The 57,671-nt window shown below is 27.2% G+C and carries 51 protein-coding genes and 1 other annotated feature (1 of these 52 running past the window's edge); of the genes, 44 read left to right on the top strand and 7 right to left on the bottom strand.

The features are described 5' to 3' along the window. The 15 genes from rfbC to galU form a co-directional block, all read left to right on the top strand. Positions 1-512 carry the 3' portion of a dTDP-4-dehydrorhamnose 3,5-epimerase gene (gene rfbC / locus ACTNAO_RS01955; RefSeq protein WP_441027041.1) on the top strand. Its footprint begins 52 nt before the window's first position, so the window shows 512 of its 564 coding nt (coding positions 53-564); its start codon lies off the left edge, out of view; its stop codon occupies positions 510-512. A gap of 129 nt (positions 513-641) precedes the next feature. Next, the gene (locus ACTNAO_RS01950) at positions 642-1,604 is read left to right on the top strand and encodes a glycosyltransferase family 2 protein (protein WP_441027039.1); all 963 of its coding nucleotides are present in this window, start codon (positions 642-644) and stop codon (positions 1,602-1,604) included. After that, positions 1,601-2,998 carry an undecaprenyl-phosphate glucose phosphotransferase gene (locus ACTNAO_RS01945; protein WP_441027037.1) on the top strand — a complete coding sequence of 466 codons (1,398 nt, stop codon included), beginning with the start codon at positions 1,601-1,603 and terminating at the stop codon, positions 2,996-2,998. The genes ACTNAO_RS01950 and ACTNAO_RS01945 overlap by 4 nt, the downstream gene beginning before the upstream one ends. An 18-nt stretch (positions 2,999-3,016) precedes the next feature. Further along, positions 3,017-4,399 carry an ABC transporter permease gene (locus tag ACTNAO_RS01940; RefSeq protein WP_441027036.1) on the top strand — a complete coding sequence of 461 codons (1,383 nt, stop codon included), beginning with the start codon at positions 3,017-3,019 and terminating at the stop codon, positions 4,397-4,399. Between the two features lie 14 nt (positions 4,400-4,413). After that, on the top strand, positions 4,414-5,676 hold the full coding sequence (locus ACTNAO_RS01935; RefSeq protein ID WP_441027034.1) for an ABC transporter ATP-binding protein: 1,263 nt from the start codon (positions 4,414-4,416) through the stop codon (positions 5,674-5,676). Beyond that, on the top strand, positions 5,673-7,022 hold the full coding sequence (locus ACTNAO_RS01930; protein WP_441027032.1) for a class I SAM-dependent methyltransferase: 1,350 nt from the start codon (positions 5,673-5,675) through the stop codon (positions 7,020-7,022). The genes ACTNAO_RS01935 and ACTNAO_RS01930 overlap by 4 nt, the downstream gene beginning before the upstream one ends. A gap of 28 nt (positions 7,023-7,050) precedes the next feature. After that, positions 7,051-9,174 (top strand): glycosyltransferase family 2 protein, encoded by a 2,124-nt coding sequence (locus tag ACTNAO_RS01925; RefSeq protein ID WP_441027098.1) that lies wholly within the window; start codon positions 7,051-7,053, stop codon positions 9,172-9,174. Continuing rightward, positions 9,171-10,091 (top strand): glycosyltransferase, encoded by a 921-nt coding sequence (locus tag ACTNAO_RS01920; protein WP_441027030.1) that lies wholly within the window; start codon positions 9,171-9,173, stop codon positions 10,089-10,091. Before ACTNAO_RS01925 ends, ACTNAO_RS01920 begins: the two co-directional genes overlap by 4 nt. A gap of 102 nt (positions 10,092-10,193) precedes the next feature. Next, on the top strand, positions 10,194-11,078 hold the full coding sequence (rfbA, locus tag ACTNAO_RS01915; RefSeq protein ID WP_441027028.1) for a glucose-1-phosphate thymidylyltransferase RfbA: 885 nt from the start codon (positions 10,194-10,196) through the stop codon (positions 11,076-11,078). A 21-nt stretch (positions 11,079-11,099) separates the two neighbouring features. Then, positions 11,100-12,014, top strand: a complete 915-nt coding sequence (gene rfbD / locus ACTNAO_RS01910; RefSeq protein ID WP_441027026.1) for a dTDP-4-dehydrorhamnose reductase — start codon at positions 11,100-11,102, stop codon at positions 12,012-12,014. A 25-nt stretch (positions 12,015-12,039) separates the two neighbouring features. Beyond that, positions 12,040-13,092, top strand: coding sequence for a dTDP-glucose 4,6-dehydratase (gene rfbB / locus ACTNAO_RS01905; protein WP_441027024.1), 1,053 nt, complete (start codon positions 12,040-12,042; stop codon positions 13,090-13,092). Between the two features lie 140 nt (positions 13,093-13,232). Next, positions 13,233-15,323, top strand: a complete 2,091-nt coding sequence (locus ACTNAO_RS01900) for a DUF7657 domain-containing protein (protein WP_441048041.1) — start codon at positions 13,233-13,235, stop codon at positions 15,321-15,323. A gap of 33 nt (positions 15,324-15,356) precedes the next feature. Continuing rightward, a complete protein-coding gene (locus tag ACTNAO_RS01895) occupies positions 15,357-15,758 on the top strand; it encodes a GtrA family protein (RefSeq protein ID WP_441027022.1) in 402 nt (133 codons plus the stop codon). Positions 15,759-15,818: 60 nt separating this feature from the next. Further along, positions 15,819-16,760 (top strand): glycosyltransferase family 2 protein, encoded by a 942-nt coding sequence (locus ACTNAO_RS01890; RefSeq protein WP_441027020.1) that lies wholly within the window; start codon positions 15,819-15,821, stop codon positions 16,758-16,760. Positions 16,761-16,818: 58 nt separating this feature from the next. Next, positions 16,819-17,688 carry a UTP--glucose-1-phosphate uridylyltransferase GalU gene (galU, locus tag ACTNAO_RS01885; protein ID WP_441027018.1) on the top strand — a complete coding sequence of 290 codons (870 nt, stop codon included), beginning with the start codon at positions 16,819-16,821 and terminating at the stop codon, positions 17,686-17,688. 21 nt (positions 17,689-17,709) lie between these two features. On the opposite strand, the gene ACTNAO_RS01880 is transcribed toward galU, so the two are convergent. Continuing rightward, a complete protein-coding gene (locus tag ACTNAO_RS01880) occupies positions 17,710-18,822 on the bottom strand; it encodes an O-antigen ligase family protein (protein ID WP_441027016.1) in 1,113 nt (370 codons plus the stop codon). A gap of 134 nt (positions 18,823-18,956) precedes the next feature. After that, positions 18,957-19,964 carry a tryptophan--tRNA ligase gene (gene trpS / locus ACTNAO_RS01875; protein ID WP_441027014.1) on the bottom strand — a complete coding sequence of 336 codons (1,008 nt, stop codon included), beginning with the start codon at positions 19,962-19,964 and terminating at the stop codon, positions 18,957-18,959. A 294-nt stretch (positions 19,965-20,258) separates the two neighbouring features. On the opposite strand from trpS, the gene ACTNAO_RS01870 reads away from it, so the two are divergent. After that, a complete protein-coding gene (locus tag ACTNAO_RS01870; protein WP_441027012.1) occupies positions 20,259-21,221 on the top strand; it encodes a glycosyltransferase family 2 protein in 963 nt (320 codons plus the stop codon). Between the two features lie 29 nt (positions 21,222-21,250). Here ACTNAO_RS01870 and ACTNAO_RS01865 read toward each other — a convergent pair whose 3' ends face one another. Next, positions 21,251-22,318 carry a GerAB/ArcD/ProY family transporter gene (locus ACTNAO_RS01865; RefSeq protein WP_441027011.1) on the bottom strand — a complete coding sequence of 356 codons (1,068 nt, stop codon included), beginning with the start codon at positions 22,316-22,318 and terminating at the stop codon, positions 21,251-21,253. Between the two features lie 116 nt (positions 22,319-22,434). Between ACTNAO_RS01865 and ACTNAO_RS01860 the strand changes: the two genes are divergently transcribed. The 14 genes from ACTNAO_RS01860 to ACTNAO_RS01795 all read left to right on the top strand — a co-directional run bounded on the left by ACTNAO_RS01860 (position 22,435) and on the right by ACTNAO_RS01795 (position 39,527). Continuing rightward, positions 22,435-23,853, top strand: coding sequence for a spore germination protein (locus ACTNAO_RS01860; RefSeq protein ID WP_441027009.1), 1,419 nt, complete (start codon positions 22,435-22,437; stop codon positions 23,851-23,853). Next, positions 23,837-24,967 carry a Ger(x)C family spore germination protein gene (locus ACTNAO_RS01855; protein WP_441027007.1) on the top strand — a complete coding sequence of 377 codons (1,131 nt, stop codon included), beginning with the start codon at positions 23,837-23,839 and terminating at the stop codon, positions 24,965-24,967. The genes ACTNAO_RS01860 and ACTNAO_RS01855 overlap by 17 nt, the downstream gene beginning before the upstream one ends. A 146-nt stretch (positions 24,968-25,113) precedes the next feature. Then, entirely contained in the window at positions 25,114-26,250 is a 1,137-nt protein-coding gene (locus ACTNAO_RS01850; protein WP_441027005.1) for an AlbA family DNA-binding domain-containing protein, read from the top strand. A gap of 159 nt (positions 26,251-26,409) precedes the next feature. After that, positions 26,410-27,630, top strand: coding sequence for a tyrosine--tRNA ligase (tyrS, locus tag ACTNAO_RS01845; RefSeq protein WP_441027003.1), 1,221 nt, complete (start codon positions 26,410-26,412; stop codon positions 27,628-27,630). Positions 27,631-27,758: 128 nt separating this feature from the next. After that, complete coding sequence (locus tag ACTNAO_RS01840) at positions 27,759-28,511, top strand: glycosyltransferase family 2 protein (protein ID WP_441027001.1); 753 nt, start codon at positions 27,759-27,761, stop codon at positions 28,509-28,511. Further along, positions 28,498-28,863: a DUF2304 domain-containing protein gene (locus ACTNAO_RS01835; protein ID WP_441026999.1), complete on the top strand. Its 366-nt coding sequence runs from the start codon at positions 28,498-28,500 to the stop codon at positions 28,861-28,863. Before ACTNAO_RS01840 ends, ACTNAO_RS01835 begins: the two co-directional genes overlap by 14 nt. 12 nt (positions 28,864-28,875) lie before the next feature. After that, complete coding sequence (locus ACTNAO_RS01830; protein ID WP_441026997.1) at positions 28,876-30,915, top strand: DUF2142 domain-containing protein; 2,040 nt, start codon at positions 28,876-28,878, stop codon at positions 30,913-30,915. Positions 30,916-30,933: 18 nt separating this feature from the next. After that, on the top strand, positions 30,934-31,779 hold the full coding sequence (locus ACTNAO_RS01825) for a LicD family protein (protein ID WP_441026995.1): 846 nt from the start codon (positions 30,934-30,936) through the stop codon (positions 31,777-31,779). A 1-nt stretch (position 31,780) separates the two neighbouring features. Next, positions 31,781-33,082 (top strand): lipopolysaccharide biosynthesis protein, encoded by a 1,302-nt coding sequence (locus ACTNAO_RS01820; RefSeq protein ID WP_441026993.1) that lies wholly within the window; start codon positions 31,781-31,783, stop codon positions 33,080-33,082. Beyond that, a complete protein-coding gene (locus ACTNAO_RS01815) occupies positions 33,075-34,229 on the top strand; it encodes a glycosyltransferase family 4 protein (RefSeq protein WP_441026991.1) in 1,155 nt (384 codons plus the stop codon). The genes ACTNAO_RS01820 and ACTNAO_RS01815 overlap by 8 nt, the downstream gene beginning before the upstream one ends. A 14-nt stretch (positions 34,230-34,243) precedes the next feature. After that, on the top strand, positions 34,244-36,061 hold the full coding sequence (locus ACTNAO_RS01810) for an aminotransferase class I/II-fold pyridoxal phosphate-dependent enzyme (protein WP_441026989.1): 1,818 nt from the start codon (positions 34,244-34,246) through the stop codon (positions 36,059-36,061). Positions 36,062-36,127: 66 nt separating this feature from the next. Next, positions 36,128-38,527: a hypothetical protein gene (locus ACTNAO_RS01805; protein ID WP_441026987.1), complete on the top strand. Its 2,400-nt coding sequence runs from the start codon at positions 36,128-36,130 to the stop codon at positions 38,525-38,527. 37 nt (positions 38,528-38,564) lie between these two features. Then, on the top strand, positions 38,565-38,828 hold the full coding sequence (locus ACTNAO_RS01800; RefSeq protein ID WP_441026986.1) for an EscU/YscU/HrcU family type III secretion system export apparatus switch protein: 264 nt from the start codon (positions 38,565-38,567) through the stop codon (positions 38,826-38,828). Between the two features lie 12 nt (positions 38,829-38,840). After that, the gene (locus tag ACTNAO_RS01795) at positions 38,841-39,527 is read left to right on the top strand and encodes a metallophosphoesterase (protein WP_441026984.1); all 687 of its coding nucleotides are present in this window, start codon (positions 38,841-38,843) and stop codon (positions 39,525-39,527) included. Between the two features lie 58 nt (positions 39,528-39,585). Here ACTNAO_RS01795 and ACTNAO_RS01790 read toward each other — a convergent pair whose 3' ends face one another. Then, the gene (locus ACTNAO_RS01790) at positions 39,586-40,278 is read right to left on the bottom strand and encodes a DUF2225 domain-containing protein (protein WP_441026982.1); all 693 of its coding nucleotides are present in this window, start codon (positions 40,276-40,278) and stop codon (positions 39,586-39,588) included. A 160-nt stretch (positions 40,279-40,438) separates the two neighbouring features. Here ACTNAO_RS01790 and ACTNAO_RS01785 point away from each other — a divergent pair, with 160 nt between their 5' ends. Then, positions 40,439-41,227, top strand: coding sequence for a GTP pyrophosphokinase (locus tag ACTNAO_RS01785; protein WP_441026980.1), 789 nt, complete (start codon positions 40,439-40,441; stop codon positions 41,225-41,227). Between the two features lie 30 nt (positions 41,228-41,257). Here the strand turns inward: ACTNAO_RS01785 and ACTNAO_RS01780 are convergent, their stop codons facing one another. Further along, a complete protein-coding gene (locus ACTNAO_RS01780; RefSeq protein WP_441026978.1) occupies positions 41,258-41,587 on the bottom strand; it encodes a HesB-like protein in 330 nt (109 codons plus the stop codon). 153 nt (positions 41,588-41,740) lie between these two features. On the opposite strand from ACTNAO_RS01780, the gene ACTNAO_RS01775 reads away from it, so the two are divergent. After that, positions 41,741-42,499: a hypothetical protein gene (locus ACTNAO_RS01775; RefSeq protein WP_441026976.1), complete on the top strand. Its 759-nt coding sequence runs from the start codon at positions 41,741-41,743 to the stop codon at positions 42,497-42,499. A 25-nt stretch (positions 42,500-42,524) separates the two neighbouring features. On the opposite strand, the gene leuS is transcribed toward ACTNAO_RS01775, so the two are convergent. Then, on the bottom strand, positions 42,525-44,972 hold the full coding sequence (gene leuS / locus ACTNAO_RS01770; RefSeq protein WP_441026974.1) for a leucine--tRNA ligase: 2,448 nt from the start codon (positions 44,970-44,972) through the stop codon (positions 42,525-42,527). Positions 44,973-45,024: 52 nt separating this feature from the next. Next, positions 45,025-45,246, bottom strand: a binding site (T-box leader). Between the two features lie 286 nt (positions 45,247-45,532). Here leuS and ACTNAO_RS01765 point away from each other — a divergent pair. The 12 genes from ACTNAO_RS01765 (at position 45,533) to ACTNAO_RS01710 (ending at position 56,947) form a co-directional block, all read left to right on the top strand. Continuing rightward, positions 45,533-46,075 (top strand): NADH peroxidase, encoded by a 543-nt coding sequence (locus ACTNAO_RS01765; protein ID WP_441026972.1) that lies wholly within the window; start codon positions 45,533-45,535, stop codon positions 46,073-46,075. A 172-nt stretch (positions 46,076-46,247) separates the two neighbouring features. After that, complete coding sequence (locus ACTNAO_RS01760; protein WP_441026970.1) at positions 46,248-47,780, top strand: methyl-accepting chemotaxis protein; 1,533 nt, start codon at positions 46,248-46,250, stop codon at positions 47,778-47,780. 186 nt (positions 47,781-47,966) lie between these two features. After that, the gene (gene cls / locus ACTNAO_RS01755) at positions 47,967-49,409 is read left to right on the top strand and encodes a cardiolipin synthase (protein ID WP_441026968.1); all 1,443 of its coding nucleotides are present in this window, start codon (positions 47,967-47,969) and stop codon (positions 49,407-49,409) included. Between the two features lie 59 nt (positions 49,410-49,468). Beyond that, a complete protein-coding gene (gene aroB / locus ACTNAO_RS01750; RefSeq protein WP_441026966.1) occupies positions 49,469-50,530 on the top strand; it encodes a 3-dehydroquinate synthase in 1,062 nt (353 codons plus the stop codon). Positions 50,531-50,535: 5 nt separating this feature from the next. Beyond that, the gene (gene aroA, locus ACTNAO_RS01745) at positions 50,536-51,852 is read left to right on the top strand and encodes a 3-phosphoshikimate 1-carboxyvinyltransferase (RefSeq protein ID WP_441026964.1); all 1,317 of its coding nucleotides are present in this window, start codon (positions 50,536-50,538) and stop codon (positions 51,850-51,852) included. Continuing rightward, entirely contained in the window at positions 51,830-52,927 is a 1,098-nt protein-coding gene (gene aroC / locus ACTNAO_RS01740; RefSeq protein ID WP_441026962.1) for a chorismate synthase, read from the top strand. Before aroA ends, aroC begins: the two co-directional genes overlap by 23 nt. Next, on the top strand, positions 52,915-54,051 hold the full coding sequence (locus ACTNAO_RS01735) for a chorismate mutase (protein WP_441026960.1): 1,137 nt from the start codon (positions 52,915-52,917) through the stop codon (positions 54,049-54,051). Before aroC ends, ACTNAO_RS01735 begins: the two co-directional genes overlap by 13 nt. 12 nt (positions 54,052-54,063) lie before the next feature. Then, the gene (gene aroE, locus ACTNAO_RS01730) at positions 54,064-54,876 is read left to right on the top strand and encodes a shikimate dehydrogenase (protein WP_441026958.1); all 813 of its coding nucleotides are present in this window, start codon (positions 54,064-54,066) and stop codon (positions 54,874-54,876) included. Between the two features lie 18 nt (positions 54,877-54,894). Beyond that, positions 54,895-55,401, top strand: a complete 507-nt coding sequence (locus ACTNAO_RS01725) for a shikimate kinase (protein WP_441026956.1) — start codon at positions 54,895-54,897, stop codon at positions 55,399-55,401. A gap of 29 nt (positions 55,402-55,430) precedes the next feature. Then, complete coding sequence (aroQ, locus tag ACTNAO_RS01720) at positions 55,431-55,871, top strand: type II 3-dehydroquinate dehydratase (protein WP_441026954.1); 441 nt, start codon at positions 55,431-55,433, stop codon at positions 55,869-55,871. Between the two features lie 16 nt (positions 55,872-55,887). Beyond that, positions 55,888-56,724 carry a prephenate dehydrogenase gene (locus ACTNAO_RS01715; protein WP_441026952.1) on the top strand — a complete coding sequence of 279 codons (837 nt, stop codon included), beginning with the start codon at positions 55,888-55,890 and terminating at the stop codon, positions 56,722-56,724. Continuing rightward, complete coding sequence (locus tag ACTNAO_RS01710) at positions 56,717-56,947, top strand: acyltransferase family protein (protein ID WP_441026950.1); 231 nt, start codon at positions 56,717-56,719, stop codon at positions 56,945-56,947. The genes ACTNAO_RS01715 and ACTNAO_RS01710 overlap by 8 nt, the downstream gene beginning before the upstream one ends. A 68-nt stretch (positions 56,948-57,015) precedes the next feature. Here the strand turns inward: ACTNAO_RS01710 and ACTNAO_RS01705 are convergent, their stop codons facing one another. Further along, the gene (locus ACTNAO_RS01705) at positions 57,016-57,549 is read right to left on the bottom strand and encodes a class IV adenylate cyclase (RefSeq protein ID WP_441026948.1); all 534 of its coding nucleotides are present in this window, start codon (positions 57,547-57,549) and stop codon (positions 57,016-57,018) included. Between the last annotated feature and the right edge of the window lie 122 nt (positions 57,550-57,671).

The raw sequence follows: 57,671 nt of genomic DNA, 5'->3' as shown, positions 1-57,671 counted from the left end.
AAAATAAAGTATTCGGAGATAATAGAGGATATTTTATGGAAACTTATAATAAAAAGCAATTTGAAGAAGCTGGACTTAATATGGAATTTGTTCAAGACAATCAATCAAAGTCAGTTAAAGGTGTACTAAGAGGATTACATTTCCAAAGAAAGCATTCTCAAGGAAAACTTGTTAGAGTTACAGAAGGAGAAGTTTTTGATGTAGCCGTTGATTTAAGAAAAGGATCAAAAACATTTGGACAATGGGAAGGTGTTAGACTTTCTGCTGAAAATAAAAAGCAATTTTACATTCCAGAAGGCTTTGCTCATGGATTTTTAGTTTTATCTGATGAAGCTGTATTTACATATAAATGTACTGATTTTTATGCCCCAGAATATGACTGTGGTGTAATGTGGAATGATCCTGATATAGGAATAGAATGGCCACTTGAAGGAATAGATAATATAATCCTATCAGAAAAGGATAAAAAGCATAAAAATTTAAAAGATTTAGATATTCCATTTGAATATTAATATTATTTAATGTTATGACTGCTGTGCTTACATTTTTAGCATTGCAGCCATAATATTTTTTAAAATATAAGCATACTAAAATAATATTTGGCAAGATTATAATATGTGTTTTGTTATAGGAGAAAATTAATGGGAGCAACAGTTGTTATTCCAAATTACAACGGCGAAAGATATTTAAAAAAATGTTTAGATAGTTTAAAAGAGCAATCAATGAAAGCTGATGAGATAATAATAGTAGATAATGATTCAAAAGATGATAGTATAAAAATAATAAGTAATGAATCATGTGAGGGTATAAATTTAATAAGGTTGACTTCAAACAAAGGATTTTCAGCTGCAGTAAATGAAGGTATTAAGGCTAGTAAAAGTGAATTTGTTATTCTTTTAAATAATGATACAGAAATTCACAAAGATTTTATTTACAATTTGTATAAAACAATAAAATCTGATGACAATATTTTTGCATGTTCTAGTAAAATGCTTAGATATGATAATAGAAATATAATAGATGATGCCGGAGATGGGTATACAATTTTGGGATGGGCTACTAAATTTGGAGATGGCAAGAGTCAAGATAAATACAATACAAAGCGTGAGGTGTTTTCGGCTTGTGCTGGAGCTGCAATATACAGAAAAAGTGTATTTGATCAAATAGGTTATTTTGATGAAAATTTCTTTGCATATTTAGAGGATCTAGATATTTCATATAGAGCTAGAATATTTGGATATAAAAATTATTATGAGCCTTCAGCAATGGTATATCATATTGGAAGTGCAACAAGTGGTAGTAGGCACAATGAATTTAAAGTTAAGCTTTCTGCTAGAAATAATATCTATTTAATATATAAAAATATGCCCATATGGCAAATAGTACTTAATTTTATATTTATATTTATGGGAATATTAATAAAATTAATATTATTTTCTGCTAAAGGTTTTGGAAAGGCTTATATAGGCGGTGTATTAGAAGGAATAAAAAGTAGAAAAAAGTTAAAGAAGATACATATAAAAAGAAATTTAGGTAATTATATAAAAATTGAAATATATCTTATTAAGGATACAATAAACCTTTTAAAGAGAGGTAAAGTATGATAAAGCAAAACCAAAAAATAATAAATAAATTAATAGTTTTATTGGATATTGTAACAATTATGGTTGCTTTTCTATTTAGTTGGTACTTTAGGCTAGTAAGTGGTCTTTTATCAATAGAAGGCGGTTATTTAAGTTTTAAGGAATACTTAGGACCTGTAATAATAATGATTCCAATTTACTTGATAATCTATAATTATAAGAGGTTATATATCACTGAAAGGGTAATATTTTTAAGTAATGAAATATGGAATATTATAATAGCTAATATAATTGGAATTCTTATATTTATTGGCCTATTATTTGTTACAAAGCAAATTCATTATTCAAGGATTTTTCTTATAATATTTTTTGTTACATGCACTATTCTTACATGTATGCAAAGAGTAGCTATTAGAGTCCTTATGAGAAGTATAAGAAGGAATGGATACAATAAAAAGTATACAGTATTTGTTGGATATAGTGAGGGTACAGATAAATTTAACAATTTAATATTATCTAATAAACATTGGGGATACAATGTACTAGGGATATTTCAAGATGGAGAAAAAAAACCAAAGGATCTAGAATTTCTTGGAACAATTGATAAATTAGAAGATTATCTAGAAAAAAATCGTGATGTAGATGAAATAATTATTACTCTAGAAATGAAAGAATACGATAAATTAAAAGGAATAATTGCAGTTTGTGAGAAATTAGGAGTAAGGGCTCAAATAATTCCGTCATATTCTAAATATCTTCCTGCAAAACCTTATATAGAAGAAATTGGTGGAGTGCCACTTATAAATATGCGATATATTCCCCTTGATAATGTTTTAAATAAATTTATGAAAAGATCTTTGGATATAATAGGGTCATTATTCTGTATAATAATATTTTCACCTATTATGATTATTACAGCAATACTTATAAAACTTACATCAAAGGGAGATGTTATATTTAAACAAGAACGTATAGGTCTAAATAGAAAACCCTTTACTATGTATAAATTTAGAAGCATGAAAATGCAAGATCCAGAAAAGGAAAAGGAAGGCTGGACAGTTAAAAATGATTCAAGAAAAACTAAGGTTGGCACAATTATAAGAAAAACAAGTATAGATGAAATGCCACAATTTTTTAATGTGTTATTTGGTGATATGAGTCTTGTAGGACCAAGGCCAGAAAGACCTCAATATGTTGAAAAGTTTAAAGAAGAAATACCTAAATATATGGTTAAACATCAAGTAAGACCAGGTATTACAGGTTGGGCGCAAATTCAAGGTTGGAGAGGCGACACATCTATTGAAAAGAGAATAGAATGCGATATATATTACATAGAAAATTGGAGTTTATTATTTGATATAAAAATACTTTTATTAACTCCAATTAAGGGATTTATTAATAAGAACGCTTATTAAATCACATAGGAGGTAAGAATGAGCAAGAAAAATAAAGCATTAATTTTAACTATAGGGTGTATTGTTTCATTAGTATTGTTTATTTTATTCAATAAATATTATAATGATTATCCTAAAAATTCAACTATTGAAATGACAATTAAAGGTCAAACTGATGAACAATATACTGTTTATTATGATATTAATGGAGATAAAAATTGGAGCGAAGATAACTCAGATAAAGCATCTTACAAGACTAAATCTATAGGCAAATATAAAAAGATATCATTGTCATTTCCTGTGGATGCTAAAAATATAAGAATAGATTTTGGAAGTAAAAAACAAGACATAGAGATAAAAGATGTTTCTATAAATACAGGTGAAAAAATATTAATAACTAAAGATGAATACAATAGTTTAAATATAGAAGAACATCAAGTAGAAGTTGATATGAATGGGGATGCCGTAATAATTAATGCAGAAGAGGGTGATCCATATTTAGTTGTTTCAAATATACCTGGTTTAGTTCAAAAGTCAATTGGAAGACCTAAATATATTAATTATGTATTGGTTTTAATGTCACTTGTCCTAGGATTTATAACTTCAATATGTTTACAAGAATTGAGACAATCTATAGAATTTGTTAAGAAAGCAATAAGTAACAAAAAATTAATAGGTAATTTAGCTAAAAATGATTTTAAACAAAAATATGTATCATCATATTTAGGAGTTATTTGGGGATTTATTCAACCATTAATAACAATTGCTGTATATTGGTTTGTATTTCAAGTTGGATTTAGGCAAGCTGATGTTGGTAATCTTCCATTTATAGTATGGTTTGTTTCTGGAATAATACCTTGGTTCTTTTTCTCAGAAGCATTATCAGCTGGTACAAATGTATTTATGGAATATAGTTATTTGGTAAAAAAGGTAGTTTTCAAAATAGAAACATTACCTGTGATAAAAATAATTTCAACATTATTTGTTCACTTATTTTTTATAGTATTTTTAGTCGGTGTAAGTGCTGCTTATGGATATTATCCTGATTGGCAAATGTTTCAGGTTTTTTATTATCTTTTTGCCATGATTGTTTTGGTTTTTAGCATTACAGTATTTACTTCAGCAGTAGTATTATTTTTTAGAGACTTAGGTCAAATCATAACTATAATAATTAATGTTGGATTTTGGGCTACTCCAATAGGTTGGAATATAACAATGCTTCCTGAATGGCTTCAAAAAGTATTTAAATTAAATCCTGTATTTTATATTGTAACAGGATATAGAGATGCTTTTGTGGAAAAAATATGCTTTTGGCAAAGACCATATCATACACTGTATTTTTGGTGCTTTTGTCTTATCATGTTAATGATTGGAGTTAAAACATTTAACAAGTTAAGACCACATTTTTCAGATGTAATATAGTGAGGTAAAAATTTATGGAAGTAATGATTAGTGTTAAGGATTTAGTAAAAAAATATAATATATATAATAAGCCAATAGATAGACTTAAGGAAACTTTTTCAATAACACATAAAACATATCATAAAGAATTTAGTGCTTTAAATGGCATTAGTTTTGATGTTTTAAAAGGTGATGCTATTGGTATTCTTGGGAAAAATGGTTCTGGTAAGTCAACATTGTTAAAGATGATAACAGGAGTACTTACACCAACAAGTGGCAGTATAGAAGTTAATGGTAAGGTCTCTGCAATTCTTGAACTTGGTACTGGTTTTAATCAAGAATATACAGGTATTGAAAATATTTATTTAAATGGTACTATGATGGGTTATACTAGAGAAGAAATGGATAAGAAAGTGCAAAGCGTTGTAGAATTTGCTGATATAGGAGAATTTATTAATCAACCAGTAAAGACATATTCAAGTGGTATGTTTGCCAGACTTGCATTTGCAGTAGCAATAAATGTTGATCCAGATATACTTATAGTAGATGAAGCACTTGCTGTTGGTGATACAAGGTTTCAAATTAAGTGTATTAATAAGATGAAAAGCTTAAAAGAAAGTGGTACTACTATTCTTTTCGTTTCTCATGCTACAGAACAAGTAAAAAGGTTTTGTAACAAAGCTATGTGGATAAGAGATGGCAAGATAGTTACAATGGGTGAATCTAGTGAAGTTGGCGATCTATATGAAGATTTTATGAAGTATGGAGAAAAAGATAATAAAAAAGATGTCAGAATAGATCAAAAAGATGATGAAGAACAATCTAATGAAGATTTATTATTAGAATTAAAAAATTCACATAATAAATTATCAGAATTTCAAGTGCCCAATAATGATGATGTTTTAGCATCAATAATGCAAGTTAATATTAATAATAAAAAAATTCAAACATTTGATAAGTTTGAGGTAGAAGTAACTTATGATATTTATAAGGAAGAGATTAAGGGATTTCTTTTAGGTGTTGCATTTCATACACCAGATGGTGATTATATTTTTGGACCTAATACGTATTTAGAAAAGGCAGAAGTACCAAATACATTTGGTAGACACAAAGTAGTATATAGTATACCGGAAATGACACTGTTAGCAGGAAAATACAATATAGATGTTGGTATTTTTACAGATGAGGGAATTGTTGGATTGGATTATAAAAAGGATATTATTCAATTTAATGTTGTAAACAAATATATATCAGAAGGAAAGTTTTATATAAAGCATAAATGGGAGGTGCTTGAGTGATAAATATAATATTTGATCAATACCAAAGATATAAAAATGCTGAAATTATCATTAATTCCATAAGAAAAAGCAATGAAACATTTAATATACTTGAAGTTGGTGCCAATGAACATAAAAATTTAGAAAAATTTTTACCAAATGATAAAGTAACATACTTAGATATATGTGTACCAGAAAAATTGCGTAATGATCCACAATATATATTAGGTGATGCCACCAATATGGATTTTGATGATAATTGTTATGACATAGTAATTGCTCTTGATGTATATGAGCATATTCCATCAGAGAAAAGAAAAAATTTTATTGATGAATTATATAGGGTATGTAGCAAGGTAGCAATAATATCAGCTCCTTTTAGTAAAGATGAGGTGGTTTTAGCAGAAGAAAGATGCAATTCATATTACAAATCTATCATAGGTGTAAATCACCAATGGCTTATGGAACATATTGATAATGGGCTTCCTTCTCTAGATACATTACAGCAATATATGAATCAAAAATCTATAAAATATACTTATTTTTCACATGGTAATCTAGATACATGGGAAAAACTTACTAATGCTCAGTCATTAAGTCAAATAGATTTAGGATTAGAAGACTATATTGCCCAAATAAATAAATATTATAATTCATTAATATTTGACAAAGACTATACAGAGAATGGTTATAGAAACTTTTTTATAATGGAAAAAACAAGAGAAGTTAATATGACAATGGAAAATAAAATTGATATTATAAATGCGCAAATAGATAAATTACTTGAAAATTTGTATAGATTATATAGAATAAGAACAAGTATGGGAATTACAAAAACTAAATTACCTTTATATGGAGATAATATAGTAAAGATTTATTATGGTAATAATAATGAATGTTCTGAAGATAGAAGCACTTACCAAAGTGTTAATGTTGATTGTGAAATTCATATGTTATTTAAGGATTTTTCTAGAGAAAAAATTGACTTTATAAGAGTAGATACAACAGAAAAATCAGGTAAGTTTAAATTTGATAATGTTGTTATTAAAAATGATAAAGGTGAATCAATAGAATTTACTGTTAAAACTAATGCTGATAATGTTAATAATTCTGAATACATTTTTTATAGAAATGATCCGCAGATAATTTTAAGTTTTGAACCTTCAATTATTAAATCATTAGAATTTAATATATTAAGAATATGTAATTATGAAGAAAATTCAAGTTGTGTTAAAGACATAGTAAATACTATTAATTCATCTATTGTAAACAGTACTAATGATATAAAAGCATCACAAATTCAAAATATGGCTTATGGTACTAAAGTTTGCAAAAAGATAAAAAACAAAATTAAAAGTATAAAATAAATCAGGAGAGTGAATTAAATTGGCTTCAATGGAATATTGTATCGATAGGGTTAAATTAAGAGAGGGGATTGTTTATGTTGATGGTTGGGCATATGATCCAGAAACTAGAAAAGTTGACATAGAGGTTGAAGGAATTGAATTTAAGAAAGACCTAGTAAGACGAGATGACTTATATAGAAAGTTTGATGAACAAGAGGAATCAGTTAATGCAGGATTTCAATTAATTTTTCCTTATGTAAAGCAAGTAAAAGTTATATTCAAATATGGAGACAATAAAGAAAGTGTAACTATAAATGTTAAGGAAGAAGTTAAGGACAGAAGTAAAAGTGATAAGGCTAAGAAAGTTTTGAGAATGATAAATATTCCAAATATAAAAAAAGGTATAAAAGAAGTTTCTAAAAATGGAATAAAGAAAACATATTATAAAGTGAAGTCAAAAGTAAGAACTAGTGTTGTAGCTGAACAAAATTATGATGCATGGTTTAGAGCTATTTCTCCAAGTGAAGAAGAATTAGAAAGACAAAGAAATGAAAAATTTAACTTTACACCTTTAATAAGTATAGTTGTACCAACATATAATACAAAACCAGATTTCTTAAGAGCAATGATCGAATCTGTAAGGAATCAAACATATTCTAATTGGGAACTTTGTATTGCTGATGGAGCAAGTACAAATCAAGATACAATAAATATGCTTAAGGAATATGAAAAAATTGATAATAGAATAAAAGTAAAATATTTAAAAGAAAATTATATGATTTCTGGAAACACAAACGAAGGATTAAAGCTTGTATCTGGAGATTATGTTGCTCTTTTAGATCATGATGACTTATTAACAGAAAATGCATTATATGAATATATTGTTGTTTTAAATAAAGACAAGGATTATGAATTTATATATTCAGATGAAGATAAAATAGATGAAAAAGAATTAGAGTATTTTGGTCCTCACTTTAAACAAGACTGGGCCCCAGATACATTAAGAAGTTACAATTATATAACACATTTTTCTGTGTTCTCAAAAACTTTATTAGAAAAAGCAGGCGATTTTAATAGTGAATTTGATGGAAGTCAAGATTTTGATATAATTCTTAGGCTTACTGAAAATGCAAAGAAGGTTTATCATATTCCTAAAATTTTATATCATTGGAGAGTGCATAATGGTTCAACAGCAGCTGGAATAGATGTAAAACCTTATGCCATAGAAGCTGGTAGGAGAGCAATTGAAGAACATTTAAAAAGAAAAGGCATTAAAGGAATAGTTAAAAGAGGAAATTTTAGTGGCTGCTATAAAGTTGAATATGAAATAGTAGGAAATCCAAAGGTATCAATAATAATACCAAATAAAGATCAAGCAAAAACCTTAAAAAAATGTGTTGATTCAATTCTTCAAAAATCAACATATAAAAATTACGAAATCATAATTGTAGAAAATAATAGTGTTGAACCACAAACAACTAAATATTATGAACAAATAAGTAAAAATGATAAGGTGAAAATTGTAAAGTGGGATAAAGAATTTAATTATGCTGCAATAAATAACTTTGGTGTAAAGCAAGCATCAGGAGATTACATATTATTATTAAATAATGATACTGAAGTTATAAAACCAAAGTGGATAGAAGAACTTTTAATGCATGCGCAAATGAATGATGTTGGTATAGTTGGAGGTAAACTTTACTATCCTGATGATACCATTCAACATGCAGGTATTGTTGTAGGAGTTAATGGTGTGGCTGATCATATTGGAAAAGGATTTGGAAGATATGAAAATGGCCATATGGGTAGATTATTAATAAAACAAAATGTAAGTGCAGTAACAGGTGCCTGTCTGATGATTAGAAGGAATGTATATGAGGAAGTTGGTGGCTTAACTGAGAAATTTGCTGTTGCATTTAATGATATTGATTTGTGCATGAAAGTGCGTGAAAAAGGATATAATATAGTGTTTAATCCATATGTTGAATTATATCATTATGAATCTAAATCAAGAGGTTTAGAAGATACTCCTGAAAAATTAGAAAGATTTAATAAAGAAATTCAGCTATTTTATAGTAAATGGGGCAAAAATATCATAGATCCATATTATAACATTAATTTTTCAAGGAAACTTGCTAATTATAGTTTAAATGAGGAAATGGCCCAAATATGAAAATAACAGTTATTTGTCCGATTTATAATGGAGAAAAATATATAGAAAATATAAATCTAGCAATAAAGAAACAAGAAAAAATTAGTGAAGTAGAGATAAAATATTTACTTACAGAATCTAAAGATAATAGTGAAGACATATTAAAAAGAATAAACGCATCATATACTAAGGTGAGTTTTAAAGAATTTTCTCATAGTTTAACTAGAGAAAAAGCTGCTTATGAAGCAAAAGGAGATATAATTGTTTTTATAACTCAAGATATAAAAATTATAGATGACTTATGGCTTTATAACTTAACAAAAGACATTGAAAATGGAGTATGTGATGCTGCTTATTCTAAACAGATATGTGATAATAAAACAATAGAAAGATATACTAGAATGAAAAATTATGGTAACAAGAGCAGAATTGTTTCAAAAGATGATTTAAAAGCTTTAGGTATAATGACTTATTTTTATTCAGATGCATCATCTGCTATAAGAAAAGATATATTTGTTAAATTAAATGGATATGATCATAAAAATTTACTTACAAATGAAGATATGTATATTGCATATAAAATCATTAATAGTGGTTATAAAATTAAATATGCTTCAGATTCAGTAGTTAATCATTCTCACAAATATAAATATAGCACATTATTTCATAGATATTTTGATCAAGGAGTCTTTCTTGCTCAACATAAATATATAAAAGATGCAGGAGACAATAGCAGTGCGTTAAGTCTTTTGAAATTTGTACTAATTAAATCATTAAAAGAATTAAATATTAGAGCTTTTATTGATATCATTCCCAATTTTGCAGTGAGATTTATTGCTAATAAATTAGGACAAAATTATTTTAAATTATCTAAAAATAAAGTTCTAAAATATACATCAAACAAGAATTATTGGTATAAAGAAGTGTATAATGATTAAAAGTATGATATAATTTTATTTGATAAAATTTAAAATAGGTAATTTATGTTGTAAATTAGAAATTTATATTATGTTTGAAATTAATTAAAGAAGGTGAATTAATTGAAGGGAATTATATTAGCAGGTGGATCTGGTACTAGATTATATCCAGTTACAAAGGCAATGTCAAAGCAAATGGTTCCAATTTATGATAAACCAATGATATATTATCCAATGTCAGTCCTTATGCTTGCAGGAATTAGAGATATACTTATTATTTCTACTCCAAGGGATATAGTAGGTTTTAAGGAATTATTTAAGGATGGAAGTGATTTTGGATTAAACATTGAATATGCAGTTCAAGAAAAACCAAATGGACTTGCAGAAGCATTTATAATAGGAGAAGAATTTATTGGTAATGATTCAGTTGCTATGATACTTGGAGATAATATATTTTATGGTCAAAACTTTTCATCACATTTACAATCAGCAGCAAATTTGAAAAATGGAGCATACGTATTTGGGTATTATGTACAAAACCCAAAGGCATTTGGTGTTGTTGAATTTGATAAAGATGGCAAAGTTATTTCATTAGAAGAAAAACCTGAAAATCCAAAATCAAAGTATGCGGTGCCAGGATTATATTTTTATGATAATACAGTTTGTAAAAGAGCTAAGTTATTAAAACCATCACCAAGGGGAGAGCTTGAAATAACGGATTTAAATAAAACTTACATGGAAGATGGTACATTAAAGGTACAATTGCTTGGAAGAGGTATGGCATGGCTTGATACAGGTACTCATTCTTCAATGCTTCAAGCATCAAATTTTGTAGAGGCAGTTCAAAATACACAAGGAACATACATTGCATGTTTAGAAGAAATAGCTTATAGACAAGGATGGATTGATGCAGAAAAGGTTAAGGAATTAGCTAAACCTTTGCTTAAAACAAGGTATGGAACTTATCTACTTGATATAGTTGAAGAAGTTGAAAGCAGAAGAAAATAAAAAGTAAGGTGGCAGATAAAAATGAAAATATTAGTTACAGGTGGAAAAGGACAACTTGCAAATGAAATTAAATCAATTTTAAGTGCAGGTAAATCTGAAATTGGTGCTTGCCCTATAGATATAAATACTTGTGAAGCTACTTATATTGATATTGAAGAACTTGATATTACTAAGATTTCTGATGTTAAAAAGTATGTTTCTAACTTAAAACCAGATGTAATAATAAATTGCGCTGCGTTTACTAATGTAGATGGTTGCGAAACAAACAAAGATGCAGCTTTTAAGGTTAATGCATTAGGTCCTAGGAATTTAGCTATTGCAGCAGAAGAAATAGGGGCTAAACTTGTTCATGTTTCAACAGATTATGTATTTTCTGGTGAAGTAAGAAATGAAAGTTTAAAGGAATATGATGAAGTAGGTCCTCAAAGTGTTTATGGAACTACTAAGAGATTAGGAGAAGAATATGTAAAACAATTTTCTTCAAAATATTATATAGTAAGAACTGCATGGTTATATGGATACATTGGAAATAATTTTGTATACACTATGAGAAAGCTTGGTCAAAATCATGATGCCATAACAGTAGTAGATGATCAAAGAGGTAATCCAACTAATGCAAATGATTTAGCTTATCACATTTTAAAACTTGTAAATACTGAGGAATATGGTATATACCATTGTACAGGTTCAGGTGAATGTTCTTGGTATGATTTTGCAAGGAAGATTATGGAATTATCAAAATTAAATTGTAAAGTTAATCCAGTAACTTCAGAAGAATATGCAAAAAATGCAGGTAAACCAGTTGCTAAAAGACCATTTTATTCATCACTTGACAATATGATGCTTAGATCAACTGTTGGTGATGAAATGAGAAACTGGGAAGAAGCAATAGAAACTTTTATTGCTAATATTCCTAAATATAATATAAACAAATAATAAAATATAAAAATAGAGGTGTAATATGAAAACATATTTAGTTACAGGTGGAGCTGGATTTATAGGATCTAACTTCGTTTTATACATGTTAAAAAAATACAAGGATATAAAGATAATAAATTTAGATAAGTTAACTTATGCTGGTAATTTAGAAAATTTAAAATCAATTGAAAATGATGATAGACATGTATTTGTTCAAGGAGATATATGTGATAAAGAATTAGTTTCTTCATTATTTAAAAAATATGATATAAATTATGTTGTTCACTTTGCAGCTGAATCTCATGTTGATAGAAGTATAAAAGAACCAGAAATATTTGCAAAGACAAATGTTTTAGGTACTGTTAATATGCTTAATTGTGCTAAAGAAGCTTGGGAAAATGAAGATGGAACATTTAAAGAAGGAGTTAAATTCCATCATGTTTCAACAGACGAAGTTTATGGCTCACTTGGAAAAGAAGGATTCTTTAGAGAAACTACACCACTTGATCCACATAGCCCATATTCATCAAGTAAAGCTGGATCAGATTTAATGGTTAAAGCATATGGTGATACTTTTAAAATGCCTGTAAACATTACAAGATGTTCAAATAATTATGGACCATTCCAATTCCCAGAAAAATTAATACCATTATTGATAAATAATTGTCTTCAATTAAAGGAATTACCTATATATGGTGATGGATTAAATATCAGGGATTGGTTATATGTTGAAGATCATGCAAAAGCAATTGATATGGTTATTAACAATGGAAGAGTTGGAGAAGTTTACAATGTTGGTGGACATAATGAAAGAACAAACCTTCAAATTATAGACACTGTTATTGGATATATACATGATAATGTAGATGAAAGAGTTACTGAAAAATTAAAGACATTTGTTGCAGATAGAAAAGGTCATGATAGAAGATATGGTATTGCACCAGATAAGATTAAAGAAGAACTTGGATGGTACCCTGAAACTACTTTTGAAGTAGGTATTGTTAAAACTATAAAGTGGTATCTTGATAATAAAGAATGGATGCAAAATGTAACATCTGGTGATTATCAAAAGTATTACGAAAAAATGTATAAATAAATTTTAAGAATAAGTATTATAGTAATTATAATACTTATTCTATATTATAAAAAGGCGAGTGATGCATCATAGAAAATAAAGAAGGTAATAAAAATATTAATTTGAAAGATGTGAATTTTTATTGGATTTTTGCTTTAATAATGCTTGCATTTTGTTCTTCTGTATTTTTTGAAAGTGCACAATTGTTATTTGGTGGTTTTATAAAAGAAAAATCAATAATCATTTTATTACGAAGTTTAAATTGGGTTAATGTAATGATTTATTTTTCAATAATTGCCCTTTTAATGATTATATGTTATTTATATTCAGAAATTATTTGTAAGTACTTATATAAATATAGATATATAATTGCTATTGGAATTTTTATTTTATGTGTTATTTTTGAAATAAATGGTTCATCAATAGGATTATGGGGAAATTATTTATCTTCAAATGGTAATGCAGGAGACATAAATAATGTTATTGTAGGTCAATCTAGGATGATACGTACTGATGAATGGGCTACTAATACAGCAATGACTTTTTCTCAGTATTTTAATAAGCCAGAAGCTTTTTCATATTTTAGTGAAACAATTAGAGGAGATTTAACAGATTGTTTTATAATATATGGTCAGCCTATAAAAAGTATTTTAATGATTTTCAGACCATTTCAAATTGGATTTTTATTGTTTAATCCAGGTAGAGGATTGGCATTCTTTTGGTGTGGAAGAATAATTGCTCTTTTTATGGTAACATTTGAATTGGCTATGATTATAACAAAGAAAAATAAAAAGTTATCTGTTATCTGTTCTTTTCTTGTTGTTTTTGCACCAATAATACAATGGTGGTTCGCAATTAATGGTCTTGTAGAAATGTTATTTTTTGGACAATTGGCAATAATAATTATTAGAAAATATATGAAAGATAATAATTACTGGCATAGGATAATTTATTCAATAATTTTGGCTGTGTGTGCAGGTGGATATATCCTCACAATTTATCCAGCATGGATGGTGCCATTAGCTTATGTATTTTTGGCATTGTTAGTATGGATTATATTGGAAAACTATAAAAAGTTTGAATTTGATTGGAAAAAAGATGTTCCTATTATAATTTTATGTATAGCTATAGTAGGAATAAGTATGGGATATATTTTTACTAAATCAATGGATACTGTAAATATAGTTTCAGATACAGTTTATCCTGGAAAGAGGATGTCTGTTGGTGGTAATGGATTTTTTGCTATGTGGACATATATAAGCAACATATTTTTTTCATATACTGATAAAAATTTACCTCTTAATGTTTGCGAAATGTCAAGCTTTTTTGATTTCTTTCCAATGGGATTATTACTTTCATTATTTGTAATAATAAAGGAAAAAAATAAAGATTCATTATTGATATCGTTAATTGTGGTAGATGTATTACTTACTTTATATTGTACATTGTCATTTCCAACATTATTAGCAAAGATTACATTATTAAGTCATTCTACTACAGGAAGAGCATATATAGGTGTTGGGCTTGTTAATATACTTCTTTTAATAAGATCTTTAACACTTATAAAAACAAAGATGAATAAGGTTATAGCTATTGTTTTATCAATTGTATGTTCAAGTGTGATTACATTTTTTGCCAAAAAGTATACTGGAGCCTACTTAACAAATAGTATGTTTGTAATATGCCTTGTGATTCTTGCAGCAATTTTTGTGGTAATTTTATTATCAATTAATGACAAGAAGAAAAACATATTTTCTGTATGTAGTATTGGTTTGATATTAATTTCAGGATTTTTTGTTAATCCTGTTAGAATTGGAGCAAGTGAAGTTACAGATAATAAAATTTTAAATGTAGTAAAAGATATTGTTAAAGAAGATGATGGATTATGGATAGTTGAAGGAATGGGGTTACCTATGAATAATGCATTAATAATGGCTGGAGCAAGAACTATAAATTCAACAAATGTATATCCTGATTTAGAACGTTGGAATTCTATAGATATAGATAAAGAATATGAAAATGTATATAATAGATATGCGCATATTACAGTAAATATAACTAATAATAAAGATTCAAGGTTTGAATTAATTTCTCCAGATGCGTTTAATGTAGATTTAAGTTTAGAAGATTTAAAAAAATTAGATGTAAAATACATTTTTACAAGAAATAATTTAAGTAAGTTTTCTAATGATTATGTAAATTTCAAAGAAAAAGATGTAATTGGAGATTATTATATATATGAAGTTAATTAATTATTTATTAAATTTGTGGAATGGTAATAGAGTATGGAAAAAATAAAAAAATTCTTAAAAAGTAATATATTTGAAGAAATTTTTAGATTTTGTATTACAGGTGGCGTAAGTTTTCTTATAGACTATGGAATATTATTTGTATTAACAGAATTTGCAGGATTAAATTATTTAATATCATCAGGAATTAGTTTTACAGTATCTGTTGTTGTAAACTATATAATGTGCGTTAAATGGGTATTTGATGCTAAAGATATGGATAGTAAATCTGTTATTGCATTTGTAGGTTCAAGTGTAATTGGACTTGGGCTAAATCAAATATTTATGTGGGTTTTTGTAGAAATATTTGGTATGTTTTATATGGTAGCAAAAATAATAACTACAATACTTGTAATGTTTTGGAATTATGTTGCAAAAAGAAAGGCTGTAGTAAAATAGTAGGCCTTTATGTTTATTTTGTAAATAAAATTATTGTATATTAATTTGAAGGAGAATAATATGAAAACTGTAGTTTTAATACCTTGTTATAATGAAGCACAGACAATAGAAAAAGTTATAAAAGATTTTAAAAATAATATGCCACATGCTGAAATATATGTATATGATAACAATTCTACTGATGGTACAGATGAAATTGCCAGAAAAGCTGGCGCCATAGTTAGGTATGAATATAAGCAAGGAAAAGGTAATGTGGTAAGAGCTATGTTTAGGGATATAGATGCCGATTGTTATATTATGGTTGATGGTGATGATACATATCCAGCATCTTTTGGACCTAAGCTTGAAAAATTAATATTAGAAGGAAAGGCTGATTTGGCTGTTGGGGATAGATTATCTTCTACATATTTTACTGAAAATAAAAGGCCTTTTCACAATGTAGGTAATGTTTTAGTAAGAAAACTTATTAATTTAATTTTTAATGCAAAATTAAATGATATTATGACAGGAGCTAGGGCATTTAATAGGGACTTTGTAAAAACTTACCCTGTTTTATCAAAGGGATTTGAAATCGAAACTGAAATGACTATTTTTGCATTAGAAAATAATTTTAGAATAGTTGAAGAACCAATAGAATATAGAGATAGACCTGAAGGAAGTGAATCAAAATTAAATACATATTCTGATGGATTTAAAGTATTAAAGACAATATCAAGTCTTTTTAGAGATACAAAGCCTTTTGCATTTTTTGGTATTATAAGTGCTTTTTTATTGATAGTATCTGCAATTTTCTTTGTGCCTATTTTATCTGATTATCTTTCTACTGGATTAGTTGCTAAATTTCCAACATTAATAGTGTTAACAGTATTAATGAGTTTATCATTTTTAAGTTTTTTCTGTGGGGTAATATTAACAGTGTTAAAGAAACAACATAGACAAAATTTTGAGAGAAATTTAAATTTACTTAGATATATGTATAATAAAAATATAGACAAGGAATAAAAATGCTTTATAAGTTTTACAAGTATTAATATAATGATTATTCGAGGGAGTGAGAAATGTGAAAGTAAAAAAGGCAATTATACCAGCTGCAGGATTAGGAACACGATTCTTGCCAGCAACTAAAGCACAACCTAAGGAGATGCTTCCTATTGTTGATAAGCCTACTATTCAATTTATTATAGAAGAAGCTATTGCATCTGGAATAGAAGAAATATTAATTATTACAGGAAGAAATAAAAAGTGTATAGAAGATCATTTTGATAAATCAATAGAACTTGAAATGGAACTTGAGAAGAGTGGTAAATCAGATCTTTTAGAACTTGTTAGAGATATATCTGATATGGTTGATATTCATTATATAAGGCAAAAGGAACCTAAAGGACTTGGTCATGCAATATATTGTGCAAAGACATTTGTTGGAAATGAACCATTTGCTGTTATGCTTGGAGACGATGTTGTAGATAGTAAAGTACCTTGTTTAAAACAACTTATAGATTGCTATTCTGAATATAATACTTCAATACTTGGGGTTCAAAAGGTACCTGAAGATCAAGTTAATAAGTATGGAATTATTAATGGAAGATTTATAGAAGATAGAGTTTATAAAGTAAATGATTTAGTAGAAAAGCCATCTCCAGAAGAGGCACCTAGTAATATAGCTATACTTGGAAGATATATAATAACACCTGAAATATTTAAACATATTGAAAATACTAAGCCAGGTAAGGGTGGGGAAATTCAACTTACAGATGCTTTAAAATCATTAATAACTCAGGAAGTTATGTATGCTTATGAGTTTGATGGTAAAAGATATGATGTAGGTGATAAATTAGGATTTTTACAAGCTACTATTGAATATGCTTTAAAAAAACCTGAGCTTAGAGACAATTTTGTTAAATACTTGGAATCTAAGCCTTGGGAAAAATGATAATAAAAAAGGTGTCATAATTTATGGCACCTTTTTTGAATTATTTGTTGTTATGGAATAAAAATAACTTAAATAACTCCAAAATATTATAGAAATAAAGCTTGCAATATAAACTAAATTGCTTTCAAATAAATTAACAAATAATATTCCAAATATTAATGTTAAAAGTATTCCATTTATGAGTTTATCTTTTTTATTCATAGAATCAATTTTTTTTGTTAATGTGCATATGGTCATAATAATAAGTGATATAAATATTATAAATGAAATAAGACCATTAGCAGTTATTATTTGAAGATATATATTATGAAGTCCTCCTGCTTCTATACCAGGAAGAACTACACCAAGTCTCATACTATAAACTCTTTCAACCAAGTTAGAATTTCCTACACCTGTAAGTAAATTATTTTTAAATAAAAGGTATGCTGAATACCATAATTCATTTCTAGATGATAGAAAATCATATAATCTTTCATGAAATTTAGCAAAAAGTCCTATACATGTTATTGTTGGAACTATAATTATTGCCAATCTAAATATATTATTTTTTATATATAAAAATATAAAGACAAATGGTATGGCAAGTAAAAGTAAAATTGCACTTCTTCCACCAGAATATATAACATTAAATATTTGAATAACAGCATTTATAATATAAAAACATTTAAAAAGTTTATTACATGATTTTAAATAGCAATAAAAAGACAATACAAAGCTTATAGCAGCTGATATAGCTAAAGTATTTTTATACACATAAAGTCCTTGATTTAAGCCGTAAGTAGTATCAAAAAGTACAAATGAAATCTTGAATATATACATAATTGTTGAAGCAGTAGAAAAAACAAAAGTAAAGCCAATAAATAAATTAGAAATTATATTTAATTCATTATTAAGCAATTCTTTAGATTTATCTTTTTCTATAAAAAATACTCCAGTTAAGATTATTAAATTTATAATCCAAATTTTAAGGTTATCAATACTTCTATAAAATATTAAATTTAGTATTAATGTAAAAGCTAAAAAGATATATATAAGTATTTCAATTTTGTTTGGTTTTCTAAGGACAATTTTATAAAAATGATAAATTGACAAGACTATACCCCAAAGAAGTGCTATCTTTGAAATTAAGTTCAAAAATGGCACCTCTTTTAATATTGTTACAAAGCATAAATTAATTATTAGATAAAATATTATAAAATAAAAGTTATTAAATAACGTTTTATTTAATATACTTTTTATTTTACAAGGTTTGCTTTTAATTATACTCATTATCTTGGTATCATACCTATTTTTTTCATCATTTTTCTAAGAGTTTTATTAGCAACATAAGATGCTTTTTCAGCTCCCTTTTTATATATGCTTTCTAGGTAAGTCTTATCACTTAATAATTCATTTACTTTCTTTTGAATTGGTTCAAGTTCGGATATAATAGCATCAGCAGCATCTTTCTTTAAGTCTGCATATCCTTTGTTTTTATAGGATTTAACAAGTTCTTCTGGTGAAATGCCCTTAATTGCAGAAATTATGTTTAATAGATTTTTAACACCAGGTTGATCATCTGAATAATTAATTACTCCAATACTGTCTGTTACGGCTCTTGAAATTTTCTTCCTTATTACATCAGGTGGATCCATAATTAATATGAATGAATTTGGATTATCTGATGATTTTGACATTTTCTTAGTAGGCTCTTGTAAATCCATTATTTTAGCACCTTCTTTAGGAACATATCCTTTTGGAATTTTAAAGGTTTCACTATAAGTATTATTAAATCTATTAGCAATATCACGTGTAAGTTCTAAGTGTTGTGTTTGATCAATTCCTACAGGAACAAGATCTGTTTGATAAAGTAATATATCTGCAGCCATTAGTGTTGGATAATTTAATAAGCCAGCACCTATTGGGACACCAGTATTACCATATCTTTGTGATTTATCTTTAAATTGAGTCATTCTGCTAAGTTCACCCATGTAAGTGTTACATGTTAAAAGCCAGCAACACTCTGCATGAGCAGGTACATGTGATTGTATAAAGATTGTATTTTTTTCAGGAGAAATTCCTGCAGCAAGATATATTGCAAGTAATTCTAATGTTCTTCTCCTTAAATCAGCTGGTTTTTGTGGAACTGTAATTGCATGTAAGTCAACAATGCAAAAATAACAATCGTAATCATCTTGAAGTTTAACCCAGTTTTTCAAGGCTCCTAAATAATTCCCAAGTGTTAAGTTACCAGATGGTTGAATACCACTGAAAATTATTTCTTTATTTTCAGACATTTATTTAAACACCTCTTTCAAGTATATAATTAGTATATTTAATTATAAATTTTAGTAAAATTACTGTCAAATTTATAATATATTTTCTTGACATAATATAGACCTTATTATAGCATAAATGTGACCTTCTTTTATAATAAAATTTGCATTAGTATCTTATAAATAAGATATTTGAAAAAGAATTATATTTATATTAAAAAAATAATTGTACGTAGTATAAAAATGAGGTTTTATGTTATACTAAAATATAGGTTATAAGCTATAGATATGTATATTATAAAGGAGAAGAATTAAATGAAACCAATATTATATATAGTTATTCCTTGTTATAACGAGGAAGAAGTATTGCCTATTACATGTGATATGTTTTTAAACAAAGTTAATGAGTTAGTGAAAATAGATAAGATTAGTGATGATAGTAGAATTCTTTTTGTTAATGATGGAAGTAAGGATAAAACATGGGATATAATAAGTGATTTATCTAAAAAGGACAAGCATTATGTTGGAATTTCTCAAAGTAGAAATAGAGGACACCAAAATGCTGTTCTTGCAGGTCTTATGGAAGCAAAAGATAATTGTGATATTACTATAAGTATAGATTGTGATGGACAAGATGATATAAATGCTATAGATCAAATGATAGACGAATATTTAAAGGGTTCTGAAATTGTTTATGGTGTAAGAAGCAAGAGAGAGACGGACACATTTTTTAAGCGTTTTACAGCTGAAGGTTTTTATAAGCTTCTTAATTGGATGGGAGCAGAAGTTGTATTTAATCATGCAGATTATAGATTAGTGTCTAGCAGAGTTTTGCAAGAATTTAAAAATTATAAGGAAGTTAATATATTTTTGCGTGGCATGTTTCCTCTTGTAGGTTTTAAAAGTACTAGTGTTTATTATGAAAGGCATGAGAGAATTGCAGGGGAAAGTCATTATCCTTTAAAAAAAATGTTGGCATTAGCATTTGATGGAATTACAAGTCTTAGTATAAAGCCTATTAGAATGATTACAGGATTGGGTACGTTTATTGCTATTTTAAGTTTTGTAGGAGTAATTTGGTCATTTATTATGGCTATAATAGGTAAAACAGTAGCCGGATGGGCAAGTATGACAAGCATAATATGTTTTATAGGTGGAGTTCAACTTATTTGTATGGGAGTACTTGGTGAATATATAGGTAAAATTTATATGGAAGTTAAAGCAAGACCTAGATATATAATAAGCGATAGAACATTTAGTAATAAAGATGAACAATAATATTAAGCAGTAACAATGCTACTAGATTGTTACTGCTTATTTTTTATATAAAAAATACTATATGTTATTAATGGAATAATTAAAAAAGTACCAATAAATATATATTGTATAAATTCTAAATTCCTAAAAAATAAATATTGATCTTTTGCAAGATAAATACTTATACAAAAGATAATTATGTTATAGAGTAAAACAAATAGTGTTTTACTTTTTATTTTATCTTTTAATATAGTAATTATTCCAAATGATGATATTAAGTATTTGGCAAAAAACATACACACGCTTCTAAAAATATAAAATATTTGTCCGAATTCAATAAAGTTTACAATTTGGATTTGTTGTGATTGCAAATATTCAGGATAAAAAATATTTGCAGATCTCTGAGGACCAAAGAAAGTAATTAATGTAATTAGTGAAATATCAATAAGTATTATACATAGTAAAGTTGAAATAAAACTATGCTTAATAAGATGTTTAGTATCACTTAAATAGTTAAGTATAGGAAGTGTAATCATAACAGATGACATAGATCCTAAAATAAGAAAAAAACATTTTAAGGAATTTTTGTTAAAAATATTATAAGCTATAGGAAGTAGCTTAGTAAAATCAAGATATTTAACAATAAGCGCTAAGTATATTATATCCCCTATAATTGCTATAATTCCAATAATAAGTACGATAATTAAAATTGAGTTAAATTTTCGCGTTAGTATATAACATGATGGTATAAGCATAAATAAGATACAAAACCATATAGGAGTCTCCATAAAAAGATTTGTATGAGTAGAACTTGCATAGCTTGAAATAGATTCTACTGATGTTACAAAAAGTCCTAATATAAATGTAAATAATAGTAGTTTATTTAAAAGTTTTGGATAAGACTTATTATATACTGAGTTTATGGAAAGTGTATTAGTTTTTGAAGAAATTTCTAAAATATATAAATAACATAATATTACTAGGATGCCACTAAAGAGTGAAATAATCCATGTATTACGTTGTCCTTCTGATATGAATACTGAGGAATATATTCTTATGGAAACTACCATCGTGCAAAAAATAAAGAACATAAAATGTTTTGTAGATAATTTGTTCATTATAAAAAAACCTCCTAAATAAATCAGTATTAGTATTAGCAAAAGAAAAAATATTAAACATTTATCCTATGAATATTATCCATATTTTTTGAAATACTATTGTTAGGTGATGCAAAGTGGATAAAAAACTAGAATATGTAAAACAAAGATTAAAAAATTCTTTTGATGTAAAGTATAGAGAAATAAATACTAAGATAGGAAAATGTACATTAGTATTTATAGATGATTTATGTGGAGTGTCATTTATTAGTGAATACATAATAACTCCATTGAAAAAGCAACAGTATACTTACACTAATGTAGAAGAAGTAGTTTATAATGTATTAGATATAAATATAGCAAATTATGCTAAGGATTTAGATGATGCAATTTTACATGTATTGTCTGGAGATGTAATACTTTTATTCGAAGATTTTGAAAAGATAATTTATTGTGAAGTAAAGGGATTTGTAAGAAGAGGTATATCGATTCCTGTTACTGAATCTGTAATAAAGGGCCCTAGAGAAGGATTTAATGAACTTATAGTAGATAATGTATCTCTAATACGAAGAAAGGTTAAGAATTCAGACTTAAAGTTTGAACCTATATTTAAGGGAAGAGATAGTCAAACAGTAGTGGCTATATCATATATACAAGGAATAGCACCTGAAGCACTAATTAACCATGTTAGAGAAAAAGTGAAAAATATGGACATTAAATTTATATTAGATACAAATTACATAGAAGATGAACTCCGCGTACAAAAATCGGCATTTGACACAATTGGGTATACAGAAAAACCAGATGAGGTAGCTGCAAAAATATTAGAAGGCAGAGTATCTGTATTAGTTGATGGAACACCTTTTGTAATAACTGTTCCATATTTTTTCCTAGAAAATTTTCAAGCACCAGATGATTATTACATAAATAAGTATTATGCAAATTTTACGCGAATTTTAAGGTGGCTTGCATTCTTTCTTGCAGTATTTTCTCCAGGAATATATATAGCTATTATTAATTATCATTACTCAATGCTTCCTTCATCTTTTCTATTTAGATTAGCAGTAGCAAGGGCTGGTGTACCGCTTCCTACAATAGTGGAAATAATAATAATGATGCTTGCCTTTCAACTTATAAAGGAAGCTGGGCTTAGGCTTCCCCAGCCAATAGGAGGAGCTATGAGTATTGTTGCTGCATTAATACTAGGTGATGCGGTTGTTGGAGCTGGAATATCTTCTAGAATTACAATCATTATTGTAGCCGTAAGTACATTAAGCTATTTCTTAATACCAAAGCTTTATGGAAGCATGTCAATATGGTCTATTATAATAACTTTATTAAGTGCTATTTTTGGGCTTCCTGGATTTTTTATAGGAAGTATAATACTTCTTGCAAGACTTTCAGATCTTGAAACTACAGGCTATGCTTATCTTTTCCCTATGGGAAGCTTAAAAACATATAATTTTCATGACATTTTATTTAGGGGAGACTTAAAGAAAATATCTCAAGATATTGTAGTTGATGGAGGGGAAGACAGTAATGAAGAAACATCGTAAACTTAAGATTTTTACTTTTATATATATTTTTTTATGCACTAATTTAATAGGGTGTTTTAATTATTCAGAAATTAACAAAATTACTTTTGCTACATCAATTATTTTTGATATTGATGAAATTGATAATATATCAGTATACATTGACTGTGTTAGACCTTATAGAAGTGAAAAAGAAAGTTCTGATAAAGGTAAGCATGTAATATTTCAAAGCACAGGAAAAACTGCAGGAGAAGCTCTTTCTAGAATAAGTAATTTCTCAAACAATAAACTTAATTTTACTCAAGTAAGGGCATATATATTCACTGAAAATGCAGCAAAAAACGGAATAGATAAATATGTTGATTTAGTTAATAATGATGTTCAATTTGGATTTAAACCATACATGTTTGTATACTATGGAGATATTAATGATATTGTAAAACCTGATAGTGAAGGTGATGAACAAGATTATTTAGGTCTTTATTTAGATCAACTTGAAAGCATAAATAAAAAGAACATAGATACCATAAGTTCAAATTTAAATGATTATATATCTAAAACATTAGACGGAAATAAGAATTCTTTTATGGGTTCAATAAAGATGCAAGAAGATATAATAGAAAAGAAAATTGCACTAGATGGTGGTGCATTATTTAATAATAATAAATTAGTAAATAACTTAAATAAAAGTGAGTGTGTTTCACTTAATTTGTTAACTAAAAGGATAAATCAAGGCACATTTAAAATTGAAAATCCACAAAATAACAAAGATTTTATAACGCTTAATGTAGTAAAAAGTGTACCTAATACAAAAGTTACATGTGAAAATAACAAAATTATAGTTAATAAAAATATTGATATGACATTATCTATAAGTGAGATTCAAGGAAAATTAAAAGTAAATAATAATAATAAAACATCCATGGAATTAAATGAAAAAATAGCAATAGAGAAATTGCTAAATGACTTTTACAATGAATATACACAAAAACAAATAGATATTTTAGATTTAAGGAGATTAGTTGAAGAAAAGTATCCTGATGTTATACAAAATCACAGTATTCAAAATATAGATTTAAAAATAGAAGTTAATCTTAATATAGAGGGAAGTAATCTAACTAGGAATAGTTTGTAAAATCAAAAAGTTTTTTATTTAATTACATAAATATTAAATTAACATTATGTTAATTTGGTAATATCTCAATAAAAATACTTTAATAAAGATATATAATTTTAATAAAGATTATATAATTTAAAGAAGCTTTTTAGGGGGATTTAAAGTTGGATGAAAAGAAACTACTTAGTATTATTAATAAAGAAGAGGGAACCAAATTAGATTTTAAGCTAAAGCTTGATTTATGGTGTGAAAGTGGCAAAAAAGAATTTGCAAAGGATATTTGCGCTATTGCAAATTCAAGAGGTGGAGGCCGTGGCTATATAATAGTTGGGGTAAGAGATAAAACAAAAGAAATTGTTGGATTAAAAGATGAGGATATGTTTAGAGAAGAAGCTGTGCAGCAAATTATTGCAACAAGGTGTGAACCACCAATTCCTATAAATGTTGAATTTACAATATTGGACAATAAAAAAATAGCAATTATAACTATATATAATGGTGATCAAAGGCCATATCAGGTTAGGGAAAATGGTGCTTTTTACACTAGAAGAGGTTCAACTACTGATGTTATGCGAAAGCAAGAAATACTTAGGATATTTGAAGAAAACTTAGAATTATCAGTAGAGACTTGTCCGGTTCTGAAAAGTGATATAAGTTATCTTGATATGTCTTTAGTTAAAAAGTATTTTTTTAGGAAAGGCATTGTTTTAAATGATAAAAATAGAAAATACCTTTTAGAAAGTAGTGGTATAACATATATACAAAAGGAAACTGGCAAGGAAAAATGTACCCTTGGAGGACTTCTTGTTTTTTCTGAAATAAATAGTATATGTATTTCTAACAATATAATAAGAATAATAAACAAATTTAATAATAATTATGCTGAAGTTATAGTTATTCAAGGAAGTTTGCTTACAATGATTAATAAAACTGATGATTTACTTAGAAAAATAATAAATAAAGAATATCCTATATTTGCTGTTTTAGAAGCTGTGAAAAATGCTGTACTTTATAGGGAGTATACAGAAGTAAATAGAATTATAGAAATTGTAATTACAAATAAAAGTATAGTTATAGAAAGTCCAGGAGAACTTATTTCAAATAATACTAATACAAATTATATTAGAAGAAACATGTGGATATATGAAAAATTAATAACATTAGATGATACTAATACATTTTTAAATAATGGTAGAGGATTAAGTAGAATAAAAAATGCATTTAAGGGTAAGGGAAGAGTTAGATTTGTTAATTCTGAAACAGATAATACCTTTAAAGTTATATTGCCGGGGAAATACTAAGAAATAGTTATATAATTTTAGTGTTGTAACATTGACAAAACTCTCCAATAATATTATTCTAAAGAAAGTGTGAAAATTAGAAAAAATGTAGCTAAATTAATAAATATAATGTATAATTAGTTAAATTTAAATAATATTTGAAAGGAGATTTTTGGCTAGATGAGTAATGTATTAGATGAGTTATTAGAACGTGGATACATAAAACAGTTTACCCATGAGGAAGAAACAAGAGAGTTATTAAATAAGGAGAAAATAACTTTTTATATAGGTTTCGATCCTACTGCTGATAGTTTACATGTTGGTCACTTTATAGCACTTATGTTTATGGCTCATATGCAAAAAGCTGGTCATAGACCAATAGCACTTCTTGGTGGTGGGACTGCAATGGTTGGTGATCCATCAGGTAAAACTGATATGAGAAAAATGCTTACAAAAGAACAAATTGAGCATAATGTTAATTCTATAAAAAAACAAATGGAAAGATTTATAGATTTTTCTGATGGTAAAGCATTATTAGTTAATAATGCAGACTGGCTTTTAAATTTAAATTATGTGGATTTTTTAAGAGATATTGGAACACATTTCACAGTAAACAGAATGCTTGCAGCTGAATGTTTTAAGCAAAGAATGGAAAAAGGATTATCATTCTTAGAATTTAACTATATGTTAATGCAAGGATATGATTTCTATGTATTAAACCAAAAATATGGATGCAAGATGGAACTTGGTGGAGACGATCAATGGTCCAATATGATTGCAGGTGTAAGACTTATACGAAGCAAAGCTCAAACTGATGCTTATGCAATGACATGTGCACTTTTAACAAATAGTCAAGGTCAAAAGATGGGAAAAACAGTAGGGGGAGCTTTATGGCTTGATCCTAAGAAAACTTCACCATATGATTTTTATCAATATTGGAGAAATGTTGATGATGCAGATGTTGAAAAGTGTTTAGCATTATTAACATTTTTACCAATGGATGAAGTAAGAAGACTTGGTTCATTAGAAGGTGCAGAAATAAATAAGGCAAAAGAAATACTTGCTTATGAAGTTACAAAGCTTGTACATGGTGAAGAAGAGGCTAAAAAGGCACAGGAAGCTGCTAGAGCATTATTTGCAGGTGGCGTAGATATGAGTAATGTTCCAACTGTTGAAATATCTAAGGATGTATTAGGAAGTACAGTTCTTGATGTTATAGCTCAAAATAAGATTGTACCATCAAAAAAGGAAGGAAGAAGACTTATAGAGCAAAATGGATTATCATTAAATGATGAAAAAGTTACTGATGTTCAAAGATTACTAACAGAAGAAGATTTTAAAAATGGATCAGCTTTAATAAAAAGAGGTAAAAAGAATTATACTAAGTTAGAACTTAAATAATAAATAGTATGTGGCTATTGCATTGCAATAGCCATTTTTAATTTACAATATTATGAAAAAAGTAATTGAAACAAGCTATGTAGAATAGTATAATTTACATAAGAAAAAGAAGTAAAGGGGGGATATTTGTGAATGATTTATTGGTAATAATACCAGCGTATAATGAAGAAATGAATATTATAAAAGTGGTAAAAGAAGTAAAAGAAGAAATTAAGGATGCTGATATTTTAGTAGTAAACGATTCATCTACTGATAATACATTAAATGTATTAAAGGAAAACAATATAAATTACATAACAACTCCCTATAATCTTAATTATTCAGGTGCAATTCAAACTGGTTTTAAGTATGCAGCCAAAAAGGGGTATAAATATGTAGCGCAATTTGATGGTGATGGTCAACATATAGCATCTGAGTTATCAAAATTATATATGGAAGCTAAACTTAAAAATTATGATATTGTTATTGGTTCAAGATTTATTCAAAAAACAAACTATAAGCATTCACTATTTAGAAAAATAGGAACATTATTATTTAAGCATATTATAAAAGCAATATGTAGTAGAAACATTACAGATCCAACATCAGGAATGCAGGTATTAAATAGAAAGGTTTATACGAAATATGCTAAGATAGGTAATTATCCAGAATATCCAGATGCCAATTTAATAATAGAAATGTTGATATTAGGATATTCAATAAAGGAAATTCCAGTAGAAATGAGAGAAAGAGAATTTGGTGTAAGTATGCATTGTGGTATTTGGAAACCCTTCACATATATGATAAGAATGATTTATAGCATTATTATTATTTTATTAAGATATAAAGGTGTAAAGAAAATGAAGATGGAAATGGTAGGTGAGAATAATGGCACCAACTAGAATATTTTTTACAATATTAAGTTTAATATTTTCAGTATTAGTTATTTGTAAAGTAAGAAAAAGAAGATTTTTTGAAAAAGACAGTTTTATGTGGCTTATTGGATGTTTCGTTATGCTTATTTTGGGACTATTTCCAACTATAGTTATAAGATTTGCAAATATAATTGGCATTGAATATGCACCATCATTATTATTTCTTGTTGCTATTGTTTTTGCAATGTTTTTATTATTTAGATATAGTCAAGAGGTTAGCAAACTTAAGGAAGAAACTAAGGAACTTGGTGAACGTATAGTAGTTTTAGAAAAATTATTAGATGAAAAGCAAAATGAAAAAAAGGATAATGGCCAATAAAGGTAATATGATATGAAGGAAAATTTAAAACATAAAATATTAATGGGTGCAATAGCATTTTTATGTGTTATGGTTTGTACGTGTTTTTATATAGTAGATATTAGAACACAAGCTGTAAACTCAAATTATGATACTAGTTTTTGTAATATGGGATATGGTTATGATGAACAGGTAATAACAAATAATGTAATAGTTAAACAGAGTTTTTCAATAAAAGATAATATATCTGGAATAAAGCTTGGAATTAAATCAAATAGTAAAAAAACAAGAGGAAATTTAATAGTAAAGCTTTATGATAAAGATTCAAAAATATTAGTTAGCGAATGGAAAATTAAATTTGATGAAAATACTAAATTTGAGTATGATGGTGATTCATTACCTTTATTAATGAATAATAGTAATTATAATGTTTTGAATCCTGGAGTATATAATAAATATTCAAAAACAAAAAAAGAGTACACTTTGGAAATTACATCTGATAGTGAAGATCCTGATACTGCTCCTTGTGTATATGTTTCTAAGGAAAAAACATATAATGATGGAAACTTATTTGTTAATTATTCAGAACATAATAGTGATTTGTGGTTTAAGGTTGTGTCTAAAGGAAGCCATTTTATAAATACTATATATATGGTCATATGTGCAATTATTAGTATATTCATAATTTTTCTGTATTATTTGATTTTTATAAAAAAGTGTAATATTAAAAATATATTTTTAATAAGCTCGTTAATTATTGGTTTTATATATATGATTATTATGACGCCTTACAGTGTTTCTGATGAAGAAGGTCATATAACTACAGCATATAGATATTCTAACGTTATTTTAGGCAATGGATATCAAACTGAAAATGGAAATATGCTTAAAAGGAAATGTGATATAAGAGAATATGGTTTAGATACAATACCTTCAGAAAGTACTTATAAAGCTATTATTGATAATTTCTTTGATAAAGTATCAGAAGAAGATAAAGAACTTTGTGAGGTGCCTGGGGATCACATAGGAAACTTGTGGCAATATATACCTGCTTCTTTAGGTATAACTATTGCAAGAGTTATGAATGTGGGATATATTCCTTTAGTGTATATGGCACGACTATTTAATTTTATGTTTTTTATAGGATTAATCTATTTAGCTATAAAAAAAATCCCCTTTGGGAAAATAACAATGTATACAATAGCAATGCTTCCAATGACCTTGCATCAAGGAATGTCCTGTTCTTATGATTCAATTGTTTATGGTATTTCATTTTTATTTATTAGTTATTGCATATATATAGCTTTTACAAAGGATAAAATAAAAAAAACTGATATACTTGTTTTAGCATTGTCAGGAGGAATTCTTTCAACATGCAAAGCTGGCATATTCATTTTTATTTGTTTTGCATGTCTTATTATACCTAAAAGTAAATTTAAAAATAAAAAAAAATATTATAAAACAATAGCAGGTATTATTTTATGTGCTGTTTCAATGCTTTTAATTTTTAATTTTGTTAAGGTTACAAAGGCAGTAACAGTAACATCAAATGATAATCTTCAAAATTTTTCAAGTGTTTCAGGATATACCTATAAAAATATAATTGAATCACCTTTAAATTTTACTAAAATAGCATTTAATACAATTAGAGAAAGTGGAGATTTTCTTTTTATGTCAACCTTTGGACAATATCTTTCATGGTCTACAGTTAGGCCTATTGAAGTACCTGTAGTAATTATAATATGTTATATAATAATTACAATTATTTCAGCACTTAAAGTTGATGGGGAAGAAAAGTATTTTAATTTTAAAAATAAATTAATATTTTTAACTATATCAATAACAATATTTTTCGTATTTATGGTTGTTGCATTTACTTGGACTCCGAATACACAAAATGTTATTTTTGGACTTCAAGGGAGATATTATGTAGAAATTTTACCGCTTTTAGTATTTTTATTTAGAAATAATACAATAGTGTTAAAGAAAAATATTAATAGGCAGATTATGTATGGGGTATGTATACTTCAATTTATTACTGTGCTTAATTTATTTGTAAATATTATTAAATAGAAAATAAGGAGTAGTACATTGTATAAACAATATGATAAGGATGTATTAAAAAAATTACAAAATGTCCAGCTAGAGATTTTGAGTGATTTTATAGATATATGTGAAAAAAATAATTTGGATTATTTTCTCGTATTTGGAACAGCCCTTGGTGCAGTTAGGCATAAGGGGTTTATTCCTTGGGATGATGATGTTGATGTTGGTATGCTTAGAGAAGATTATAACAAGTTTTTAGAAATTGCAAAGACGCAGCTAAGTAATAAATATGAAATATTAACTCCCTTAACAAATAAAGAATATGCCTGTTCAGTTACTCATTTTGAGAAGAAAAATACAAGTTTTATTCCTGAAACATCAAAGGATCTTAAATGTAATATGGGTATAAACATAGATATTTTTGCATTTGATAATATAGCTGATGAAAAATTTAAAAAGAATGTGCAGGCAAAAAAAGCATGGTTTTTAGGAAGACTTCTATTTTTAAGGGGGACAGCACATCCTATTATTCATATAAAAGGAATAAGGGGAGAAATTGCAAAAATTATATGTGTAATAGCTCATTATATTCTTGTTATTTTTAATATATCAGCACCATTTATATACAAGAAACTTTTAAAAGTATCTAAGAAGTACAATAATATTTCTACTGAATATGTAACATGTTTTGAAGATTTTGCACCTATTAATGATATGATAAGAAGAAAAGATATATTTCCACTTAAACAAATAAAATTTGAAAATTTAGAGGTAAATGTTCCAAACAAAAATCATGAGCTGTTAACAGGAATGTATGGTGATTATATGAAAATTCCACCTAAAGATAAAAGAATTAATCATTGTCCTTATGTATTAGATTTTGGAGAATAAAATGAAGGAAAAGGTTTTTAAAAGTACAAAAAACTATAATATAAATACTAGCAAAAAAGCTTTTGTATGGAATATGATGGGAAGCTTGTTAAATGCAGCTTCTTCAATGATACTATTAATAATAGTAACAAGAATTAAAGGAGACTTTGAAGGTGGATTATTTGCATTTGCTTTTTCCACATCTCAGTTATTTTTAAGTATTGGAAATTATGAAGTTAGACCATATCAATCAACTGATATAAACAAAAAATATGCATTTAAAGATTATTTATCTTCAAGAGTTGTTTCATGTAGTTTTATGTTGTTTTGCGCATTTTTATATATTTTATGTTTTAATTATTCAAAAGAAAAAGGAATTTTGATTTTCTTGTTATGCTTTTACAGAATGCTTGATGCTTTTGCAGATGTATTCGAAGGAGAATTTCAAGTTAATGATAGACTTGACTTATCAGGAAAATCACTTGCTATTAGAGTTGTTATAGGAACAATAGTCTTTTTGTGTTCAATGGTTATTACAAAAAATATGATATATTCGTGCATATGTATGAATATATCATGTATTGTTTGGATAATATTGTATGATTTTATTACATGTGAAAAATTATTTACTAAAATAAAATTATCTTTTAGTAAAAGCTGTATCAATAAAATAAAAAATATTTTTAAAGAATGCTTTCCTCTTTTTATTGGTGCATTTCTTCTTATGTACATTTTTAATATCCCAAAGTTTTCAATAGATAGGTATATGACATATGATATTCAAAATTATTTTAATATATTGTTTATGCCAATATCTATAATAAATCTTTTTAGTATATTTTTATTTAGGCCTGTTCTTACAAAGCTTGCAGAGCATTTTAATAATTTAAATATAAGAAAGTTTTTATTTATGATTTTTATTCTTTCTTTATGGATAATATTATTAACAGGTGTTTGTATTATAGGTGCATATATATTAGGAATACCAGTACTTTCACTAATATATAATACAAATTTAAGCCATTATAAATTAGAACTTGTTATTATGATGATTGGTGGAGGGTTTAGTGCATTATCAACATTACTTCATTATGTTATAACAGTAATGAGAAAACAAAAAAGCTTATTAATTGGTTATATTGTAACAGCAGTTTTAGGAAGTATTATATCAAATGTTCTTATTTCAAAATATGGAATAATGGGATCTTCCTTTACATATCTTATTCTAATGATTATTTTATCACTAATTTTTATTATTACATTAGTGTATTATATAATAAAAATAAGAATTAATATAAATATGGGTAGGAATAATAATGGATAAAAAAGTAGTTATATTTTCAGCATTATATTTACCAAGTGCTTATGGTGTTGAAAGATATACATATAATTTAGCAGATAAATTATCAAAAAAGGGATATAAGGTAAAAATAATAACTTGTAATGTATTTAACTTAAAGTATTATGAAAAAATAGATAATGTTGAAGTTTTTAGAGTGCCATGTTTTAAGCTTTTGGGGGGAAGATTCCCTGTTACACTTTATTCTAAGAAATTAAGAAATGCTCTAAAGGATATTAAAAAGGAAGAAACAAATCTTGTAATTATAAACACAAGGTTTTATGTTAATTCTTTAGTAGGAGCATTATTTTCAAGATTTAATAGGTATAAATCAATAGTAATAGAACATGGTACAAGCCATTTTTCAGTTAACAGTACAATTTTTGATTTTTTAGGTCATATATATGAGCATTTTATTACATTTATTATAAAAAGATGTTGCAATAATTTTTATGGAGTATCTAAAGCATGTAATAAATGGCTTGCTCATTTTAATATAAATCCTAAGGGAGTATTGTATAATTCAATAAATATAGATTTTATTAATAAAATTCAAATTGAAAAGGATTCTTATAGACATAAATATAATATAAATAGCAATGATATTTTAATAGTATTCGTAGGAAGACTTGTTAAGGAAAAGGGGATTATTCAATTAATAAATGGATTTAAGTTGTTATTAAAAAAGCAAAACAATGTCCATTTGTTTGTAGCTGGTGATGGATTGCTTTTTGACGATATAATGAAAATAAAAAATTGTAATATTCATATACTTGGTAAAATTGAATTTGAAAATGTTATAAGGCTTTTAAAAGAAAGTGATGTATATTGCCTGCCAACTGAATATGCAGAAGGTTTTCCTACATCACTTTTAGAAGCTGCAGCCACAAAAAACTTTATAGTCACAACTGATAAAGGTGGCTCTAAGGAGCTTATAAAAGATGATAGTTATGGAATAATATTAGATAATATTAATGAGAAAACAATAGAAAAAGCATTAAGTAAGTGTGTAAACAATAAAGAATATAGAAATGAGGCTATTAATAAAGCATATGATAGATTGATTGAAAATTTTGAGTGGGAGAAGACATGTAAAAAAGTTATAGACATAATAAATGAATCTTCCAAATAAAAGGGGTGTTTAATATGAAAGCAGTTATATTAGCAGCTGGAATGGGAAATAGATTGGGCAAGTATACAAAAGATAACACAAAGGCCATGGTGGAATTAAATGGGAAAAAACTTATAGAGTATACACTTGATTCTTTAGAAAAATATAACGTTAAAGATGTTGTAATTGTAGTTGGATATAAAAAGGAAAATTTAATGAGTTATATAGGAGATACATATAATGGTATACATATAAAATATGTTGAAAATAACATTTATGATAAAACTAATAATATTTATTCATTATATTTAGCTAAAGATGAACTTAATGATGACATTATACTTTTAGAAAGTGACATAATATTTGATGATAAGGCTATTGAAAAATTAATAAATAGCAAGGAAAAGGATATTGTTCTTGTAGATAAGTATGAAAAATGGATGGATGGAACTGTAACAACATTAGATGAAAAAAACTATGTTTGTGATTTTGTTGATAAAAATGAGTTTAATTGGGATGATATTTATAAGTACTATAAAACAGTTAACATATATAAATTATCAAGGGAATTTTTGCAAAACAAGTATATGCCATTTTTAGAAGCACATATAAAGAGTGAGGGGGTTAATTCTTATTATGAACAAGTATTAAAGGTCATTACACGCTTGAGTAGTGTAAAGCTTAAGGCTATAAATATAAGTGGTTTAAAATGGTATGAAATAGATGATATACAAGACCTTGATATAGCTTCTGCACTATTTAGCAAGTCAAGTGTTAATGAATTAAGAAAAAGATATGGTGGTTATTGGAGATTTCCTAAGGTAAAGGATTTTTGCTATTTAGTAAATCCGTATTTTCCAAGTGATAAATTAAAGAATGAATTAAAGGCAAGTTTTAATGAACTTATAAGTGAATACCCTTCTGGGCAAATGGTTCAAAAACTTTTAGCAGCTAGAATGTTTAATTGCAATATTGATGAGATAGTTGTTGGAAATGGTGCAGCAGAGCTTATAAAGGCTATTTCAAAATTTATAAAGGGTAGGATTTTAATTATTGAACCAACATTTAATGAATATGCTGAAAGATTTGGAGATGACAGAATTATTCATTATAATACATCAAAAAATAATTATGAGTACAGTATTTATGACATAATTGATAAAAGTAAAGAAGCTTCAGCAGTAGTACTTATTAATCCAGATAATCCTTCAGGACATTATCTTTCAAAAGAGCATATAATAAAACTTCTTAATAATTTAAAGAAAAATAGTAAAATCCTAATTTTAGATGAATCATTTATTGATTTTGCAGGGACAGATGAAGTTTTTACTATGATAGATTCTAATATTTTAAATGAATATAATAATTTAATTGTAATAAAAAGTATAAGCAAAAGCTATGGAGTACCAGGACTTAGACTTGGGGTTTTAGCATCAGGAAATAAAGAACTTATAAATATACTTAATAAAGAAGTTTCTATATGGAATATTAATTCCTTTGGGGAGTATTTTATGCAAATAATGGGCAAGTACAAAAAAGATTATGAATATGCTTGCAAGCAAATTGCATTAGAGAGGGATAGAATGTATAATGAATTAAAAAAGATAGAGTATTTGGATGTTTTTCCATCTAAATCAAATTATTTTTTATGTTATATAAATTCTAATAATCTTAATAGCGAAAAATTGTCAAATATATTATTTACAAAGTACAGTATATTAATAAAAAGTTGTTCAAGTAAAAAGGGCTTTGACAGTGACAAATATATAAGGATAGCCGTTAGAAGTAAAGAAGATAATAATATTATTATTGATGCACTTAATAGTGTTAATAGATTAATTTTACATAAGTAGTAGAGGTTAATAATTATTAACAAGTAGCCGATAAATATAATAATAATGTTTAAGGAGTCGATTTATATGCCTGCAATTTGGAATGTTAATAATGGATATGGTATTAATAATAAAAAGGTATCAAGCAAACTAACTTTTGAGGTTGGAGAAAAGTTTGCGGGAAGAATAAGTAGCAGTTCAGATGATAATGAAGTAACGGTAAAATTAACTGATGGATGGGAATTTTCTGCAAAATTACAAGATGCAGAAAAATTTGTGAAAAATCCAGGATTAATGCAATTTCAAGTTACAGGATTTGAAGGGGGCAAAATAAATCTTTCTATTTTAAAAAAATCAATTGGCAAGGATCAAGTTATAGATGATAGAATAAAAGAATTTGCATTAAAGGAAGGTCTTACAGGTGAAGATATATCTCTTTTAAGATCAATGATAGAACATGATATATCATTAACAAGAGACAATATTACTTTTATAAAAAGTCTTATAGATTTTAACAAAAAGATAAATAATGACTCAAAAGAAATAGATGATTTTATACAAAAGTATATTGAAAGTAAAGGCGTAGATATGGAAAGTGAAGAGGGAAAGAATATAAAAAGTACCTTAACAAATTTCTTAAACAAATTTAAAGGTATGTCAAAAGAAGATATACTTTTATTTATTGAAAATAATATAGATTTAAATGAAGAAAACATAGATAGTTTTAACAAATTATTTAAAGGCAATGAAACTCTTAAGGATATTTTGGACAGTGTAAAAAATACTATTGAAACTTTACAAGAAGAAGCTATGGGAAATAATAAAGCTGAATTAAATATGTCAAAGAATAACTTAACAACTGAAGAAAGTTTCAAACCTGAAGTTAATGAAGAAACGGATAATAGAAATGTAAATAAAAATGTTGCAACAAAGTTATATGAAGCAAATGAAGGAAAATCTAAATTAAGCATGCTTGGTTTGTTAAAATCAATAGCAGGAGACAATGATGATATTTTAAAAGAACCATTAAGAGAAATATTAAACTTAAGAAGTAGTGATTATACAAATAGTGAATATAAAAATATAAGTGGAAAAATAGAAGTGCTTAATGATAATGATTTATTAAATATGTTTCAAAAGGATGGAAATACCTTTAGTAAAAATGATTTAGAAAAGGTAATTTCAAATATATTAGAAAAAAACATCACTCTTTCAGATAGTGAAGCGTCAAAAGTCAAAGAATTTTTAAGTGCAAAAATCTCAACTAATGATAACAGTATTTTCAATTTTAAAGATGGAAAAATAACTTTTGAAAACAACAATCAAAATATAATTGTCAATTATGATAAAATGATAAAAGATATAAAGGATATTTTTGTTAGCAGAAAAAATGATTTTCAAGGAAATTACCGAGAAATTGCAACTGATAATATTAAAAATATTACTCCTGAAAAAATACAAAATTTAATAAAAGAAAATTTAAACAAATATAATGTTGTTACAAAAGAAAATTTCAATAAAATTGTTTCAGACATATTTGGTAAGGATACAATGCTTATAAAGGATGAAGTGGAATTATTAAGAGAAAATATTGTTACAAAAAATATTATTGAAAATGAAAATATTCCAAAGGATTCTTCTAAAACTCAGATTCAAGAAAACAATAGTATAATAGCTAATGAATTTAAGGATGATAATAATATTAAAGATATACTAAAAAAGGCTTTAGAAAGTAACAAAAATATATTTTCAAAAAATATGCAAGAAAGAATATCTCAAAATATAAAAGATATACCTAATAGCAAATTAAGCAATATTATAAAAGAAGAACTTATAAAATCTAATGAAAATGTAGATGAGAGAGTTCTTACTAGAATTTTAAATGAGCAAGTAAAAAAAGCTCCTATGGAAACAGTTTCTCAAAATATTATTAAATCTTCAAAGGATATTATAAAAGACGACTTAAACAATAAAATAAACAATTTAAAAGATGTAGTAAAAGAAATTATTCAAAAAACTGATAATAAAAGTACTGTATCTGAAAAAGTATTACAATTTGTAAATTCTAATATTAATGATTTTAAATTATTTAATTCTATAAGCAATGAATATTATTATTTAGATGTTCCTATATCAAATAACAATAAGGAATATCCTTGCAAATTGATTATTAAGGATAAAAGAAAAGATGGAAAGAAAATAGATAGAACAAATATAAAAATGGTTGTGGCTGTAAAAACAATTAATATTGGAAATATTGATGGGTATCTTTATGTACGTAATAACAAGTTAGATGTAAATTTAAAATGTGAAAAATCATTTGTTAAAATTTTAAGTGTAGCGAAAGATAAGCTGCAAGAAAAATTAAACAGTATTGGTTTTTATTCCGATGTTACTGTATCAGATAGAAAGGAAGAAGTAAATTTATCATCATGCAGAGAATTTTTTAGCGACACCCATTCAACAAGAATAGATACTAAGGTATAATAATATATATGAATTTTTGAAAGGAGGAATAGTTTTTATGAAGCAAAGAAGAAAGGCCGCAGCACTTAAATATGAAATGAATTTTGAAGCGCCAGTAGTTACAGCTGCAGGTATGGGAGTTATTGCAGATAGGATAATAGAAAAGGCAAAGGATGCAGATGTTCCAGTAGTATATAATAAAGAATTAACAGATCTTCTATGTAATGTGGATGTTGGAGACTCTATTCCTTCTGAATTATATGAAGCAGTTGCAGAAATAATAGCTTTTGTTACTGATTTAGACAAATTAAACGAAAGGTAGTGATAATGATTAATGTCGCTTTATGCTATATCAGATTTGCACTTATCATTTAATGTAGATAAGCCAATGGATATATTTGGGGATAAGTGGGCACTTCATGAGAGAAAGATTGAAAGTAATTGGAGCAACTTAATTACTGATGAAGATACTGTATTAATTGCTGGAGATATTTCTTGGGGGATGAAGGAAAGTGAGAGTAAGGATGATTTAAATTGGATTAATAATCTTCCAGGAAGAAAAATAATCTCTAAAGGAAATCATGATTATTGGTGGGGAAGTATAAGCAAACTTAATAGTTCTTATGATAAGATAAAATTTATACAAAACAATTTTTATATTTATAAGGATTATGCTATTTGTGGTACAAGAGGTTGGATATGCCCTGGTTCTGATAAATTTACTGAAAAAGACAAAAAGATATATGATAGAGAACTTATTAGGTTAGAGCTTTCACTATCTGAAGCTGTAAAAAATGGATATGAAAAATTTATTGTAATGATTCATTATCCCCCTGTAAATGAAAAGTTTCAAAAATCTGGATTTTTAGAGATTTTTGAAAAATATAAAGTTAAAAAGGTTATTTATGGTCATTTGCATGGAATGACTGAAGATAAACTTGCAAGTGAATTAAATGGAAATATTGAATATATAATGACATCTTGTGATTATTTAGATTTTTGTCCTAAAAAGATATTATAAAAAGAGAACTTCAAGTTTTAAATATCTATTCAAAACTTGAAGTTCTTTTATATTATTTTTAAACAATTTTTGGGGTAGAAGAAACTTGAGATATTAAGTCTTTGCCATCTCTAGCTAACTCTTTAATTCTAGGTGATACACCTGGTGTTGTAATGACAGATGAATACCATCTTAATGCTTCTGGGTAGTTTTTTATTCTTCTATTTAAATCTCCTAGCAAATATGACATTGAATCTCTTTGCAAACCATACATAGGAAATCTTTCTGTAGAATAAGCTAAGCTCAATGTATCAAGAGCCTTTTTTAAAAATATATTTTCATTTTGTGTATCATTAATAAGCCTGTACATCCATGATATTTTTAATAAAATCATTCCTAATGTACTACTAGGTTTTTCCATAGCAGTAGCACTTAATAATGCAAGTTTATATCTTTCAATTGCAATATTTGGATTTGAAATAGGTGAGTATTTTCTTGGTTTCCATTTTATACTTATTTGTTTAAATATTGCATCTTTTTCATATGATTTAACCTTTAAAAAATCAGATTTCATTGCTGCATATCCACATGAATTGCATATCCACACATCATAAAAATATGGATTAACAACAGAATAGCGAATAAAGAAATCAGAATCTTTTGATATTATCCTAGGTGAATTAACTTTGACAGCTTTAGTTTTAAATGTTTTGCCACAAATAGGACAAGTAACTTCTCTGTCAAATATATGTTGTTGAATATCTTCGCTCATTATGTATCCTCCCCTCAAAAATATACCATAAATATAACTAAAATTATTATACCATAATTATATTATATCATAAAATTATTATTAAAATTATAAATTGATGTAGTATAAAGTAAAGTTTTTGTTATAATATAGTTAATGATTATAATAAGGGTGATATATTGTGGTTATAAATAACTGGAAAAGTTTTCTTGTTCCTTATGAACAAGCGGTTGAAGAGATAAAAGTAAAATTAAAAAGTATAAGAAAGGAATATAGAAGAAATAATGAATATTCTCCAGTTGAATTTGTAACTGGAAGAGTTAAGGAAGTATCAAGTATTCTTGAAAAAGCTAATAAATTTGAGATTCCAATAGATAGAGTTGGATATGAACTAGAAGACATTGCAGGAATTAGGATAATGTGTCAATTTGTAGATGATATTTATAAAATGGTCGAAATTTTAAGAAGCAGAAAAGATATGACAATACTTTATGAAAAAGATTATGTTACAAATGTTAAGCCAAGTGGTTACAGAAGCTATCACATGATAATAAAATATCAAGTTAATTTAGCTAGTGGTCCTAAGGATATTTTGGCAGAATTTCAAATAAGAACTCTTGCAATGAATTTTTGGGCTACAATAGAACATTCATTAAATTATAAGTATAAACAGCAAATTCCAAAGGAATTAAAAGAAAAATTAAAAAATGGTGCAGATGCAGCATTTAAGCTTGATGAAGAAATGTTAGAAATTAAAGATGAGATTAAGGATGCTCAAAAACTATTTGAAGTTAGATCAGATATAATTTCAACTATTACAAACAAGATTCTTCAATTATCTTCTATGGGCAGAAAAATTGAAGCTGCAAGATTTGAAAAGGAACTTAACAAATTAATGGAGGTAGGGGAAGTATCTGAACTTAATGAACTTCTTGTATCTGTTAATAAAAGTGTTGAAATGTATAAGTAAGTAAAAAAGAAGTGCCAAAGCACTTCTTTTTTAGTGACAGCCACCACCACAAGTAGAACAGCCACCTTCTGGTTTTATAACTGGTCTTAGTGAAAGGCCTCTTCCATCATTTTCTTCACTTGAAACTATGATAAATCCACCAAATTCATCAATTAATACTTTTTCCATTAAGAAAGTAATATCTTTAACTTCTTCTGATATATCTCCGTCACGCTTTTCACTAACAGATATGTTAAATACAGGACCACTACAACCATATCCCGCTAGATTTATTCTTATATTGTAACTTGCAACTTTATTTTCGTCTAAGAATTCCTTAAATTCGTTATAAGCTTCATCACTTATAGTAATATTTTTCATATAATCACCTCGAAAGTATTTATGTTAAAAGTATATATCATAATAAGGTATTATTGCAAGATGATTTATATATTTAAAGGTTGTATTATAAAAGATAATATATTAAAATTTTTAATATATATAATTTTTAATAATTTGGAAAGGATTAACATTATGCAACCTTATAGTAAAAAATACATAAAAGAAATTATTGATAAATATTTAAATATAATAAGTGAAAATGAAATTGGCAATTATAAAATTGTAAAGAAAAGTTCTATTAATAGAAAAGGATATTTATATGAAAGTCCTGAAGAATATAAGTCTAAAGAAATTGTATTAATGGAAAATGATAAAATAATTATGAAATTAAATAATTATGAAATTGAGGGGACATATGAAACTATAAGAATGGCCAAGGGTAAAGTAGGAATAGTAGGTCTTGGAATAGGGTATTCTGTTATAGAAATAGCATCTAAAAAAGAAGTTAGTGAAGTTATAGTATATGAAAAAAGCAGTGAAGTTATAGAGATGTTTAAGAAAAATTTTTTTGAGGTTAAATCTATGAAAAAGATTTTATCCAAAATAAAAATTGTAAATTGTGATGCTTTTAAAGCTGAAAAAGATAAATTTGATTACTTTTTTGTAGATATATATGGATATGAACTTGATAGTCAAGTGGTTGAAGATTATAAAAGATTTAATGATATACATGATATTGGGGAGTATTCATTTTTTGGAGTTGAAGATTTTTTACTTAGTTGTAGCTATAATGAAATTGTTTGGGTATATATACCTGAAAATTGGATGGCTATGAGTAAAAGTATTGCTAGTTCTCTTGAGTCATCTGGATATATTAAATATTATAAAAAATTAGATGAAAAACTTGTAAGTAATGTTCTTTCTAAATTTAAAGAAGTTCTTAATGAATAAAAAAAAGTGGGATATCCCACTTTTTTTATTTAACAACTATATTAACAAGTCTTCCTTTTATAACAATTACTTTAACTATATTTTTGCCTTCAGTGTTAGATTTTATTGTAGCATCATTTAATGCTGCTTCTTTTATTTCATCTTCATTAAGACCAGATGAAACATTTATTCTATTTTTAATTTTACCATTTATTTGAATTGCTATTTCAACTTCATCTTTAACTAAAGCTTTTGCATCAAATTTAGGTAAAGATTCATTAAATACTGAAGTTGTCATTCCCATGATGCTCCATTCTTCTTCACCAAAGTGTGGTGCAAATGGTGCTAGTAATCTTATGAAATCTAATGTAACGTCTTTTAAGAAATCTCCATTTATAGAATTTAATTTTATATATTTTGTTATAGCATTTACAAATTCCATTAATCTTGCTATAGCAGTATTAAATTGCATTTTATTTCCATCTTCAGTTACACCTTTAATTGCTGTATGTCTCCAGAAATTTAATTCCTTTTCTTCTGAACCTATAGATGTTTTAGATGCTTTTGTTTCTAAACAATCTTTAATTGTATCAATCATTCTTTCGATTTTTTCAACAAATCTTGCAATGGATTTTACACCATCGTCACTCCAAGCTCCACCTTCAGTATAAGCAAATCCAAACATTAAGTACATTCTAAAGACATCTGAACCATATTTTTCAATTATATCATCAGGTGCAATAGTGTTTCCTTTTGATTTACTCATTTTTAATCCATCAGGTCCTAAAATTAATCCTTGGTGAGTTAAAGAAGTAAATGGTTCATCAAATTTTAAATATCCCATATCTCTTAAGGCTTTTGTTATAAATCTAGCATAAAGAAGATGCATACATGCATGTTCTGGACCACCAACATATTTATCTACCGGAAGCATTTTATTTATTATTTCAGGATCAAAGGCTTTTTCTTTATTTTTATTATCTGGGTATCTTAAATAGTACCAAGATGAACAAACGAAAGTATCTAATGTATCACATTCTCTTATTGCTGGACCTCCGCAACATGGGCAAGTAGTATGTTTAAACTCTTCAGATTTTGCAAGTGGTGATTTTCCATCTGGAGTAAATTCAACATCATAAGGAAGTTCTACTGGTAAATCTTTTTCAGGAACTGCAACAGTACCACATTTTTCACAATAAACTATTGGAATTGGAGCACCCCAGTATCTTTGCCTAGATACAAGCCAGTCTCTTAATCTATAATTAACTTTCTTAGAACCTTCACCTTTAGAAGCTAATTTCTCAACTATTTTTTCTTTGGCTTCAGCTGTAGTTAATCCATTAAACTCACCTGAATTTATAAGAATACCATGTTCACAGTAAGGAAGTTCTACCTCTTCACCCTTTTTATTTGTAATAACACGTTCTATTGGTAAATTAAATTTAGTTGCAAAAGCGAAATCTCTTTCGTCATGTGCAGGAACAGCCATAACAGCACCTGTACCATATGTAGCAAGTACATAGTCAGATATCCATATAGGGATTTCTTTACCGTTTATAGGATTTATTGCATAGGAACCAGTAAATACACCAGTTTTTTCTTTAGAAATTGATTGTCTGTCAATTTCAGATTGTTTAGCAGCTTGTTCCTTATACTTTTCAACTGCATCTTTGTTTTCTGGTAAAGTTAATTCATCTACTAATTTATTTTCAGGTGCAAGTACTACGTAAGTTACTCCATTTAAAGTATCAACTCTTGTTGTAAAAACATTAAAAGTTTTAGAAGAGTCTTTTATTTTAAATGTAACTTCAGCACCAGTAGATCTTCCTATCCAGTGTTTTTGCATTGCTACTGTTTTTTCTGGCCAATCTAAATCATCTAATTTATCTAAAAGTTCATCTGCATAATCAGTTATTTTAAAGAACCATTGTGTTAAATCCTTTTTTGTAACTTCAGTTCCGCATCTTTCGCAACAGCCTTCAACAACTTGTTCATTTGCAAGTACTGTATTACATGATGGACACCAGTTTACTGGGGCTTTTTTTCTATAAGCTAATCCTTTTTTATATAATTGTAAGAATAACCATTGAGTCCATTTATAATAGTCAGGATCGCATGTAATAACTTCATTTTCCCAATTAAACATTGCTCCCATAGATTTTAGTTGCTTTTCCATTGTTGCAATGTTTTTGTAAGTTGAATCTTTAGGATGAATACCAGTTTTTATAGCATAGTTTTCTGCTGGAAGTCCAAAGGCATCAAATCCCATAGGTTGGAATACATTATACCCTTGCATTCTTTTTAGTCTTGCCCAAGAATCAACTGGTGCATAGTTAAACCAATGACCAGCATGTAGCTGAGCTCCAGATGGATAAGAGAACATTTCAAGTGTATACAACTTTTTATCAAGATTGTTTGTGTCAAATTTGTATAAGTCATTTTCTTCCCAAATTTTTTGCCATTTCTTATCAGTTTTAGTACTATATTTTCCCATTAAGTTTCCTCCTTAATAAATTATTAGAAAATAAAAAAACTCTCATCTCAAATAAAGAGACGAAAGTTAAAATTTCCGTGGTACCACTCTTAATTAGAATATAGATATTATATTCTCACTCAAAATTATAACGTATTAGACGTATTTGTAATTAATAAAATAATTACAAATAAGCTCATAGACAAGTTCTCAAAGATAATAACATCATTTTACACCACCCAATGATTCTCTAAAGATATTAAACTAAGATACTACTTCTAATCAATGCTTTTAAATATTATATTTTAAATTACCAACATTAATTATATAGTCTAAAATGTGTAAAGTCAATGAGAAACCTTTCTCTATATGTATTAATATGAAAAAATTGAGAAAAATAAAAAAAGTACTTTACAACAGATAATTATTATTATATAATAATAGATGTAATAAGGAAAACTTATTAAAGTCAACAGTAATTAAAAGTAAAAAAGTAATTCTTATTGTTTGGCAATAAAGATTGCTTAGACATAAGACGAAAATAATCTAGAAAAAATAAATAAATTTGGAGGAATGTTATTATGAAAAAATTTGTATGTTCAGTATGTGGTTATGTATATGAAGGAGAAAAGGCACCAGAAAAATGTCCAGTATGTGGTGTTGGAGCTGATAAATTTACAGAACAAGTAGGAGAATTATCATGGGCTGCAGAACATGTAGTAGGTGTTGCTAAAGGTGTATCAGAAGATATATTAAATGATTTAAGAGCAAACTTTGAGGGAGAATGTACTGAAGTTGGAATGTATCTTGCAATGGCTAGAGTTGCACATAGAGAAGGATATCCTGAAGTTGGTATGTACTATGAAAAGGCAGCTTTTGAAGAAGCAGAACATGCTGCAAAATTTGCAGAACTTTTAGGAGAAGTTGTAACTGATTCAACTAAGAAAAACTTAGAATTAAGAGTTGCAGCAGAAAATGGAGCAACTGCTGGTAAATTTGATTTAGCTAAAAGAGCAAAAGCAGCTAATTTAGATGCTATTCATGATACAGTTCATGAAATGGCTAAAGATGAAGCAAGACATGGTAAAGCTTTTGAAGGATTATTAAATAGATATTTTGGATAAATTGAAAAGATTAGAAATGACTGCACACAAATGTTGTTGCAGTTATTTTTTTTATCTTAAATATATTTTATAAATAAAAATTAATAGGTGAACTAGTGTTAATTTTATATGAAAAGTATCGATATTTATAATATGGCATAAATTAACTTGAAAAATATGAGGAGGAGTAAATATGGGACAAATTAAAAAGACCAAAAAAGTAGAACGAAAGTATAGTAATAAAGAAAATCAAATAGCAAAGGTAAATCAAACATGTATTATTAGTTTGACATTTATTGAATTGGTATTAATATCGGGACTTCTTGCACAAACATTTGCATATGAAACGTCTTTTGGGAAACTGGGTATTATTCCAGTAATAGTTTTGTTTGTTGGAGTAATTTTGAATTGGTGTTGCTATTTGAAGAATAAAAAAAGTTTTAAATTAAAGTATTATATGGTTGCAACTTTTTTTATTGGATGGGTATATTTAATGGTATTAGGCACAAATGTTTTAGTAAGTTTTTATATATATCCTTTAGTTGTTGGAACAATTTTGTATCACGATAGGAAATTCGAAAAAATACTTTTTTGTTCTGTAATTATAACTACAATAATTAGAGCAATAGTATGGGCAATAAGTGGTCAATTATTAGGTGGAGATAGTGTCTCTTTTATTAGTATTGTTATACATTTGGAAATGGTAATTGTAATACATATTATTTCAAAGCTTTCAGAAGAATTCTCAGTTGATATGATTGGAGCTGTGCAAGATGAAAGAAAATCACAAGCTGTTATGTTACATGAAGTTTTAGATATTTCTAAAAATGTACAAGAGACAGTTTCAGATACAAATGAACTTATTGAAAATTTAAAAAATGATTCTAGTATGGTACATCATTCTATTGAAGATATTTCTGGAAGGACACAAAATAATGTAGAAAGTGTTCAGGAACAAAGTGAAATGACTCAACAAATTAATACTGATATTGAAGATACTGCAGCAAATGCTAAGGTTATGGTAGAAGCAGCAGCTAAGTCTTCTAAATTATTAGAAAAAAATGTGACAGTAATGACATCTATTAAAAATGATGCAGAAGATATTAATAAGACCAATAATCGTGTGGCAGAATCTATGGAAGAATTACAGAAAAAGGCTAAAGAAGTACAGCAGATTACAGACGTTATTTTTTCTATTTCTAGTCAAACTAATTTGCTTGCATTAAATGCATCTATTGAAAGTGCAAGGGCAGGAGAAACAGGAAGAGGGTTTGCTGTTGTAGCAGATCAAATTAGAAATTTAGCAGAAGAAACAAGAGTATCTACAGAGAAAATTGCTAATATACTTGATGAATTGAATGACAATGCTCAATCAGCAACTGAGATTGTACAATGTTCTATTAATGCAATGGAAGCTCAAAGTGTAAAAGTAGCAGATGCTTCTGATGGATTTAATGAAGTACAAAAACATATTATAACATTGACACAAAGTATAGATAATATAAATGATAAAATTGATAATCTAGTTAATTCTAACAATACAATTATAGATAATATTAATCTTTTATCAGACAGTAGTGCATCTGTATCAGAAAGTGCAAAAGAAGTAGCAGAAAGAAGTTTGCATAATCAAAATGAAGCAGAGCATGCAAAAGAATTACTTGGAAAAATGCAAACTATGGTACAACAATTAGAAAAATATCAAAACAGCTTGAAAGAACTATAAAATTAGAAAATATTTAATTATTTTTATGCGGACAGCAGATAAATTTGTTTTTAGACAAATCTATTTGCTGTCTTTAATATTTTATTTGAATTTTACTCTCTTAAATATTAGGAAGTAAATACATTCTATGTTATAATTTAAGATAGAAATTTAAGGAGTGTTTTATAAAATTTATAGGAGATAGCTATGGCAATAACTTTAATAATATTATTAGTTATAATTATTTCAAATATTATTTTCTCATTTTCATTAATATTTATGGAAAGAAAAGAGCCTACTACAACATGGGCATGGTTGCTTATTATGATTTTGCTTCCAGGTTTGGGATTCATTATATATATTCTTTTAGGTCAAAATTTAAGCAGAGAAAGATTATTTAAAGGAAAAAAAGAAGTAGATAGAGCTAAAAGACTAGAACTTTCAAAGCATTGGAAAGAAAGTTCTAATGGTCATCATGCAAGTAAGAAATTTTTAGATCTTAGAAAGATGAATTATAATCATTGTGGTGCAAAATATACATTAGGTAATAAAGTGGATATTTATTACAATGGTGTGGATAAGTTTAATCAGCTTTTAAAGGATTTGAGAAATGCAAAAAAATACATACATATAGAATACTATATATTTAGAAGGGATGGAAAAAAAGGAATTGGCACAAAAATTCTTAAAATCCTTCATGAAAAAGTCAAGGAAGGCGTAGAGGTAAGACTTTTAGTAGACAGTATGGGATCATATAAAATAACAAAAAAATCTCTCAAGGAATTTATTAATGATGGTGGGAAATTTGAAATATTTTTTCCGGGTATACTTCCACATATTAATACTCGTATAAATTATAGAAATCATAGAAAAATGGTTATTATTGATGGAATATATGGGTATACAGGTGGTTTCAATGTTGGAAAAGAATATATAAATGAAGATCCTAAAATAGGATTTTGGAGAGATACCCATATAAGAATTCAAGGTGATGCAGTAAATGATCTAAATGATAGATTCCTTCTTGATTGGTGTTATGCATCTGGTGAAGAAATAGACGACTTTAGCAAATATTATAGAACTGATTCATTTAAAGGTGGAGATGTAGGTGTACAAATAGTAACAAGTGGTCCTGACCATAATGAACAATATATAAAAAATGCATATATTAAGCTTATTAATGATGCAAAGAAAAATGTATACATTGAAACACCTTATTTTGTTCCAGATGAATCTATGCTTGAAGCAATAAGAATATCTGCTCTTTCTGGAGTAGATGTAAGAATAATAATACCAGGGAAACCAGATCATATGTTTATGAAGTGGGCGGCAAGTTCATATATTGGTGATCTTTTAGATGTTGGAGTAAAGGTATATTCATACAATAATGGATTTATACATGCAAAAACAATAGTTTGTGATAGTGAAGTTGCTACAATTGGAACAGCAAACCTTGATATTAGAAGCTTTAGTTTGAATTTTGAAGTTAATGCATTTATATTTGATGATAGAGTAGCTAAAAATGTTGAAAATCAGGTGTTTAAAGATATTGAGTATTCAAAATTAATAACCCTAGAGGAATACCAAAATAGACCAAGAAATCTTAGAATAAAGGAGTCAATTATTAGGTTAATTTCTCCGATTTTGTAAGATTTATTCATATGCTAAAAATTGTTATTTATAAAAGGAAACTTTACAGGAGGTAATTAATGAAAAAATTATTCGTTGACCTAAAGGAAAATAGCTATAATATTTTTATTGAAAAAGGGCTAATTGATAGAATTGGTGAGAAAATAAAAAAAATTTATAATGGGTCAAAGGTGTTTATTATTACAGATAAAAATGTAGATAAACATTATGGAGAGAGAGTAGTAAAATCTCTTGAAAAGGAAGGGTATGAATCAAGAAAGCTTGTTCTTGAACCAGGTGAAGAAACTAAGAATTTCAATACACTTCCTACAATATATAATGCATTGCTTGATTATAAACTTACAAGAAAAGAACTTATAATAACATTAGGTGGTGGAGTTGTTGGAGATATAGGAGGTTTTGCAGCAGCTTCTTTTTTAAGAGGTGTTCCTTTTGTACAAGTACCAACATCTTTGCTTGCCCAGGTAGATAGTTCTATTGGTGGTAAGGTTGCTGTTGATTTAGAAAGAGGAAAAAATCTTGTTGGAAATTTTTATCAGCCTAAAGCAGTAATTATAGATCCAAATGTTTTAAGTACACTAACAGAAAAATTTTTTAAAGATGGTATGGGTGAAGTTATAAAATATGGGTGTATAAAGGATGAAGCTTTATTTTGTAAATTGCAAAATTTAAAAGGTAGAAATGATGTTATGAATCATATTGAAGAAATTATTTATACATGCTGTGATATAAAAAGGCAAGTTGTAGAAGATGATGAAAAAGATTTAGGAGAAAGGATGCTTTTAAATTTTGGTCATACACTAGGTCATGCAATAGAAGTGTATTATAATTATACAGGTTTTAGCCATGGAGAGGCTGTGTCAATAGGGATGTATAATATTACAGTGATGAGTGAAAAGGCTGGAATCACAGAATCAGGTACAGCAGATAAGATAAAGAATGTTCTAATTAATTTTGATCTTCCATATGAGGTAGAACTTAAGGATAATAAGGCAGTAGTTGATGCAATTGCTTTAGATAAGAAAAATATAGGAAATACATTAAAAGTAATATTACTTAATAAAATAGGTCATAGTATTATATATGATACACAACCTAAATTTTTTGAGGCGGTGAATTAAAAATAATGGGAAATTACAAAATATATAAAACAAAACTTAAGGGTGATGTGAAAATTCCACCATCAAAAAGTATGGCTCATAGAGCTGTTATATGTGCAGCACTTGGAAACGGAGTAAGTAGAGTCTCTAATATAGATTTGTCAGATGATATTATAGCAACTGCTGATGCTATGAGATCTCTTGGAGCTGTTATAGATATAATTGATGAAAAAAATTCAAAGTGCAAAACATTAGAAATAAAAGGTATAAACAGTACTGAATCTAGCAACATCCGTGAATATGAAAGAGTAGTTGATTGCAATGAATCTGGTTCAACCCTTAGATTTTTAGTACCAATAAGTCTTGCTTTTGAAGGTGTAACAAGATTTGTAGGTAGAGGTAACCTTGGAAAAAGGCCTTTAGATACATATTATGATATATTTGAAAAACAGGGAATTGAATATAACTATAAAAAGGGTATATTAGATCTTGTGGTAAGTGGTATGCTAAAATCTGATACTTTTGAAGTAAGTGGTAATGTAAGTTCGCAATTTATTACAGGACTTTTATTTACGCTTCCACTTTTAGAAGGTGATTCTAAAATAGTAATAACAACTAATCTTGAATCAAAAGGATATATTGATTTAACATTAAGCGCTATGAAGGATTTTGGAATAGAAGTTATTAATAAGAACTATAAAGAATTTATTATAAAAGGAAATCAAAAATATAAAAGTAGAGATTACAGGGTCGAGGGAGATTACTCGCAAGGAGCATTTTTCTTATGTGCAGATGCTATTGGAAATGAAGTTAAGGTGCAAGATTTAAAGAAAGATTCTCTTCAAGGGGATAAAGAGGTTATAGACATTTTAAGAAGAATGGGTGTGGTTTTAGAGAGAGATAAAGATACAGTATCAGGCAAGGTTAGAAGAACTAAAGCTACTGTTATTGATGGTTCACAATGCCCTGATATTATTCCAGAGGTATCTCTTGTTGCAGCATTAAGTAAAGGTACAACTGAAGTTATAAATGCAGGAAGACTTAGAATAAAAGAATGTGATAGACTTAATGCAATAGCAGTAGAGCTTAATAAACTTGGGGCTAAAATTACTGAAAAAGAAGATGGACTTATAATTGAAGGAGTACCAGAACTCAATGGAGGAGTAGAGGTATGGAGTCACAAGGATCATAGAATTGCTATGACTTTAGCTATTGCTGCAACTGTATGCAAAGAACCAATTATATTAAAAGATTATGAGTGCGTTTCAAAATCATATCCACATTTCTTTGAAGATTATAAAAGCATAGGAGGTAAATTCGATGAGTGGAGTTTGGGGGAATAATATAAAGGTATCTATTTTTGGAGAATCACATGGAACTGGAATAGGTATAACAATAGATGGACTTCCATCAGGAGTAGATATAGATTTAGATAAAGTATATGAAGAAATGAAAAGGAGAGCACCAGGAAAAAGTCCTTTATCAACAGCTAGAAATGAAAAAGATATGCCTGAAATTTTAAGTGGTTTCTTTGAAGGCAAGACTACAGGAACTCCTCTTTGTGGTGTAATAAGAAATGGTGATACTCGTTCAAAGGATTATGGAAAATTAAAATCGTTAATGAGACCAGGTCATGCTGATTATACTGGAAAAATAAGATATGCTGGTTTTAATGATTATAGAGGTGGTGGCCATTTTTCAGGTAGAATCACAGCACCACTAGTATTTGCAGGAGCTATATGTAAACAGGTCTTAGAAAAGAAAGGTATTTATATAGGTGCTCATATTAAATCAATAAAGGATGTTAATGATGAACCCTTTGATTTTACAAATATAACAAAAGAAGAATTGTTATCACTTAGGAATAATGAACTTCCTCTTATAAATAAGTCAAAAGAAGATGAAATGAGAAATACTATTATTGAGGCTAAAAAAGATGGTAATTCAGTAGGTGGTAGAATTGAATGTGCAGTAATTGGCATGGAAGCAGGATATGGAAGTCCATATTTTGATTCAGTAGAATCTACCCTTTCACATCTTTTATTTTCAGTACCAGCAGTTAAGGGTGTAGAATTTGGAATAGGATTTGATATTACTAAACTTTATGGATCTGAAAGTAATGATGATTTTTATTATGATAATAATGGAAATGTAAAAACTAAAACAAATAATAACGGTGGTATATTAGGTGGTATTACAAGTGGAATGCCTATAGTTTTTAATGTTGGAATAAAACCAACACCATCAATAAGTAAAGAGCAGGATACTGTAAATGTAGAAACAAAAAAAGATGAAAAACTAGTTATTGAAGGAAGGCATGATCCTTGTATAGTTCAAAGAGCAGTACCTGTAATTGAAGCTGTTACAGCAATTGGAATTCTTGATTTAATAAAGGAGAGAGATGGATGGCGTCTTTAGAAGAAAGTAGAAAAAAAATAGATGCAATTGATAAGGAACTTGTTTCACTATTTGAAAAGAGAATGAATGTTGTATTAGATGTAGCGAGATACAAAAAGGAGAATAAGTTACCTGTTTTTCAAGGAAATAGGGAAGAAGAAGTTTTAAAGAAAGCTGTAGACAATTTAGATGACAAGGATTATGCAAAAGAAGCTAAAGAATTTTTAAATTCCATTATGGAAATAAGCAGAGGCCTTCAAAAGAGAAAAATTGAAAGTCAAGATAATAACATGGAATTTGATATAAAATTAGACAATATAGATTTAGATGCTAAGGTTGGATTTCAAGGAGTACCTGGGGCGTTTTCTGAGGAAGCACTAATAAAAATATTTGGTGAAGATAGCAATAGATTTTCTTACGAAGAATTTGAAGATGTATTTGAAGCTATTGAAAATGATGAAATAAAATATGGAGTGCTTCCTATAGAAAATTCATCAACAGGTGCAATATCTAAAGTAATGGACCTTTTGAAAAAATATGATTTTCATATTTTAGCTGAAGAAACTATAAAAATAAATCAGCATTTAATGGGTATAAAAGGAACAAAGCTTGAAGATATTAAAGAAGTATATTCACATGCCCAAGGAATTGAGCAAAGTAGTGAATTTTTAAAACAATATGATTGGAAACTTATTCCTTTTCATAATACAGCAACAAGTGCAAAGTTTGTAAAGGATACTGGTGATAAGAGTAAGGCTGCAATTGCAGGAATAAGGTCTGCAAAAATATATAATTTAGAAATAATAGAAGAATGTATAAATACATTGAAAGATAATACTACTAGATTTGTTGTAATTGGAAAAGAATTAGTGGTTCCTAAAAATGCAGATAAAGTTAGTGTTGCTTTTACAGTTGAAAATAAATCAGGGAAGCTTTTTAATATTTTAAGGTATTTTGCTGAAAATAATATAAACATGATAAAAATTGAATCAAGACCAATGAAAGATGCTCCATGGTCATATTTGTTCTATGTAGCATTTGAGGGTTCAATAGAAAGTAATGAGGCAAAGAAGGCATTAGAACTTATAAAAAATAGTTCAGAATATTTTAGGCTTTTAGGTGCATATAAAAATGCAATTGAATAAGGAGAAATAGATATGGAATTTTACGGTTTAATTGGCGAAAAGCTAGGACACAGCCTTTCACCTATAATTCACAAGAGAGTATTTGAACTTTTAGGAATTGAAGGCGCATACAAGCTTTTTCCTATTCCAAAGGAAGATATAAAATATTATGGTAAGTCTTTAAAGGTATTAGGCATAAAAGGTGTTAATGTAACAATTCCTTATAAGCAAGAAGTAATGAAGGAACTTGACTTTATTTCTGATGAGGCATCAAAAATAGGTGCTGTTAACACTATATTGCTAAAGGACAATAAGCTATATGGTTATAATTCAGATTATTTTGGTTTTGGAATGCTTCTTGATAATAATAATATAAAAGTCAAAGACAATGTAGTAGTTGTAATGGGAAATGGTGGAGCAGCTAAAGCATTACTTCAATATATTTTAGATAATAATCCTAAAAAATTATATTTAGTTACGAGAAATAAAGATTCAGTTAAAAAATCAGATATTAAGGAAGGAATAGACTTAATAGATTATGAAGAATTAAAAAATGTAAAAGGTGATGTATTAGTAAATTCAACACCTGTTGGTATGTATCCTAATGTTTCAAAATCAGTAGTATCTGAAGATATTATTAAAAATTTCGATTCCTTAGTTGATATTGTATATAATCCTAAGTGTACTGAATTTATGAAAATTGGACAACAATTAGGGAAAAAAGTGTGTAATGGCTTGTATATGCTTGTTGGGCAAGCTATTAAATCACAGGAAATATGGCAGGATAAAAAAATTGAAAAAGAAATAATTGATAAAATATATGAAGAAATAGAAAAAGAATTTTAACCTTTGGAGGAAATAGAATTGAAGGATAAGGTAGTTTTAATTGGGATGCCTGGCTGTGGAAAAACTACAATTGGCAAAGTGCTTGCAACAGATTTAAATTATAATTTTTTTGATATGGATGACTATATTGAAGAAATAGCTCAAAAAAGTATTAAAGAGCTTTTTGAGGAAGGAGAAGAGTATTTTAGGGAATGGGAGACAAAAGCTTGTAAAGAACTTGTTTGTAAAAAGAAATGTATAATTTCATCAGGTGGCGGTGTAATAAAAAAGGACATTAATATTGATATACTAAAAGAAAATTGTATCATTGTATTTGTAAATAGACCTATAGAAAATATAGTAGAAGACGTTGATGTAGCATCACGACCTCTTTTAAAGGATGGTAAAGAAAAAATATATAAACTTTTTGATGAGAGATATGATAAGTATAAAAAAGCTTGCCATATAGAGATAAAAAATGAGGGATATTTAAAGGATACATTAACTGAAATAGAAAAAAGTTTAAAGGATCTTTTAAAAAAATAACGTATTAGTTAAAGTTTCGAGGTGTAATAATGAAGATAATGGTAATAAATGGACCTAATCTTAATATGTTAGGTGTTAGAGAAAAAAATATATATGGAACAAAGGATTTTACTGATGTATGCAAATATATTCAAAATGAAGGAGAAAAAAGAGGACATGAAATGACACTTCTTCAAAGCAATTTAGAAGGAGAAATAATAAACTTCATTCAAAAAGCTTATTATGAAAAATATGATGGTATAGTAATTAATCCTGGAGCATATACACATTATAGCTATGCTATACATGATGCAATAAAGGGAGTAAGTATACCAACAGTAGAAGTACATATTTCTAATGTGCATACACGTGAAGATTTTAGAAGAGTATCAGTTACAGCACCAGCATGTATAGGTCAAATGTGTGGCTTTGGAGAATTTGGATATGTTCTTGCAATTGAAGCTCTTGAAAATTATGTGAAGAATAATTAGTAGGGGGTAAGTGTTAATGAATATAGTAATTGTAGGCCTTGGTGTTGTTGGCGGTTCATTTGCAATGGCTCTTAAGGATGCAGGGTATACAGATGTTTATGGAATTGATGTTAATGAAGAAACATTAAAAAAAGCAAAAGAAAGAGAACTTATAAAAGAAGGAAGCAGAACAGGAAAAGAGCTTCTTAAAAATGCTGACTTAACAATAATTTCTATATATCCAAAGCTAGTTAAAAATTTTGTGGAAGATAATAAAGATTATTTTAAAAAAGGATCTATTATTACAGATGCTACAGGTATTAAAGGAATGTTTATTAATGACATTATTAAAATATTACCAAGTGATATAGATTTTGTTTTTGGACACCCTATGGCAGGAAGAGAAAAAAAAGGAATAGATTTTGCAAGTAGTGAGGTCTTTAAGGGAGCAAATTATATAATAACTCCTATTTCTCGAAATAAAGAAGAAAATATAAAAAAGATAGAAGATTTAGCTAAAAGTATTGGTTTTAAAAGAGTAAAAAGGATAACACCAGAATTTCATGATGAAATGATAGGATATACATCTCAACTTCCACATGCTATTGCAGTTGCACTTATAAATAGTGATGAAGAGGGAAGAGAAACAGGAAGCTTTATTGGAGATAGTTATAGGGATTTAACTAGAATTGCTAATATAAATGAAGATTTATGGAGCGAACTTTTTCTTGGAAACAAAGATAATCTTTTAAAAGCCATAACAAATTTTGAATTAGAACTTGATTTTATAAAGAAGGCTATGTATTCAAATGATAAGGAAGCACTTAAAAAGTTATTTGTAAAATCAACTAAGAGAAGAGAAAAACTTGATTAATATAGAGGAAAAATCAAAAAGATTAGATTATTTTGATTTATCTAGGGGAATTGCCATAATTTTAGTAATGCTTGGTCATATATATAAAAATGAATCAAACATTATACGAATATGGCTTTACTCATTTCATCTTCCTATATTTTTTATTATTTCAGGAAGTTTAGCACAATATTTTTCTTATAATATCAATTTTTATAGAAATCATAGTGATAAAAGTATATAATAAATTTTTAAAGAGATAATATTTAAGTAAAAGGCATTACTGTAAATTAATATAGTAATGCCTTTTACTTATTTATTTTCTTCTATTAATTCATAAATTGTTTTTGATGTTGTATCTGCCATTGTGTAACCTAAGATAGAAACTATATTTTTAAGATTTTCTTCTGAATCTGTTTCTATTTCTAAATAAGGGAAAGGACAGAAATTTGTATCATTTATATCTATTTCTACTAAACCATTTTCTAGTTTATAGCTTTCTCTAAATTTATTAATTGATTGCTTTAATTTAAGTCCTAGAGACGAATATATCCCTTCAGCTGCTTCTTTATTATCTACGATAACTTCATTTTCTTCCATTTCTTTAAATTTACCTTGAGAAAGAAGTTTTTTAGTTGTCATATATATTGTTCTTTTGCCATCTAGAAGATTATCTACAGTTCTTATTCTTGCATATCCTCTAGAAGCAAGAAGTTTTCCATCTTCAAAATCATAAATATCATTAATTTGGTTTTCTTCTTTAACTTTCTCTGCATTATTTGCAATTAAAGTTTTTCTGATTTCAGCTACATCAATTTTAATTATCCTTGTTTCAAGTTCTTTCATTAAATTAATGCCTGCTACTTAAAATGTAATCAAATATAAACATTTTAAGAATTTTACTGTTTCAATGTATCTGCTTTTGTTATAAAAACTACTTGCATTTGATATGATACTCCACAGTCGTA

It is taken from the genome of Clostridium sp. HCP1S3_C6 (assembly GCF_052066735.1).
Lineage (GTDB): Bacteria > Bacillota > Clostridia > Clostridiales > Clostridiaceae > Clostridium.
This window is presented reverse-complemented; position numbering and strand designations above follow the sequence as displayed.

Coding starts and splice junctions, on each gene's coding strand:
- ACTNAO_RS01950 (WP_441027039.1), top strand. CDS start 642: ATGGGAGCAACAGTTGTTATTCCAAATTACAACGGCGAAAGATATTTA.
- ACTNAO_RS01945 (WP_441027037.1), top strand. CDS start 1,601: ATGATAAAGCAAAACCAAAAAATAATAAATAAATTAATAGTTTTATTG.
- ACTNAO_RS01940 (WP_441027036.1), top strand. CDS start 3,017: ATGAGCAAGAAAAATAAAGCATTAATTTTAACTATAGGGTGTATTGTT.
- ACTNAO_RS01935 (WP_441027034.1), top strand. CDS start 4,414: ATGGAAGTAATGATTAGTGTTAAGGATTTAGTAAAAAAATATAATATA.
- ACTNAO_RS01925 (WP_441027098.1), top strand. CDS start 7,051: ATGGAATATTGTATCGATAGGGTTAAATTAAGAGAGGGGATTGTTTAT.
- ACTNAO_RS01920 (WP_441027030.1), top strand. CDS start 9,171: ATGAAAATAACAGTTATTTGTCCGATTTATAATGGAGAAAAATATATA.
- rfbD (WP_441027026.1), top strand. CDS start 11,100: ATGAAAATATTAGTTACAGGTGGAAAAGGACAACTTGCAAATGAAATT.
- rfbB (WP_441027024.1), top strand. CDS start 12,040: ATGAAAACATATTTAGTTACAGGTGGAGCTGGATTTATAGGATCTAAC.
- ACTNAO_RS01900 (WP_441048041.1), top strand. CDS start 13,233: ATGCTTGCATTTTGTTCTTCTGTATTTTTTGAAAGTGCACAATTGTTA.
- ACTNAO_RS01895 (WP_441027022.1), top strand. CDS start 15,357: ATGGAAAAAATAAAAAAATTCTTAAAAAGTAATATATTTGAAGAAATT.
- ACTNAO_RS01890 (WP_441027020.1), top strand. CDS start 15,819: ATGAAAACTGTAGTTTTAATACCTTGTTATAATGAAGCACAGACAATA.
- trpS (WP_441027014.1), bottom strand. CDS start 19,964: ATGTCTGAAAATAAAGAAATAATTTTCAGTGGTATTCAACCATCTGGT.
- ACTNAO_RS01870 (WP_441027012.1), top strand. CDS start 20,259: ATGAAACCAATATTATATATAGTTATTCCTTGTTATAACGAGGAAGAA.
- ACTNAO_RS01865 (WP_441027011.1), bottom strand. CDS start 22,318: ATGAACAAATTATCTACAAAACATTTTATGTTCTTTATTTTTTGCACG.
- ACTNAO_RS01855 (WP_441027007.1), top strand. CDS start 23,837: ATGAAGAAACATCGTAAACTTAAGATTTTTACTTTTATATATATTTTT.
- tyrS (WP_441027003.1), top strand. CDS start 26,410: ATGAGTAATGTATTAGATGAGTTATTAGAACGTGGATACATAAAACAG.
- ACTNAO_RS01835 (WP_441026999.1), top strand. CDS start 28,498: ATGGCACCAACTAGAATATTTTTTACAATATTAAGTTTAATATTTTCA.
- ACTNAO_RS01830 (WP_441026997.1), top strand. CDS start 28,876: ATGAAGGAAAATTTAAAACATAAAATATTAATGGGTGCAATAGCATTT.
- ACTNAO_RS01820 (WP_441026993.1), top strand. CDS start 31,781: ATGAAGGAAAAGGTTTTTAAAAGTACAAAAAACTATAATATAAATACT.
- ACTNAO_RS01815 (WP_441026991.1), top strand. CDS start 33,075: ATGGATAAAAAAGTAGTTATATTTTCAGCATTATATTTACCAAGTGCT.
- ACTNAO_RS01810 (WP_441026989.1), top strand. CDS start 34,244: ATGAAAGCAGTTATATTAGCAGCTGGAATGGGAAATAGATTGGGCAAG.
- ACTNAO_RS01805 (WP_441026987.1), top strand. CDS start 36,128: ATGCCTGCAATTTGGAATGTTAATAATGGATATGGTATTAATAATAAA.
- ACTNAO_RS01800 (WP_441026986.1), top strand. CDS start 38,565: ATGAAGCAAAGAAGAAAGGCCGCAGCACTTAAATATGAAATGAATTTT.
- ACTNAO_RS01795 (WP_441026984.1), top strand. CDS start 38,841: ATGTCGCTTTATGCTATATCAGATTTGCACTTATCATTTAATGTAGAT.
- ACTNAO_RS01790 (WP_441026982.1), bottom strand. CDS start 40,278: ATGAGCGAAGATATTCAACAACATATATTTGACAGAGAAGTTACTTGT.
- ACTNAO_RS01780 (WP_441026978.1), bottom strand. CDS start 41,587: ATGAAAAATATTACTATAAGTGATGAAGCTTATAACGAATTTAAGGAA.
- ACTNAO_RS01775 (WP_441026976.1), top strand. CDS start 41,741: ATGCAACCTTATAGTAAAAAATACATAAAAGAAATTATTGATAAATAT.
- leuS (WP_441026974.1), bottom strand. CDS start 44,972: ATGGGAAAATATAGTACTAAAACTGATAAGAAATGGCAAAAAATTTGG.
- ACTNAO_RS01765 (WP_441026972.1), top strand. CDS start 45,533: ATGAAAAAATTTGTATGTTCAGTATGTGGTTATGTATATGAAGGAGAA.
- ACTNAO_RS01760 (WP_441026970.1), top strand. CDS start 46,248: ATGGGACAAATTAAAAAGACCAAAAAAGTAGAACGAAAGTATAGTAAT.
- cls (WP_441026968.1), top strand. CDS start 47,967: ATGGCAATAACTTTAATAATATTATTAGTTATAATTATTTCAAATATT.
- aroB (WP_441026966.1), top strand. CDS start 49,469: ATGAAAAAATTATTCGTTGACCTAAAGGAAAATAGCTATAATATTTTT.
- aroA (WP_441026964.1), top strand. CDS start 50,536: ATGGGAAATTACAAAATATATAAAACAAAACTTAAGGGTGATGTGAAA.
- aroC (WP_441026962.1), top strand. CDS start 51,830: ATGAGTGGAGTTTGGGGGAATAATATAAAGGTATCTATTTTTGGAGAA.
- ACTNAO_RS01735 (WP_441026960.1), top strand. CDS start 52,915: ATGGCGTCTTTAGAAGAAAGTAGAAAAAAAATAGATGCAATTGATAAG.
- aroE (WP_441026958.1), top strand. CDS start 54,064: ATGGAATTTTACGGTTTAATTGGCGAAAAGCTAGGACACAGCCTTTCA.
- aroQ (WP_441026954.1), top strand. CDS start 55,431: ATGAAGATAATGGTAATAAATGGACCTAATCTTAATATGTTAGGTGTT.
- ACTNAO_RS01715 (WP_441026952.1), top strand. CDS start 55,888: ATGAATATAGTAATTGTAGGCCTTGGTGTTGTTGGCGGTTCATTTGCA.
- ACTNAO_RS01705 (WP_441026948.1), bottom strand. CDS start 57,549: ATGAAAGAACTTGAAACAAGGATAATTAAAATTGATGTAGCTGAAATC.